This is a genomic window from Thermocrinis albus DSM 14484, assembly GCF_000025605.1.
GTDB lineage: Bacteria > Aquificota > Aquificia > Aquificales > Aquificaceae > Thermocrinis > Thermocrinis albus.
In genome coordinates this window covers 1-56,949 of sequence record NC_013894.1, presented here as the reverse complement: position 1 = coordinate 56,949, position 56,949 = coordinate 1, and the positions used below count along the sequence as shown (strand labels likewise).

General features: G+C 44.2%; 59 protein-coding genes and 1 tRNA gene (1 of these 60 only partly in view). 20 read left to right on the top strand and 40 right to left on the bottom strand.

Annotated elements, in window-relative coordinates; genetic code table 11:
- The 4 genes in view from THAL_RS00290 to dnaJ are tightly spaced (each overlapping or abutting the next) and all read right to left on the bottom strand, a layout consistent with a single transcriptional unit that may run on beyond the window.
- Window positions 1–652, bottom strand: partial view of a cation:proton antiporter gene (locus tag THAL_RS00290; RefSeq protein ID WP_012991104.1) — the 5' portion only. 503 nt of this gene lie to the left of the window's left edge; only the first 652 of its 1,155 coding nucleotides appear in the window; its start codon is at window positions 650–652; the stop codon falls past the left edge of the window.
- Window positions 649–1,137 carry a cation:proton antiporter regulatory subunit gene (locus THAL_RS00285; RefSeq protein WP_012991103.1) on the bottom strand — a complete coding sequence of 163 codons (489 nt, stop codon included), beginning with the start codon at window positions 1,135–1,137 and terminating at the stop codon, window positions 649–651. Before THAL_RS00285 ends, THAL_RS00290 begins: the two co-directional genes overlap by 4 nt.
- Window positions 1,118–1,525 (bottom strand): MerR family transcriptional regulator, encoded by a 408-nt coding sequence (locus THAL_RS00280; protein ID WP_012991102.1) that lies wholly within the window; start codon window positions 1,523–1,525, stop codon window positions 1,118–1,120. Before THAL_RS00280 ends, THAL_RS00285 begins: the two co-directional genes overlap by 20 nt.
- Window positions 1,522–2,667, bottom strand: coding sequence for a molecular chaperone DnaJ (dnaJ, locus tag THAL_RS00275; RefSeq protein ID WP_012991101.1), 1,146 nt, complete (start codon window positions 2,665–2,667; stop codon window positions 1,522–1,524). Before dnaJ ends, THAL_RS00280 begins: the two co-directional genes overlap by 4 nt.
- A gap of 121 nt (window positions 2,668–2,788) precedes the next feature.
- Here dnaJ and THAL_RS00270 point away from each other — a divergent pair, with 121 nt between their 5' ends.
- Entirely contained in the window at window positions 2,789–3,268 is a 480-nt protein-coding gene (locus THAL_RS00270; RefSeq protein ID WP_012991100.1) for a tetratricopeptide repeat protein, read from the top strand.
- 5 nt (window positions 3,269–3,273) lie between these two features.
- On the opposite strand, the gene mgtA is transcribed toward THAL_RS00270, so the two are convergent.
- Genes mgtA through dapA form a run of 3 tightly spaced genes read right to left on the bottom strand, consistent with a single transcriptional unit; the run spans window position 3,274 to window position 7,347 of the window.
- Window positions 3,274–5,691 carry a magnesium-translocating P-type ATPase gene (gene mgtA, locus THAL_RS00265; protein WP_012991099.1) on the bottom strand — a complete coding sequence of 806 codons (2,418 nt, stop codon included), beginning with the start codon at window positions 5,689–5,691 and terminating at the stop codon, window positions 3,274–3,276.
- Window positions 5,663–6,445: a ParB/RepB/Spo0J family partition protein gene (locus THAL_RS00260; protein ID WP_012991098.1), complete on the bottom strand. Its 783-nt coding sequence runs from the start codon at window positions 6,443–6,445 to the stop codon at window positions 5,663–5,665. Before THAL_RS00260 ends, mgtA begins: the two co-directional genes overlap by 29 nt.
- Window positions 6,446–6,450: 5 nt before the next feature.
- Complete coding sequence (gene dapA / locus THAL_RS00255) at window positions 6,451–7,347, bottom strand: 4-hydroxy-tetrahydrodipicolinate synthase (RefSeq protein WP_012991097.1); 897 nt, start codon at window positions 7,345–7,347, stop codon at window positions 6,451–6,453.
- A gap of 30 nt (window positions 7,348–7,377) precedes the next feature.
- Here dapA and THAL_RS00250 point away from each other — a divergent pair, with 30 nt between their 5' ends.
- The 11 genes from THAL_RS00250 to THAL_RS08235 all read left to right on the top strand — a co-directional run bounded on the left by THAL_RS00250 (window position 7,378) and on the right by THAL_RS08235 (window position 18,234).
- A complete protein-coding gene (locus THAL_RS00250) occupies window positions 7,378–7,932 on the top strand; it encodes a tetratricopeptide repeat protein (RefSeq protein ID WP_012991096.1) in 555 nt (184 codons plus the stop codon).
- Window position 7,933: 1 nt separating this feature from the next.
- Complete coding sequence (gene glyS, locus THAL_RS00245) at window positions 7,934–9,898, top strand: glycine--tRNA ligase subunit beta (RefSeq protein WP_012991095.1); 1,965 nt, start codon at window positions 7,934–7,936, stop codon at window positions 9,896–9,898.
- A 12-nt stretch (window positions 9,899–9,910) separates the two neighbouring features.
- The gene (ppsA, locus tag THAL_RS00240) at window positions 9,911–12,469 is read left to right on the top strand and encodes a pyruvate, water dikinase (RefSeq protein WP_012991094.1); all 2,559 of its coding nucleotides are present in this window, start codon (window positions 9,911–9,913) and stop codon (window positions 12,467–12,469) included.
- Entirely contained in the window at window positions 12,466–13,350 is an 885-nt protein-coding gene (pilM, locus tag THAL_RS00235; protein ID WP_012991093.1) for a type IV pilus biogenesis protein PilM, read from the top strand. The genes ppsA and pilM overlap by 4 nt, the downstream gene beginning before the upstream one ends.
- Window positions 13,347–13,979, top strand: coding sequence for a THO complex subunit 5 (locus THAL_RS00230; RefSeq protein ID WP_012991092.1), 633 nt, complete (start codon window positions 13,347–13,349; stop codon window positions 13,977–13,979). The genes pilM and THAL_RS00230 overlap by 4 nt, the downstream gene beginning before the upstream one ends.
- Window positions 13,979–14,683, top strand: coding sequence for a hypothetical protein (locus THAL_RS00225; protein ID WP_012991091.1), 705 nt, complete (start codon window positions 13,979–13,981; stop codon window positions 14,681–14,683). Before THAL_RS00230 ends, THAL_RS00225 begins: the two co-directional genes overlap by 1 nt.
- Window positions 14,680–14,898: a hypothetical protein gene (locus THAL_RS00220; RefSeq protein WP_012991090.1), complete on the top strand. Its 219-nt coding sequence runs from the start codon at window positions 14,680–14,682 to the stop codon at window positions 14,896–14,898. The genes THAL_RS00225 and THAL_RS00220 overlap by 4 nt, the downstream gene beginning before the upstream one ends.
- Window positions 14,895–16,622: a type II and III secretion system protein gene (locus tag THAL_RS00215; RefSeq protein ID WP_012991089.1), complete on the top strand. Its 1,728-nt coding sequence runs from the start codon at window positions 14,895–14,897 to the stop codon at window positions 16,620–16,622. The genes THAL_RS00220 and THAL_RS00215 overlap by 4 nt, the downstream gene beginning before the upstream one ends.
- A complete protein-coding gene (locus THAL_RS00210; RefSeq protein WP_012991088.1) occupies window positions 16,619–17,239 on the top strand; it encodes a hypothetical protein in 621 nt (206 codons plus the stop codon). Before THAL_RS00215 ends, THAL_RS00210 begins: the two co-directional genes overlap by 4 nt.
- Window positions 17,240–17,326: 87 nt before the next feature.
- Complete coding sequence (locus THAL_RS00205; protein ID WP_012991087.1) at window positions 17,327–17,815, top strand: type IV pilin protein; 489 nt, start codon at window positions 17,327–17,329, stop codon at window positions 17,813–17,815.
- Window positions 17,812–18,234: a type IV pilin protein gene (locus THAL_RS08235; RefSeq protein WP_012991086.1), complete on the top strand. Its 423-nt coding sequence runs from the start codon at window positions 17,812–17,814 to the stop codon at window positions 18,232–18,234. Before THAL_RS00205 ends, THAL_RS08235 begins: the two co-directional genes overlap by 4 nt.
- A gap of 9 nt (window positions 18,235–18,243) precedes the next feature.
- Here the strand turns inward: THAL_RS08235 and THAL_RS00195 are convergent, their stop codons facing one another.
- The 7 genes from THAL_RS00195 to THAL_RS00165 are packed head-to-tail and all read right to left on the bottom strand — an operon-like array spanning window position 18,244 to window position 26,268.
- A complete protein-coding gene (locus THAL_RS00195) occupies window positions 18,244–18,681 on the bottom strand; it encodes a hypothetical protein (RefSeq protein WP_041434021.1) in 438 nt (145 codons plus the stop codon).
- Window positions 18,678–19,574, bottom strand: coding sequence for a PilW family protein (locus tag THAL_RS00190; RefSeq protein WP_012991084.1), 897 nt, complete (start codon window positions 19,572–19,574; stop codon window positions 18,678–18,680). Before THAL_RS00190 ends, THAL_RS00195 begins: the two co-directional genes overlap by 4 nt.
- Window positions 19,571–20,404: a type II secretion system protein gene (locus tag THAL_RS00185; protein WP_012991083.1), complete on the bottom strand. Its 834-nt coding sequence runs from the start codon at window positions 20,402–20,404 to the stop codon at window positions 19,571–19,573. Before THAL_RS00185 ends, THAL_RS00190 begins: the two co-directional genes overlap by 4 nt.
- A gap of 2 nt (window positions 20,405–20,406) precedes the next feature.
- Entirely contained in the window at window positions 20,407–20,898 is a 492-nt protein-coding gene (locus THAL_RS00180) for a pilus assembly FimT family protein (protein WP_012991082.1), read from the bottom strand.
- On the bottom strand, window positions 20,883–24,773 hold the full coding sequence (locus THAL_RS00175) for a pilus assembly protein (RefSeq protein ID WP_012991081.1): 3,891 nt from the start codon (window positions 24,771–24,773) through the stop codon (window positions 20,883–20,885). The genes THAL_RS00180 and THAL_RS00175 overlap by 16 nt, the downstream gene beginning before the upstream one ends.
- Window positions 24,770–25,045, bottom strand: coding sequence for a hypothetical protein (locus tag THAL_RS00170; protein ID WP_012991080.1), 276 nt, complete (start codon window positions 25,043–25,045; stop codon window positions 24,770–24,772). The genes THAL_RS00175 and THAL_RS00170 overlap by 4 nt, the downstream gene beginning before the upstream one ends.
- Before the next feature lie 41 nt (window positions 25,046–25,086).
- Entirely contained in the window at window positions 25,087–26,268 is a 1,182-nt protein-coding gene (locus tag THAL_RS00165) for a pyridoxal phosphate-dependent aminotransferase (protein WP_012991079.1), read from the bottom strand.
- A 21-nt stretch (window positions 26,269–26,289) separates the two neighbouring features.
- Here THAL_RS00165 and coaE point away from each other — a divergent pair, with 21 nt between their 5' ends.
- Window positions 26,290–26,901: a dephospho-CoA kinase gene (gene coaE, locus THAL_RS00160; protein WP_012991078.1), complete on the top strand. Its 612-nt coding sequence runs from the start codon at window positions 26,290–26,292 to the stop codon at window positions 26,899–26,901.
- On the opposite strand, the gene THAL_RS00155 is transcribed toward coaE, so the two are convergent.
- Window positions 26,830–27,765, bottom strand: a complete 936-nt coding sequence (locus tag THAL_RS00155; RefSeq protein WP_012991077.1) for a TIGR00269 family protein — start codon at window positions 27,763–27,765, stop codon at window positions 26,830–26,832. The two genes, coaE and THAL_RS00155, sit on opposite strands and share 72 nt — an antisense overlap.
- 20 nt (window positions 27,766–27,785) lie before the next feature.
- Here THAL_RS00155 and argH point away from each other — a divergent pair, with 20 nt between their 5' ends.
- The 3 genes from argH to glgB are packed head-to-tail and all read left to right on the top strand — an operon-like array spanning window position 27,786 to window position 31,645.
- On the top strand, window positions 27,786–29,159 hold the full coding sequence (argH, locus tag THAL_RS00150; protein WP_012991076.1) for an argininosuccinate lyase: 1,374 nt from the start codon (window positions 27,786–27,788) through the stop codon (window positions 29,157–29,159).
- 1 nt (window position 29,160) lies between these two features.
- Entirely contained in the window at window positions 29,161–29,793 is a 633-nt protein-coding gene (locus THAL_RS00145) for a class I SAM-dependent methyltransferase (protein WP_012991075.1), read from the top strand.
- Complete coding sequence (glgB, locus tag THAL_RS00140) at window positions 29,786–31,645, top strand: 1,4-alpha-glucan branching protein GlgB (RefSeq protein ID WP_012991074.1); 1,860 nt, start codon at window positions 29,786–29,788, stop codon at window positions 31,643–31,645. Before THAL_RS00145 ends, glgB begins: the two co-directional genes overlap by 8 nt.
- Here the strand turns inward: glgB and THAL_RS00135 are convergent.
- Both THAL_RS00135 and THAL_RS00130 read right to left on the bottom strand, forming a co-directional pair.
- Window positions 31,620–31,904 carry a cupin domain-containing protein gene (locus THAL_RS00135; protein WP_012991073.1) on the bottom strand — a complete coding sequence of 95 codons (285 nt, stop codon included), beginning with the start codon at window positions 31,902–31,904 and terminating at the stop codon, window positions 31,620–31,622. The two genes, glgB and THAL_RS00135, sit on opposite strands and share 26 nt — an antisense overlap.
- Window positions 31,891–33,801, bottom strand: a complete 1,911-nt coding sequence (locus tag THAL_RS00130) for an NADH-quinone oxidoreductase subunit G (RefSeq protein ID WP_012991072.1) — start codon at window positions 33,799–33,801, stop codon at window positions 31,891–31,893. Before THAL_RS00130 ends, THAL_RS00135 begins: the two co-directional genes overlap by 14 nt.
- A gap of 87 nt (window positions 33,802–33,888) precedes the next feature.
- Here THAL_RS00130 and THAL_RS00125 point away from each other — a divergent pair, with 87 nt between their 5' ends.
- The 4 genes from THAL_RS00125 to THAL_RS08230 are packed head-to-tail and all read left to right on the top strand — an operon-like array spanning window position 33,889 to window position 36,406.
- Window positions 33,889–34,353, top strand: coding sequence for a hypothetical protein (locus tag THAL_RS00125; protein WP_012991071.1), 465 nt, complete (start codon window positions 33,889–33,891; stop codon window positions 34,351–34,353).
- Between the two features lie 4 nt (window positions 34,354–34,357).
- Window positions 34,358–35,101, top strand: coding sequence for a tRNA (adenine-N1)-methyltransferase (locus THAL_RS00120; RefSeq protein ID WP_012991070.1), 744 nt, complete (start codon window positions 34,358–34,360; stop codon window positions 35,099–35,101).
- Entirely contained in the window at window positions 35,094–35,330 is a 237-nt protein-coding gene (locus THAL_RS00115) for a hypothetical protein (RefSeq protein WP_012991069.1), read from the top strand. The genes THAL_RS00120 and THAL_RS00115 overlap by 8 nt, the downstream gene beginning before the upstream one ends.
- A complete protein-coding gene (locus THAL_RS08230) occupies window positions 35,327–36,406 on the top strand; it encodes an SH3 domain-containing protein (RefSeq protein WP_012991068.1) in 1,080 nt (359 codons plus the stop codon). The genes THAL_RS00115 and THAL_RS08230 overlap by 4 nt, the downstream gene beginning before the upstream one ends.
- Here THAL_RS08230 and THAL_RS00110 read toward each other — a convergent pair.
- The 23 genes from THAL_RS00110 to THAL_RS08435 form a co-directional block, all read right to left on the bottom strand.
- Window positions 36,370–36,459, bottom strand: a tRNA-Ser gene (locus tag THAL_RS00110). The genes THAL_RS08230 and THAL_RS00110 overlap by 37 nt on opposite strands.
- Before the next feature lie 14 nt (window positions 36,460–36,473).
- Window positions 36,474–37,142, bottom strand: a complete 669-nt coding sequence (gene phoU, locus THAL_RS00105) for a phosphate signaling complex protein PhoU (RefSeq protein ID WP_012991067.1) — start codon at window positions 37,140–37,142, stop codon at window positions 36,474–36,476.
- A gap of 53 nt (window positions 37,143–37,195) precedes the next feature.
- Window positions 37,196–38,056: an ATP-binding cassette domain-containing protein gene (locus THAL_RS00100; protein WP_012991066.1), complete on the bottom strand. Its 861-nt coding sequence runs from the start codon at window positions 38,054–38,056 to the stop codon at window positions 37,196–37,198.
- Window positions 38,053–38,730, bottom strand: a complete 678-nt coding sequence (gene modB / locus THAL_RS00095; RefSeq protein ID WP_012991065.1) for a molybdate ABC transporter permease subunit — start codon at window positions 38,728–38,730, stop codon at window positions 38,053–38,055. Before modB ends, THAL_RS00100 begins: the two co-directional genes overlap by 4 nt.
- Window positions 38,731–38,760: 30 nt before the next feature.
- On the bottom strand, window positions 38,761–39,504 hold the full coding sequence (gene modA, locus THAL_RS00090; RefSeq protein ID WP_012991064.1) for a molybdate ABC transporter substrate-binding protein: 744 nt from the start codon (window positions 39,502–39,504) through the stop codon (window positions 38,761–38,763).
- Window positions 39,501–40,490, bottom strand: coding sequence for a substrate-binding domain-containing protein (locus tag THAL_RS00085; protein ID WP_012991063.1), 990 nt, complete (start codon window positions 40,488–40,490; stop codon window positions 39,501–39,503). The genes modA and THAL_RS00085 overlap by 4 nt, the downstream gene beginning before the upstream one ends.
- A 61-nt stretch (window positions 40,491–40,551) precedes the next feature.
- Window positions 40,552–40,929, bottom strand: a complete 378-nt coding sequence (locus THAL_RS08150) for a hypothetical protein (protein WP_012991062.1) — start codon at window positions 40,927–40,929, stop codon at window positions 40,552–40,554.
- Window positions 40,930–40,961: 32 nt separating this feature from the next.
- Window positions 40,962–42,668: a CRISPR-associated helicase/endonuclease Cas3 gene (locus THAL_RS00080; protein ID WP_012991061.1), complete on the bottom strand. Its 1,707-nt coding sequence runs from the start codon at window positions 42,666–42,668 to the stop codon at window positions 40,962–40,964.
- Window positions 42,637–44,118: a type I-B CRISPR-associated protein Cas8b1/Cst1 gene (cas8a1, locus tag THAL_RS00075; RefSeq protein WP_012991060.1), complete on the bottom strand. Its 1,482-nt coding sequence runs from the start codon at window positions 44,116–44,118 to the stop codon at window positions 42,637–42,639. Before cas8a1 ends, THAL_RS00080 begins: the two co-directional genes overlap by 32 nt.
- Window positions 44,097–44,753, bottom strand: a complete 657-nt coding sequence (gene cas5b / locus THAL_RS00070) for a type I-B CRISPR-associated protein Cas5b (protein ID WP_012991059.1) — start codon at window positions 44,751–44,753, stop codon at window positions 44,097–44,099. Before cas5b ends, cas8a1 begins: the two co-directional genes overlap by 22 nt.
- Window positions 44,734–45,723 carry a type I-B CRISPR-associated protein Cas7/Cst2/DevR gene (gene cas7i / locus THAL_RS00065; protein WP_012991058.1) on the bottom strand — a complete coding sequence of 330 codons (990 nt, stop codon included), beginning with the start codon at window positions 45,721–45,723 and terminating at the stop codon, window positions 44,734–44,736. The genes cas5b and cas7i overlap by 20 nt, the downstream gene beginning before the upstream one ends.
- A gap of 36 nt (window positions 45,724–45,759) precedes the next feature.
- Window positions 45,760–46,482, bottom strand: coding sequence for a TM1812 family CRISPR-associated protein (locus tag THAL_RS00060; RefSeq protein WP_012991057.1), 723 nt, complete (start codon window positions 46,480–46,482; stop codon window positions 45,760–45,762).
- Complete coding sequence (cmr6, locus tag THAL_RS00055) at window positions 46,454–47,308, bottom strand: type III-B CRISPR module RAMP protein Cmr6 (protein WP_012991056.1); 855 nt, start codon at window positions 47,306–47,308, stop codon at window positions 46,454–46,456. The genes THAL_RS00060 and cmr6 overlap by 29 nt, the downstream gene beginning before the upstream one ends.
- A 1-nt stretch (window position 47,309) precedes the next feature.
- Window positions 47,310–47,693, bottom strand: coding sequence for a type III-B CRISPR module-associated protein Cmr5 (cmr5, locus tag THAL_RS00050; RefSeq protein ID WP_012991055.1), 384 nt, complete (start codon window positions 47,691–47,693; stop codon window positions 47,310–47,312).
- Window positions 47,671–48,591 carry a type III-B CRISPR module RAMP protein Cmr4 gene (gene cmr4, locus THAL_RS00045; RefSeq protein WP_012991054.1) on the bottom strand — a complete coding sequence of 307 codons (921 nt, stop codon included), beginning with the start codon at window positions 48,589–48,591 and terminating at the stop codon, window positions 47,671–47,673. The genes cmr5 and cmr4 overlap by 23 nt, the downstream gene beginning before the upstream one ends.
- Window position 48,592: 1 nt before the next feature.
- The gene (locus THAL_RS00040; RefSeq protein ID WP_012991053.1) at window positions 48,593–49,591 is read right to left on the bottom strand and encodes a type III-B CRISPR module-associated Cmr3 family protein; all 999 of its coding nucleotides are present in this window, start codon (window positions 49,589–49,591) and stop codon (window positions 48,593–48,595) included.
- A 1-nt stretch (window position 49,592) separates the two neighbouring features.
- Window positions 49,593–51,452 carry a type III-B CRISPR-associated protein Cas10/Cmr2 gene (gene cas10, locus THAL_RS00035; RefSeq protein ID WP_012991052.1) on the bottom strand — a complete coding sequence of 620 codons (1,860 nt, stop codon included), beginning with the start codon at window positions 51,450–51,452 and terminating at the stop codon, window positions 49,593–49,595.
- Window positions 51,449–52,552, bottom strand: a complete 1,104-nt coding sequence (cmr1, locus tag THAL_RS00030) for a type III-B CRISPR module RAMP protein Cmr1 (protein WP_012991051.1) — start codon at window positions 52,550–52,552, stop codon at window positions 51,449–51,451. Before cmr1 ends, cas10 begins: the two co-directional genes overlap by 4 nt.
- On the bottom strand, window positions 52,540–53,259 hold the full coding sequence (cas6, locus tag THAL_RS00025) for a CRISPR-associated endoribonuclease Cas6 (protein ID WP_012991050.1): 720 nt from the start codon (window positions 53,257–53,259) through the stop codon (window positions 52,540–52,542). The genes cmr1 and cas6 overlap by 13 nt, the downstream gene beginning before the upstream one ends.
- Window positions 53,228–54,688, bottom strand: coding sequence for an SAVED domain-containing protein (locus tag THAL_RS00020; protein WP_012991049.1), 1,461 nt, complete (start codon window positions 54,686–54,688; stop codon window positions 53,228–53,230). Before THAL_RS00020 ends, cas6 begins: the two co-directional genes overlap by 32 nt.
- Window positions 54,672–55,478, bottom strand: a complete 807-nt coding sequence (locus THAL_RS00015) for a hypothetical protein (protein WP_012991048.1) — start codon at window positions 55,476–55,478, stop codon at window positions 54,672–54,674. The genes THAL_RS00020 and THAL_RS00015 overlap by 17 nt, the downstream gene beginning before the upstream one ends.
- Window positions 55,465–56,118 carry a hypothetical protein gene (locus tag THAL_RS00010; RefSeq protein ID WP_012991047.1) on the bottom strand — a complete coding sequence of 218 codons (654 nt, stop codon included), beginning with the start codon at window positions 56,116–56,118 and terminating at the stop codon, window positions 55,465–55,467. The genes THAL_RS00015 and THAL_RS00010 overlap by 14 nt, the downstream gene beginning before the upstream one ends.
- The gene (locus tag THAL_RS08435) at window positions 56,090–56,557 is read right to left on the bottom strand and encodes a hypothetical protein (RefSeq protein ID WP_174248487.1); all 468 of its coding nucleotides are present in this window, start codon (window positions 56,555–56,557) and stop codon (window positions 56,090–56,092) included. Before THAL_RS08435 ends, THAL_RS00010 begins: the two co-directional genes overlap by 29 nt.
- Window positions 56,558–56,949 lie beyond the last annotated feature (392 nt).

Here is a 56,949-nt window from a genome sequence, read left to right as displayed (position 1 = left end):
GAAGGCCTAAGAGTAGGAGGGGAAAGATGTTCTCCTGACTCTGCCTTTCCAAACGCCCCCAGACAGAAGCTATCTGTCTTCTTAGAACCACAAAGAGAGTGAGAGTTAGTATCACCGTAAGAAAAACCTGATGTACTTGATGGGAGGATGTCTTTGCAGATACCACCGATAGGAGAAGTATGGCCACCAGATCCTCAAATATGAGGATCCCTATCAGAAGGTCCGCCTCTGGAAGAATAAGCCTTCGGTAATCAGTCATAAGTTTAGCCACTATGGCTGTACTGGAAGGATACAGAGCCGCTGCCAGTACAAAGGATAGATGAGGATCTTTTGTGATTAAGTAGGCTAACAGGAAGAGGGGTATCAAGTTCAGCAAGAGATCTACGAGGGAGGGTGTTATCACCCTCCACATACCCGCAAGCCTCTCAAAGGAGTACTCAAGACCTACAAAGAAGAACAAAAGGATAACCGCTGACTGCTCCAGCAAGGACAGAACGTGAAGGGAGCTGAGGGGAAAGAGGAGTTTTCCCACAAAACCTGCCAGCAAGAAGGAGACTATGTAAGGTACTTTCCATCTAGCCAGAAGGTATGCCCACAGATAGAGGGTGGTAAACAGAATACCTGTCTCCCATAGGATGTGGGTTTGGTTCATTTAGTGCTACACCTTCCACACAACTCCATGAAACTGTTAATCTGCTGTCTTGTACCCACCACTATGAGAACGTCTCCCTCCTTTATCACTTCGTTGTAAGGATCAGGGCTTGGTATCATACTCCCTCCCCTGTCTATAGCCACCACCGACACACCTGTACGCTTTCTTATCTGTAACTGAGCTATGCTCTTCCCTACAAGGGATGAGCCCTTTTCTACCTTCACCCACTCCATCACCATCTGTCGGAGGAATATCTCCATCTTTTCAGAACTTACGGGTTGGTAAACAGCACCTGCTATCAAGAACCCCAACTCTTTGGCTTCCTCGTCGGTAAGTTCCACCACGCACACAGCTTCTTCATCTTCCATAAGGTATATCTCCCTTCTTCCCGTGTTGTATATGATGATGACCAGATCCCTACCCTCTTTGAGGGTGACAGCGTACTTCTTCCCTATTCCCGGAAGATCAGTCTCCCTTATCTTCATCTCTGCTCAGTATGTCCTCCAATTTTATAACAGTTCTTCTTTGAGCCAGCACTATGGACTTTATCTCCTCGTTTCTTTCGTACTTCTCAGAAAGCTCGCGCTGTATAAACTCTACCAACTTTTGCAGCTGCTTCTCCAACTCCTCTATCTGATCTTTCATACGGAGGATTATGTCTATACCCGCCAGATTAACACCTAGCTCTCTGGAAAGGAAGAGGATAAACTCCAACCTCTCCAGATCTTCCCGTGTATAGTAACGGGTCCTTCCTTTACTGCGAGAAGGTTTTAAAAGCCCCTCCTTCTCATAGAGTCTCAAGGTTTGGGGATGTATTTTGTACATCTCCGCCACTATACCTATAGTGAACTTCTCCTTCCTCTCCTGCCTCATGTTTCCCTCTCCACCAGTCTCTTAGGTTCAGGAAGAAGTTTATCCAGTTCCTGAAGTAGGTCCTTCAACCTCTTACCATCACCCCACAACCTATCTAAAAGACTGAGCTTGGGAACATCTATGTGCACCCTCACCATAAGATCACCCCTCCCAGATCCCCTTAGACGTGGCATACCGTGACCTTCCACACGGATAACCTCCCCTTCCCTAACACCAGCAGGTACCTTTACCCTTACCCTTTCACCCGATAGAGTGGGTATCTCCAACTCTGTTCCCAGTACGGCCTCACTGAACTTAAGATTCACGTCCACGTAGAGATGGTCCCCCCTCCTTTCAAAAACACGATGAGGTCTCACTTTTATCAGTATGTAAAGATCACCGGGAGGACCCCCATACATACCCGCGTGCCCTTTACCCTCCACCAGTACCTTACTGCCGTTATCTACACCCGGCGGTATTCTCACCTTTATCTCTTCTCTGACGGAGACAGTACCCTTACCACCACACTTAGAACAAGGCTCCCTCAACACTCCCTCACCACCACATGTGGGACACGTCTGGGATATGTTGATGAAGGCCACCCTTTGAGCCACAAAACCTGAACCTCCGCATGTGGGACATATCCTACTACCCTTGCTAGGATCGTAACCCTCACCCCCACACACATCGCAGCTTATCTCCCTCACCAGAGGTATACTGACTGTGGTCCCACTGAAGGCTTCTTCCAGAGATATCTCCACGGTGTAATATATGTCCTCACCCTTAACGGGTCTCCTGGTGGTCCGCCTCCTCTCCCTCGTGGCTCTACCGAAGATATCACTGAAACCGAAGTTGCGTACCATCTCCTCCAGTATCTCTCCCAAGTCCCCAAAAGGTGTGCCAAAGTCCTGATATGAATTTCCCCCCTGTTGCGCCACAAAGGCGTCGTGACCGTACTGATCGTAAAGCCTTCTCTTCTCCGGATCCGACAGCACTTGGTAAGCTTCGTTAATTTCCTTAAACTTCTCCTGAGCCTCTGGGTCTTTGTTAAAGTCGGGATGGTACTTACGCGCAAGCCTACGGTATGCCTTCTTTATTTCCTCCTGGGAAGCGTTTCTCGGCACACCTAGTATCTCGTAGTAATCCTTCTTAGAGGCGGGCATTCCTTCACCTCCAGCATATTCATAATAAGTTTTAGCAAACCTTTGTCAAGTCTCTATATACCATTTAGTCCCATATTGTCAAGTTTGTTAACAAGATTAAATTAACTATAGGAGGAGAGCCATGAAGGACCTGGAGAGAGAGGCGGAAGAACTTTTCCGAAAGGCATACCAACTTCATATGATGGGAGATATAAAGCGAGCCATAGAGTTTTACCAAAGGTCCATAGAGAAGAAACCCACCGCTATAGCTTACACTTTCATGGGATGGGCTTACAGCATGCTGGGAGATTACGAAAAGGCTATAGAACTCTGTCTAAAGGCCATAGAGCTGGACCCAGAGTTGGGAAACCCGTACAACGACATAGGATCTTACCTGATAGCCCTAGGTAGGTACGACGAGGCTATACCCTGGCTTAAGAGAGCGATAGTAGCCAAAAATTATGAACCACGCCACTTTCCCCACATCAACCTGGCAAAGGTGTATCTGGCAAAGGGAATGTACAAAGATGCTCTCGTAGAGTTGGAAAATGCTCTGAAGATAGAACCCAACTTTAAGCCCGCTCATATTCTGAAACACCAGATACTGGCCATGCTCAACTGAACCTGTTAGTATACGAAACGTTTGGTGATGTTAGCGCATATAAGGTAGGTTACATTTATCAAGAGTATCCCTACAAGTATCTTCAAGGGTAGTGGGACCAGATCCAGAAGATACCCCACGGGAGTGTAAAGGAGCGGCAGGTAAAGGAGCGATATTCCCAAAGTGCTGACAAGGAGGGGCTTTGCAGGAACGTCCTTCCACGGATCCAGCCTACTTCTCAGAACCAAGACCACCATCATCTGGGTTATTCCGGACTCTAAAAACCAGCCGGTTCTGAAAACTGTCTCAGTGGTATGTAGGTATCCCAGTAAGAAGAAGAAGGTGATGTAATCAAACACCGACGAGAGGGGACCATAGACCACCATAAATTTCACAATATCATCCACACGTAGTCTCACAGGCCTCCTTACGTTTTCGTCAGGCACCCGGTCAAAGGGTAAGGTGCTCAGAGCGAGGTCCGAAAGTAAGTTGTTGAAAAGTACCTGCTGAGGGAGCATAGGGATAAAGGGTATCAGTAAACTGGCTCCCGTCATGGAGAACATATTCCCAAAGTTGGAACTGCTCTGTATCCGCAGGTACTTGAAAGTGTTCTGGAGCACTTTTCTACCCTCCTCTATGCCATCTGCCATCACCGACAGATCCTCTTCCATCAGGAGTATATCGGCACTATCCTTGGCGATGTCTACCGCATTGTTAACGGATATAGAGACATCGGCTTCTCTCATGGCAGGAATGTCGTTTATACCATCCCCCAAGAAACCCACCACGTAACCTTTTTTTCTCAAGGCTCTCACTATCCTCTCTTTGTGAAAGGGGTTTACCTCCGCAAACACATCGTGCTTTTCCACCACAGCCATAAGAGCATCTTCCGTCAGAAGATCCAGCTCCTTACCTGTCACAGCATCACCCAGACCGAACTTCTTGGCTACGTAAACCGCTACGTCCTTACTATCTCCCGTTATGATCTTAAGACCTACACCCATCTCCCGTAACCTTCTTACCGCATCGTAGGCACTTGCCTTTACCGGATCCTCAAAGATGGCAAAGCCCAAAAAGACCATGTTCTGCTCATCCTCCCTTCCTATCCTGTCACCCTCTATCTTTTTGTAGGCAACCGCTATCAGCCTCAGGCCTTGTTGCGAAAGTTTCAGATAGTAGCTCTCTATATCGGTGAGATAATCCTCTATGTCCTCTTCTCTACCGCCTATGTAGACTTTACTACACCCCCTTAGCACTTGATAAAAGGCTCCCTTACATATCATCACGTTACCCCACTCAGGGAACTCCAGCAGAACCGACAACCTTTTACGAACAAAGTCATAGGGAATCTCATCCAGCTTACGTATATGAACAACATCGTACCTTAGAGCCTTCAAAACAGCATCGTCTATTGGGTTTCTGTACCCCGTCTGGAAGTGAGAGTTGAGGTAAAGAAAGTAAGAGACCAAAGGCTCTTCTTGTCCTATAGAACCTTTGCAATCCGAAAGGTGCAACACATTTTCTGTGAGTGTCCCCGTTTTATCACAACACAGAATGTTCATACTACCCAAGTTATAAAGGGAAGATAGCTTCTTTACCACCACTTTCTTTTTGGCCATACGGCGCGCTCCGCGCGCCAAGCTCACACTCACTATAGCGGGAAGAAGTACAGGAGACATACCTATAGACACAGCAAGAGAGAAAGTCAGAGATTCAAAAAAAGACCTTCTGAAGTACATATGAGTGGCAAATATGACAAAGCTGAGTACAAAGGCCAGCACCATGATGGTTGTACCAAACTGACGAAGAGAGTTTTCAAACTCGGTGGATGTTTTATAAACCTTTATCCTGCTCCATATCTCCCCCATTTTCGTTTGCATCCCTGTCTTCTGTACCGACATGATGGCGAAACCACTAACCACGTGGGTGCCCCTAAAGACCTCATCCCCCTCTATCTTTTCCACAGGATAAACCTCACCCGTCAGTAAGGCTTCACTGATAAAGAGATCCCTGGCTTCTAAGATGACACCGTCTGCGGGCACCACGTCTCCAGCAGCGAGCCGTACCACGTCTCCGGGCACCACCTCCTCTACCCTCACCTCCTTCCACGTTCCATCCCTCAGGACCTCACTCCTAATACTGGTCTGAGCAACGAGATCTTCCACCGACCTTATGGCGGATCTTTCCTGCAGGAAGGTGAGAAGAACAGAGAAGATTACTATGACGCTTATGATAAGGCCGTCGGCGTTATCTCCAAGTCCAAAGGAGAGAAAACCTGCCACCAGAAGTAAAAGGAGAGCAGGGTTGTAGAACTGCTCCAAGAGGAGCTTTATGTCTGACGAAAAACCTTTTGCCTCAAGGAGGTTATAACCGTAGTGTTTTAGTCTTCTGGCCGCTTCTTGAGATGTGAGACCTTCAAAGCTCCTGAAGTTCTCCTTCTTCAAAGGTGATCCTCTGCATAGCCTCTATAAGTTTGTCAAAGACCTCATAAAAGTCATCTCCCACCACCCTCACGTACCTACCGTACACCTCTTGAAAAGCTTTGCTTACTATCGCCTCCTTCTGAAGGGGGTTCTTAAGCTGAAGCTCTTCGTACCTTCTGTTGAGGATCTCCTTAGCTTTCAGAAGAACCTCAGCCCTCTTCTGGCGTTCTTCCTTGGCTGCGGAGAGAGGATCGTTCAAGAAGAAATCCACTTTCTTCAGGATTTTCTCAAAGGCATACCCTGGAAACTTTTTGTCTTTAAAGTGATCCACCACAAAACCTATAGTGAGGAGATAAGCATCCTCCACCATAGGCTCCAGCTCGTACTCCTTGGTATCAGGGTTGGCCTTCAGGTGATCCATGAAGATCTCGTAGGCTTGGTGTGCTCTGTCCTTAAGAGAAGGCACTTTCTCCGTGTTTAGGGCTATGATGTAGTTTTTGGCAGAGGAGGGAAGAATTATGGCGGGGAGCTCCCTTATACCCAGAATTTTGGCGGCTTCCAGACGATGCTGGCCGTTTATCACCTCGTAATAACCTTCCTCTTGGGCGGGTACCAAGGTGATGGGCTCTATGAAACCCACCTTCTCTATAGACTCCACCAATCTTTTTATATGCATATCGGAGAGTTCCCTCTGTATGGAAGGTATGCGTATCTTCTCCACAGGTACCAGCTGGAACTCCAGTTCCCAGCCTTTGTAAGGCTCCTTAAATCTCATACTATTTAATATTGTACATCCCTCACTATGGGAATGTTATAACGACGGAGGACCTCCACCAGCTTTCTCTCGTTTTCAGGTCTCATCTCACAGAGGGGAAGACGGAACTCTTTCTCACACAATCCCATCAACCAACAGGCTGTTTTCACAGGTATGGGGTTTGTCTCCACAAAGAGGATCTTAAAGAGATCCCAAAGATAGTAGTGGAGTTCACGAGCCCTTCTAAAGTCACCTTCAAGGGCATAACGCGTGAGAGCCTTCACCTCTTTGGGCAACACATTGTTGGCAACAGATATGACGCCTTTTGCTCCCAAGGCCATCATAGGTAGTGTGAGAGAGTCATCTCCGGAAAGTATGGTGAAGTTGTCCCCCAACAGTCTTCTCAGTTCCGATATCCTGTCCATACTGGGTGTAGATTCCTTGGAACCTACCACGTTAGGGCATTCTTTCACCAGCCTGTAGATGGTTTCGGGAGCGATCTCTACCCCTGTGCGAGAGGGAATGTTGTAAAGGATTATGGGAATATCCACCTCGTCAGCCACTGTTTTAAAGTGGCGATATATGCCTTCCTGCGTTGGTTTGTTGTAGTAAGGAACCACCAAAAGGCAGGCATCGGCCCCCACCTTCTTGGCATGACTGGTAAGCTCTATAGCTTCGTGGGTGGCGTTGGCACCTGTCCCCGCTATGACCTTTATCCTGCCTGCCGCATACTTTACCGTCTCCTCTATTACCTTCTCGTGCTCCTCAAAGGTAAGGGTGGGTGCCTCTCCCGTAGTCCCGCAAACCAGAATGGCGTCGGTACCACCCCTTATGTGAAACTCCACCAAGTTCCTGAGGGCTTCATAATCCACCTCTCCGTTTTTGAAAGGCGTTATGAGGGCCACTATAGAACCGCTGAACATGTCTCTAATTATAGTTTAAAATTTTTCCCAATGCGTAGGATTATCTGGGCTGGTCTCGCAGCGGCGGGAGTACTGACCCTATCGGCAGGGATTTTCTTCCTTTATCAGCAAAACCGCCAGAAGAACCTTCAGAGGGTTTCTTACACCGAGTGGGAGATAAGAAGGCTCTTACAGGCAGGAGACTACCAAAAGGCTAGAGATCTTATACAGAAAACCAAGGACAATGCCGGTCCACTGAGACCTCTCCTTCTTTCCTACCTACTGAAGATGCAGGATACCAACGAGGAGGGAATCCTCAAGGACATACTGGAATCTACCAAGGATAGGGACCTGTCTGCCCTCTACAGGGAGAGGTTGGCTTTTTACTACTACACTAAGGGCCAGTACAACAAAGCTCTTCAAGAACTGACCTCCATAACGGAGGAGAACTTCAACTATCCCTCTGCCCAGATTCTGAAAGCACAGGTACAGATGGCCTTAGGTAACAAATCAGAAGCCACTAAGATATTAAACACGATAGCTGAGAAATACAGGGGAACCTATTGGGAAAATCTCTCCCGACTTATCCTGTCTGAGGTGATATAACATGGACCTTCTGATAGAGATAGGTACGGAAGAGCTGCCAGCCCGTGTTATACCACTGGCGGTAGAGTATCTTAGAGAGAGATTTTCAGTCCTCCTGAAGAGGGACGATTTAATCACCTACGCCACACCCCGCAGACTGGCCTTTTACCTGAAGGACTTTAAGAACGAAGGAGAGGAAAGAGAGGAGCTGATTGTGGGTCCACCCCTTTCGGTGGCTTACCAGGATGGTAAACCTACAAAAGCACTCCTTGCCTTTCTGGATAGGGTGAAGGCACGTGAGGAGGATCTTATCCACCTTCAGAAGGACAGAGGTACGTACGTAGCTGTACGCAGAATAGTCAAAGAGGAGAGCCCTTTGGAGCTTCTCTCCAAGAGTTTTGAAGAGATCCTTCTTTCGGTACCTTTTCCCAAAAGCATGAGGTGGGACTCCTCCGGTGTGCGTTTCTCAAGACCCGTAAGGTGGATATGTGCCCTTTGGGGTGATCAAATAGTTCCCCTCACCTTCGGAAACATAAAGGCTGACAGAAAGACAAAGGGTCACCGATTTCTCTCCTCCGGTTGGATAGAGCTAGGTTCCGCAGAGGAGTATCTTCAGAAACTGACAGACGCTTACGTAATACCCCAGTTTAACGAGAGGCTGGGACTAATCCTCAGCATGCTAAAGGAAGAGGCCTACAGGTTAGGGGGTGTACCCGAGTATCCTGAAGGCCTCCAAGAAGAGGTGGCCAACCTGGTGGAGTTTCCCTTTGTGGTGGTGGGAAGCTTTGAAGATAAGTACCTGGAACTTCCTGAGAAGGTGATAATTACGGTTTTGGCCCATCACCAAAGGTTCTTCTGTGTAAGGTCTCAAGAGGAAGATAGACTACTACCTTTCTTCTTAGCTGTCAGTAACAACGCCCCGAAGAACGGTGAAATAGTGGAAGGATACAGGAAAGTGGTAAAGGCTAGGCTGGAGGATGCCCTCTTCTTCTATAAGGAGGATCTTAAGCGTCCGTTGGACCAGCTGGTGGAACAGCTCTCGGGTGTGGTGTTTCATCCACGAGCCGGCAGTATGTGGGACAAAACCATAAGGGTGATGGAGCTATCTCAGAAAATAGCCGGTACCCTTAATTTAGAAGAAGGGATCAAAGAGAAGATAAAAAGAGCCGCTTACCTTTCCAAGGCAGACCTACTTACCCATATGGTGAGGGAGATGGACGAACTTCAAGGTTATATGGGTTACGTGTATGCCAAGGCACAAGGTGAGGATGAAGAGGTGGCACGTGCTCTTTACGAGCAGTACCTTCCTGCCAGAGCCCATGATCCAGTCCCTCTGAGTCCCGTCTCTTACGTTCTCTCTCTTGCCGACAAGCTGGATACCATAAAGACCCTCTTAGAAGCAGGGGAAGTTCCCACAGGTAGTTCGGATCCTTATGGCCTCAAGCGTGCCGCCTTTGGAGTACTGGCCATCATAGATGCCCATCAACTGGATCTTCACATAGATGATCTTGTGGAGGTGAGTCCAAAACTGGAGGAGTTTCTGAGAAACCGGCTGGAGGCTTATCTGGAACCCTACGGACAGGATGTAGTTAGAGCCGTTCTGTCTGTGCACTCTCCCCTAAGACCTCTGGAAGTGATAAAATTGGTAAGGAGCATTGCCAACATAAGGGAGGAGGAAAGATTTAAAGATGTGGTGGAGGTGTACAGGAGGGTGGTCAGGATTCTGCCCAAGGGATGGCTGGAGGACAAGGTGAAAGAGACGCTCCTGAGGGAAGAGGCGGAAAAGAGACTTTACGAAAAGCTCCTCCAGCTAGAGGAAAGCCCAAGCCTTTCCGATCTGTGGAAGATAAAACCTGTGGTAGATGAGTTTTTCGACAGTGTTCTGGTGATGGACAAAGATGAAGCTATAAGAACCAACAGATTGGCTCTTCTGATGAGAGTAAGAAAACTTATGGAGAGATTTGCCAACTTTGATCTCATCACATAGAGGAGGATTGGAATGAAGAGATACGTGGTGTGGCTGGACGAGGTAGGTATAGAGGACATCCCCCTAGTGGGGGGTAAAAATGCCTCCCTGGGTGAGATGATCCGTAACCTCTCCCAGCTGGGCATAAACATACCCTACGGTTTTGTGGTTACCTCAGAAACTTACTACGAGTTTATAAGGTACAACAAGTTGGAGACGGAGATAAAGAAAATCCTGTCTGGCCTTGATCCTAAGAACACGGAGGATCTGGCCAAAAGGGGTTACCAGATAAGAGAACTTATAAAGGGTGGAGAGTTTCCTCCGGGTCTTGAAGATCTCATAAAAGAGTACTACAGAAAGCTTTCCGAGCGCTATGGATCCTTTGCAGTAGACGTGGCAGTAAGATCCTCTGCCACCGCGGAGGATTTACCTCATGCCTCCTTTGCAGGTCAGCAAGAAACCTATCTGAACGTAGTGGGGGCGGAGAACGTACTGACGGCGGTCAAGAACGGTTTTGCCTCTCTCTTTACAGACAGAGCCATATCCTACAGAGAATCCTTCGGTTTTGACCACTTTAAGGTAGGCATAGCTATGGGTGTACAGAAGATGGTGAGATCCGATCTTGGTGCTTCAGGTGTTATGTTCACGTTAGATACAGAATCAGGCTTCAAAGACGTGGTGGTTATAAACGCCACCTACGGTCTAGGAGAGCTATTAGTACAGGGTATGGTCACACCCGACGAGTATATGGTTTTCAAACCTACACTGCAGGCAGGTTACTCAGCCATCATAGAAAAAAAACTGGGAAGAAAAGACAGAAAGATGGTTTACGGTACTGGGCCTGAGAGAACCAAGATCGTTAACGTACCTCTGTCGGAGCAAAAGAAGTTTGCTTTGGAGGATGATGAGATACTGAAGTTGGCAAGGTGGGCCATACTGATAGAGGAGCACTACAGCAAGAAGAACGGGCGCTGGACACCTATGGACATAGAGTGGGCGAAGGACGGACTATCTAACCAGCTCTTTGTAGTACAAGCACGCCCAGAAACTGTCCACTCTCGCAGAGAGGAGAACATTCTCAAAGTCTACAAACTGTTAGAACCTATAGAAGAACGCGCCAAAAAGCGCATCCTATATGGAATAGCGGTGGGTGACAAGATAGCCCACGGGAAAGTGAGGGTCATACACGATCTTAAGGATGCCGGTCAGTTCCAGGAGGGTGAAATACTGGTTACCGACATAACGGACCCAGACTGGGAACCTGTTATGAAGAAAGCAGCCGGTATAATAACCAACAGGGGAGGAAGAACCGCTCACGCCGCCATAGTGGCCAGGGAGCTGGGTATACCGGCCATAGTAGGTACCCACAAGGCTACAGAGGTCCTCAGCACTGGTATGGAGATCACCATGTCCTGTGCGGAAGGTGAGATAGGATACGTTTACGAAGGGTACGTCCCCTACGAAGTGGAGGAGATAAACCTTAAGGATTTACCCAGACCCAACACTAGGATAATGATGAACGTGGGTAATCCTGAAGCTGCCTTCAGGTACTCTTTCATACCCAACGATGGTGTGGGTCTGGCGCGGGAGGAGTTTATCATAGCCAACTACATAAAGGTACATCCTCTGGCCCTTCTCCATTACCAGGATCTTAAGGCTCTGTACGAAGAACTACATATACAGGGATTAGTGGACGAGAAGGGTAACTGCAGTATGTCCCACATTTACCGCTTTGCCAAAGAGCCCCTTAAGAGTAAGCTGGCAAAGGGTAAAGACAGGAGACAGGTTAACCTTAAGAGAATTCTGGAGGATATAGAGAATCTCACCTTTGGCTACGAAGATAAAGCCCAGTACTTTGTAAAGAAGCTTTCTTATGGGATAGCCAAGATATCCGCTGCCTTTTACCCAAATCCTGTGATAGTAAGGTTCTCCGACTTTAAGTCCAATGAGTACAGGGGTCTCATAGGAGGTGATCTCTTTGAACCCGAAGAGGAAAACCCCATGCTGGGATGGCGCGGTGCATCCCGCTACTATTCAGAAGCCTATAAAGAAGCCTTCGGGTTAGAGTGTATGGCCATACTGAGAGTCAGAAACAAGATGGGTCTTACCAACACTAAGGTGATGATACCTTTCTGCAGGACACCCGAGGAAGGACAGAAGGTCCTTGAGGTGATGGAAGAGTACGGACTTAAGAAAGGCGACAACGGTCTTGAGGTGTACGTGATGGCGGAACTGCCGTCCAACGTTATACTGGCCGATAAGTTTGCGGAGATATTTGATGGTTTCTCCATAGGCTCCAACGATCTTACTCAGCTAACCTTAGGTCTAGATAGAGACTCAGGTCTGGTGGCTCACCTTTATGACGAACGTAACGAAGCTGTCAAAAGGCTTATATCCCAGCTCATAAAGGTGGCAAAGGAGAAAGGTAAGAAAGTGGGTATATGCGGACAGGGTCCCTCTGATTTCCCCGACTTTGCCCAGTTCCTGGTGGAGGAAGGTATAGACAGCATATCCCTTAATCCCGACTCCGTCCTCAAAACCCTCCTGGTGGTGGTGGAAGCAGAGAAGAACAAAGGAGGCGCCAGAGTGTGAAGCTTGCTCTTTCTCTTCCCAAAATTAAGCTACCTTCCCTGAAAAAAGGTAAGGTGGGTCTTTCTCTCCAGATAGGTTCCCATTACCTAAGGCTTCTGGAGCTTTCTCCTGAAACACAGAAACCCCTATGGGAACCTGTAGAGGTTCTTTTTGACGTGGACGATCCTGAAGAAAAGATAAAGGTGCTGAGGGATTTGGTTAACAAACACTCTCTGAGCGGTAAGGAGGTTATAGCGGCTCTCTCAGTGGACGAGGCTCTCCTGAAGTTTTACAGGTATCCGTCCACTATGAGCGAGAAAGACCTTAAAAACGCCATAAGCTGGGCTGTAAGCAGGGAACTTTCCACTATAAAAGAACCGTCCCTTTACGACTACTACGTTCTTAAACCCTCCAAAGACAGACACTACATGGTGCTTCTCTGTATAGCCAGAGAAGAGTCGGTAAAAAGACTTCAAGGAATTACCAGCAAGGCGGGTTTAAAGCTAAAGATTTTAGATTACGAAGTGCTGGCTCTCATTAACTACGGCCTTTACTTTCGCTTACCTGAATCTTTCTCCATACTTTACACCGACTGGGACTACAGTATACTCACCATCTTCTCTCCCCTAGCTCTATCTTACTCAGTGATTCATTGGAGCTTAAGAGACTACCTGAAGAATCGGGATGAGGAGTATCTGGAAAGTTTCTTTACCGAGGTGAGGAACTACATAGTCATCAACGATCTTTCCAACGTGTACTTGGCAGGGGTGGCCCTTTCCGATGAGGATCTGTTGGAGAGCATTTTGGGGAACCTGCCCGTCCTAGGCATACTGGATATAAGTGATGTTAAACCCAGTATGCTGGTTCCTTATATGCTAAGTTTGAGGGGGGTAACGGAGTGATAAGAATAAACCTGGTGAAGGAAAGAAGGGACAAACCTTCCTTTAGGATGCCCTTTCCAGTGGGCAAGCCAACGGCAGTCAAGGGACTACCCAAAGGAGTGTTACCTTACGCAGCCTTACTTCTCTGGACGGTACCCGTTTTACTGTTTCTCTACCATTTACACATAAGCAGAAGGCTGGAAGAAGAGGAGAGGGAACTCCAGGATCTGAGAGTACAGAAACAGTTCCTTCAGGCAAAGGCTAAAAAACTGAGCGAAGAGAAGAAGATGTTGGAAGAACGTATAAAAACCCTTGAAAAGAGCCTAAAGGATGTGGAGGACAGTAAGGATATCCTTATGGGTTTGAAAGGGTACTATCTGTCTTTCAACAACACCATGAGACATCTGCTGGACTACATGCCACCTACCCTTTACGTAAACAGTTATCAGCAAAATCTCGATATGGCTACAGGTCTCATAAAGGCTGAGGTAAGTGTAGAGTCTCTAGATTACTCCTCCATCGGCAGTTACACTCGCCGTGTCAGTCAGAGCAACAGGTCTCTTCTTGTGAACCAAATGGAAAGGAAGGTAAACCCCTACGGTTTTGAGTACTATACCGCCAAGATAGCTGTAGAGACGGAGGGGAGGTAATGGAGAGCCTCAGGAGGCAGTGGGAACAGTTACCTCAGTGGCAGAAGTACATCCTCCTGTTTCTTCTGCCCATACTGGCAGGTGCTTACGTATGGATGATGCTGGTATCTCCCAACGTGGAGAAGTTGGAGAGCCTGAGAAGAGAAAAAGCGCAGCTGGAACAGGAGATAAAAAATCTGAAGGTGGCATCCGACCCACGTACTTTGGAGAATCTTAAAAAAAGAGAGGAAGAGATGGAAACACAGCTAAGACAAAAACAGGCTGAGCTGGAGGCCGTAGTGGGTCAAATACCTACCGTAAAGGATGGCGGATCTGTGATAAGAGCAATAGGTCAGATGGCCAGATCTACAGGTGTGGTCATTCTCTCCGTAAATCTCTCTACCCCTCAGAAAACGCGTTACGTGCTTGAAGATAAGGAAAGGAAAAAAGTAACCGTAGTACAACAACAGCAACCACAACAGCAACAGCAGCAGAAACAGCAGAAGGAAGTTAAACCAGCAAAACCTTCTGTAGAGTATCCTACAGGAGAGTTGAAGCTAGTCTTTGAGGGAACACCTCAGAGGGTGAGGACATTTTTAACAGCCTTAGAAAGGGGTGGTGTAGTTTCGTATCCCCAGTCCCTGAGCCTTTCCAGAGGAGAGAAAGGCAAGGTGAAGGGCGAACTGACCATAAAGGTTATCTTTAGGGAGGAGGAAAAGCTATGAGGAGACTTATACTTCTAATGTTTGTAAACGTAGCTTTTGCTCAAAACTTTGCGGACCCAGATGCAGTGGTGGGGTACATCGTCCTTGAGAAGAACGGAAAAGTGGAGAACTATGTCGTGTTTGAGAACAAAGATGGTAGTGTGAAGACCCAGAAGGTGGACAAGAATCCAAGAAATTATCTTAAAAAAGTAGAGGAAGGGGGGCAGAAAAAATGAGGAAGGTCTTCTTTATCGTCCTTCTACTTATAGCCTTTGCTTACTCCTCCGTCGTCAGGGAAATGAAGTTTGAGAACGTAAAGCTGGAGACCGTTTTGAAAGCACTCTCTCAGGTATCTGGACTGAACATTATCTTTGACCCACAGATCTCTTCGGAGCTTCAGAAAACGGTAAGTGTAGCTATATACAGACCCATACCCGTGGGTGAGGCTTTCAACATAATTCTCAAAGAGTACAACCTCATAGCCGTGCCTGTGGACGCTAAAGTTTACAGGATAACGAAAGCGGGAGAGCTCACCATAGATATCTCCTCTATGAGCGACGAACAGATAAACAGACTGATTCAGATTCTCAAGAGTAGGGTAAGTCCCTCAGCGGAAGTAGTATTAGACAGAACTCTGAAGAAAATATTTGTGAGAGATGAAGAATCACGGATAAAGAGGCTGGAAGCTTCCTTTAAAGATCTTAGGGCTTTACCTTCTGCACAAGAAGAGGAAAGGATAACAAAGGTGTTTTACATAAAATACGCTCCATTGGACGAAGCTAAGAGGAGAATCTTACCGTATACTAATCCCAAAACCTTCATCACAGAAGTCCCTTCCTTTAACGCCCTCGTTATTACAGACACACCCCAAAACATTCAGAAATACGAAGATATACTTAAGGGACTTTTATCAGGACAACCTACAGAGCGCAGACCCGTTACCGCCATATTTTACCTGAAGTACATATCACCAGAAGAATTCATAAAGATGATAGAACCTTTAAGGTCGGAAAGTGGTCTTATCCTCAGTGGCGGTGCCTACACACAACCACAGCAACAGACACAGCAGCAGCAACAACAATCTCCGTCTACCCCAACACCTATCCTGAAGGAGTTCAACGCGGTTATGGTGACCGATTATCCCGAGGTTATAGAGAGGATAAGGGAGCGATTTAAAGAGTACATAAGTGACCAACCTGTTAGAGTTAGCATAGAAGCGCGAATAGTGGAGATAAGAGAGGAGGCCTTGCGAGAACTAGGTATAAACTGGAATATGCTTCTCAGCAGTGCACGGCTTCCAGAAGCATGGTCCGGTGGTGTAGGAAGCAACATAGGGATAGGTTCGCCCCCTACTCCAGGCAACTTATTTTTAACTCCCCCTTATCTGCAACCAGGTTTGTCACCCAATCCTGGAGGCATACTCACTCTCACCTATCAAAAAGGTATCATCAATGCCCTTAACCTGAGGATATCAGCACTTGAGAGGGTCAATTTGGCGAAAAGCTTAGCAAAGCCCACTATAGTAGCCATAAATGGTCAAAAGGCTACCATTAAGCAAGGTGTTCAGGTTCCATACCTTACCGCTGCTGTAGGAGCTGGTGGAACAGCAGTACCCAACATACAGTTCAAGGACGTTGTACTTCAGCTTGACGTGACTCCTATAGTGTCACCCGACGGTAGAATTCTCTTGGACCTTTCCCTTACGAGGGATACTTTAGGTGTTCAAACACCACAGGGGCCGGCTATAAACAAAAAGGAAGTCAGGACAAAGGTAATTGTGGAGAATGGACAAACACTTGTGATAGGTGGTGTAATAGACAACCAGAGTTACACCACCAACGAAGGTATACCAGGTTTTGTTCGTGTACCGCTTCTTAAGTACCTCTTCGGTCAAGAGAGGTTGAACAAGAGTGACACAGAGCTTCTCATCTTCATAACACCCACTGTGCTGACACAATGAAACTCTTCAAGGTTGTTATATACAACATACAGAATGAAGAAGAGCTCATCACTAAGCTCATAGAATTAGGGGTGAAACCTCACGAAGTGTACCAACAACTCCTTCAGGAAACATCAGAGGTGGTAGTCCAAATTAAGGCTCAGAGCAGGGATATCATAGAGGAGAATCTCTCTGGAATCTGTCAGTTCAGAATAGAAGAACTACCGGAACACATAGGGCGTATGCCGATGGCGCGTCTTGTAGTTCTTTGGCTGGATACCACCCTTCTGTATCTTCTGTTAAGGTACTCCATTATGTCAGAAGATTTCCGCCAACTCCTCTACAACATATTACAGGTGTCATCTATAGCATCTTTTGTTAACCTCATACTTTCTTTAGCAACCATTGTGGCGTATTACTACTCCTTCGTCTTTTATACAGAAAAGACTCCGGCAAGCTATCTTCTGAAGCTATCTCTTCCACGAAACTTCTACACGGTACTGGGTATGTCTTTACCTCTCCCGTCCCTTTACGTTATGTCTCTTAGCGTAGGTCTTCTAAAGTTCTTGGGTCTTGTAGGCATACTCCTAGCCTTTCTGCTTGTTCTTCAGGGAGAGGATAACGTGAAAAGAACGTGAAGGTATTGCTTTTTATGTGGAGAGGACCTAAAATAATAGTGGTAGAAGGGGGGCCCCCCGAAAAAACCAAAAGGAGGAGGTAACGCCATGAGACACGAGAGAGGTTTCACCCTCATTGAACTGCTAGTGGTTATAGCCATCATAGCCATACTGGCATCATTGGCTATACCTCAGTATCTTTCCTATCAAAGGAAAGCTAAGGTAAGCTCCTACGCAGAACCGATAGCTAGAGGATGTATAATGGACCTTGCAGCTTTCTGTATGGAGAATCCGGGAGCAAACATACAGACTGTAGTAGGTCAGGGTTCACCGGCAGCTAACTGCAGAGGTACCACTGGCAATAATCAAAATCAAAATCAAAATCAAAATCAAGTAACATTTTCCACTGCCGGTGGTACAGTAACACTATCTGCTAACGGTACTCCTAAATGCAACGCAGATGGTACTCTCACCTTTGGTGCTGCTAATGATAATAACGGTATAGTTGCCACCTTAGCAGGTGTTAATGATTACAGGGCAAGGTGCTTTGCTGAACAAGGTACAAGCTCTATAAGATGTACCATTGAAGCGCAATGAAGTGTGTTCATACATCCCCCCGCTCGCGGGGGGTATCTTTAGTAGAACTTATCATAGTCGTCTCTATCCTTGCGGTCCTTTCTTCTATAGCTGTAGTTCAGTATGTTAACCAAAAGCGTAGAGCGGAGGTTATCTCTTACGTTCTACCACGAGTTCGGGCTTGTATGGCAGATATCTCTTCTTACTGCGCTGTTAACGGTGAGGAGGTATACAGTAACCCCGTAGGTGATAAAAGATTTCCTAACTGTACCCACTACAACACACCGGCAGGTAACGTGGTTATGGAAGCCACACAGGTAGAGTGTTCCTCTTCTGGTATATTGACGTCAGGTTTGGTTAAAGGTTACTTCAGTTCATCCCCTCAACTCAAAGTGGTGTGCAGCGTTGATGTGCGCCCCTTCAGGTGTTACTTAGAATAGTGTTACCTTCTATCGTCTCACTAGAGCTTCCACACGGGCAGACTGACCATCGGCTGTAGCCGTTGATATTATCCTTATAAGAAGTCCCTTGGCAGCAGTTCCACCTAAAGGTTCATACATTGCTCCGCTTACCTCAGTGCCACCTACGTAAGAGTACCCTTCGTAGCACACCTGCACAGTATTGCTGCAACTACTTCTACCCTCTACCCTGCACGGAAGGTTTAAGGTAGTGCATCTGTTTGGTATAAATTCTTCTACTAACTGAGGCATGACAGAGAGGGCAAACTGGACACCCCCTTCGGCAGCAGCTTGGATGGTGGTGTAAGTTCTTACACTCTCCCCTGCTCTGAAGAACCTAGTGAGTATATTAAACAAAAGCACTAAACCCAAAGCTACCACAAGGGCTATCAGAAGGGCACCAGCAAGGGCCACACCTCTCTGTCTCATCTTAAGTTGGGCAGCTCTACGTTCATCTCTACAGTTGCCCATTTTACGGCCTCCCAATTTTGTACACTTATAGGTGTGCCACCACATTCATTTGAAAAGGTAGGTTGTATATATGATTTTATTATGTATGATGTTACTACTTCCTTTGTAGGCTCTTTTCTCTTCTCTTCTATAAGCTGAACAAAGAAACAGTATCTTACACCTTTAAGAAGTCTTACATCGTTTGGAGGTGAATCCTGAATCTTTACTATACCATTATTGGGATCCTGCACCAGAAATCTTACTTTGAAATCGCTTACACAAGATACTATTGGTTGAGGTACATCGTTTCCTACCTGAATCATGAGATTCTTGAGTTTTGGTCTTCCGGATGTTTCGTCTCTTTCGTCTAAACACTCTCTTGGAAGGTTGTCATCACTTGTGAATATCCTTACAAGAAAATCACCTAAATCATCTAAAGTTCTGCTACCTGTAAAGAAACATGCTACACTTCTGTCGGGAGGGGCTATACGTTTCTGAGAATCCAAACATATGTTATATCCGTCGTTGGGACACGTCCTTCCGTTTATGTCAGAGGGAGCGGTGAAAGTAGAAGTCCTCCAACATCCTATGCCGTTCTCCTGACGTACTGCAAGACTGTTGAAGGAAAAGACTCCGTTGTCGTAGCTAAACACTTGCTGATTTGCAGGTATACCAAAGCCAGCGTTTTTGGTTATTCTCTCTAAAAGTTGTTGAAAGTAAATGAGATCTCCCTCGGTCTTTACGAGAGTGGACGAGGCTATACGCTGTGCTACAAAGGTCCTGTATAGAGTTATGATACCTGCGCCCAGTATAACAAACAATACAATACCCACCAGAAGCTCCACCAACGTCATACCCCTTTTGTCCCTCATGGCTTCTCCCTAAAGATGATCTTATAAACATAACGGTAGTTATGGTCTACAGGGTCAAACCACCACACTATTACGCCTATGGCTTTACCTACTATTGTTACTGGTGCTTTAGGTGTTGTGTAGTTTACCACCACCATACCAGCGTACATAGAAAGTGTTTTACCGGTCCAAACACTACCACCTACTGGTTGCCCTGTGTTAAACTCATAATAACATCTTATTGGTAAAAAGTCTAAGTTGTTGTAATATGTGCCTGATCCTATCTGTGCTACCAAAGGCGCATCAGTGCCATCACTCTTCTTACAGTTACCAAGAGCACACCTACAGAAGGAAGTTCCGCTTAAGAAGTCCGGCACAAGGCGTAACCATCCCGCCATGTTTTCCGTAGGTCCCCTATACTTGTAAGAGGCACCAAAACTCTCACAGTTTATGTTCCCCTGCTGGTTTAAAACTACCTGTTTACAGTTGTTGTTGCCGTAGTAAGGGTCCATTATGGAGGGGAGGCCATCTCCGTCAGGATCAAACCCGCCAGAAGGTTGCATAAAGCTACAGGACCCTTGTTGTGCATCACAAAATGCTCTGTTGTATATACAGTCATTACAGTAATGGAGTTGATCATTGGGATTTAAAAGCCATGAATCGTAAGGGAGACTTCTAATGTAATCTGCCATACTTTGTAATATCTTCTCCGCTTCTCTTTTAGCCTGAACTTTCATACTATAACGGTTATACTGTAGTATGCCTGTAAGAAGAGCTATACCTACCAGCATAATTATTAACGTAGCTACCAATATCTCCAGTATTGTAAAACCATGTCTCTTGTTTAGCATACTTATCCTCCAGGACACTGATCCGTGTCATGTAATACCGTTATACGTCCGTATCTGTTTATACATATCACAGAATTCCTGTTTAAATCATCGGTAAGTACTATCCTGTCTGCACCAAACCCACACACGTTGTTTACAGGGTATCCCATTCTACTAAAGCAAAGGAATACGTCTCTGCCAAACCTCACGCCAGGTGGTAAATTTATAGTATTCACGAGATTACCTTGACTGCCACAATCTGTAAAATCTCTATTTCTTATTTCATAAGAGTTAGCATTGTTATTTATCCTAACGCACCAGCTTACGTTACCTGTGTAGGATCTCATTCTGAGGTCATCCAGCTGGCTTTTTATATCATAAGCTGCCTCTCTCAGTCGCTCCCTTAGAATAAAGCTTCTTATCCAAGAGTAAGCGAAAGACATGAGTATAGAGATTATCGCTATAACTATCACCAGTTCTACAATCGTCATGCCCTTTTTCATTTGTTTATCCATAGTATGAACCTCGTAGCCTGTTCTTCTGCTGTTTGGATCTGTTTTGTACCCAATGATCCTGTGGATGTTTGGAACACAAGAACAGCACCCTTAGAACTTGTCTGAGATACCTGAAAGACTTGCCCATAAGGAGATGCGCCTAAACCGAGGAGTATGGAAGGATTGACTTTGTTACCACTAACATTACCCACTGCTACAAAAGGTATGTCAAAGTAAGGCGTTCCAGAAAGATAGTATAGGCCGTAGGCATACGTGTTTCCTCCTGCACTACACACATCTTCGTTGGGTTGGTAGGCACTTACGTAAACTATACCACCGTATATGGATACAGAAGAGTAAGACATCATACCGTTAAGGGTTATGTACCATCCATTTTTACCCTGTAGATTCATAGCATCGTTCCAGTTATCAGGAACAACTCTTACAGGAACTGTCTGGCTGCCGCAACCGTTACTATCACAATAACAAACATTTTCCTGTTCCAACACCTGCGAAAAAGTGAGCTGGAAGTTAGTTCTATCCAAAAGATCACTCTGTTTCACGGAGGTTCCACAGTTCTGTAGGAAGGTTCTGTTGTTGGAATCCCAACATGGATCTTTGAAACCTATGATATAGTTAGAGTATGTGAGGATCCTGTGTTGGGAACTTGTGTAAAGACCTGTTGCCAGATATACCCAGAGATTACCATTATCATCTAATGTAGCCGCTGGTCTTCCAAATACAGGTGGTGTGTTGTTGTTGGTTTTAAAAGTGCTGAGACTAACGGCTTCCTTGATGTCGCTGCTTGATATGCTGGTTATAGATCTATATCCCTGTCCTTGTTTAAGAGCTACTCTGTAGAAACCTCCCCACACTTTGTTGTTCTTATCGTAGCCGTACATACCGAAGTATATCACATCGTCCGCACCATCAAAATCTAGATCGGCAGTGTATATGTCCCCTACCGCAGCGTAGGTGTTGGGAGGTATAGGTATGTTAACCTCCCTTACCTGACCTGTTCTCGCGTTTATGAAGTAAAGCTTAGGATTCTGTACAAACTTATCATAGCTGTCAGCGTAAGGATCTTTAGGACCATCACCGAGAACAACCCAAAACTCACCGTTTTTGTCTCTTTCTCCTAACCTCAAGACTGCAGGGAAAGAAGTGGTTAAAGTACCGTTGGAAAGCTTTACCTCCCACATGAGCTTAGGCATATTTTGAGAAGGATTCTTCATAAAATCTGTAACATCCAGCAAAAATACGGAAGAGCTAAAATTACCCAGCCGTTTACCACCAAGACCCATAACACCCAGCAGTAAGGTTCTCCAAGAGTCTTTGGTTTTTTGAGCATTAGGATCACCGTTTATGGAAGCATCAAAGGCATAACTTCTGTAATCAACAATTGGTACAGGACAGTTATTATAGTCGTTTGTCCCATACCACAGCATATAAGGTAGAGCGTTGTAAGGTATAAAGGCAAACTCTTCCCTTTCTAAAAGATCCTGTGCGTCGTTGTTAGGTGCGTTTACCGCCTTGGTGGGGGCCTGTGTGTCGTTGGTGAGTTTCATATAACCTACTCTAAAGAAATGAAGCATACCGTCATATGATCCAATTACCGCTATACCAGTCCTGTTTTTATAATCATCAGAAGTTACAAATTGCCTGTAAGTATCGTCGTTGTAAACAAAAATCCACTTGAGGTTAAGGGGAAGGTTACTGATAACAGAGGGTGTGGAAGCATTCACCATACCCAACTTCCATGTGGTGTTAGATCCAGGTTGATAAGAAGGGCAGAAGTTTGATACGTCGAAATATCTGTTTCTCTTCACGAAATTGTTAGGAGGTGGGTTAAAGTATGCCCCACGGTGGTAGTCTACTATTGAGCTTATGTCCTGAGGTGTTTGATTGTCCACCAAAGACCATATGCTGCGCACATCACTGAGGTTACCTTTGTATTCTTTTAGGTTACCTGTACCATCGTGGTAATAGATCCTTCTACTGTTCTTGTCAGTTATGGCTAGTTTACAGTCAAACATGAGGGTTGGATGAAGTCCCTGGTTGGTGGGTCCAAGAGGCGTCTTTTCTGCTTCTTTACTACACTGGTCTGTTACTATAGCTGCCTTTGTCTCTCCTGAAGATGTAAAGAAGTACTGAAAAATCTTGTCTCTATAAGTACCCAGTAAAACAAGTATCTTGTCCATGACAGTATCTTCTCTAAACTGTTGCGAAGGGTCAACCCAGTAACCTCTAAAGAAACCCAGCCACTTGATGGTATCACCTGTAGGTGTGGTATAGCTGGGAAGCATAAGAGGTTGAAGAACTGTAGCTGTCGTTTGATATCTGGAGGTGAGAACCGCAACCGTAGCTCCTGAGGAAGACCTACGTAGAATGTCCAAGAAAGCATTGTAAATAGCCTGTTTTATTTCAATGGCATTGGATGCTGAGTAAAAAGTATCGGGTACATTATCGCCGTTTTTATCCCAGTCTGGAGAAGAGGGTGGAAGAGGAGTACATCCACTACCTTTTCCATATCCACAGTCATCCATAACACATGTATTCTGTGGATAACCACTCAGATTGTCTGGCCAGCTCTTGCTCCTATCAAAGGAACCATACATAGCTACATTCTTAAGAGCTCTCTCTCCAGTACCTCCCAGGAAGAGTCCTATACCGTAAACAGCCTCCACGTAGGAGTATATACCCGTCTTTTGATTGGTAAATCCCTTCTTGTGAAGCCAATAAGCGGGAACCACTGGATCTGCAGAATACTGCTCAAAACCGTAATCTATACTGCATGCCACGTCAACATTATCAGGTGGTCCTCCTACATTCCACTGGCCGTCCGTCATAAGTATCACGAAGTTTTTGGCACACGGAACTAGTTTAAGCTCACTACCTTGACACTGACCATCGTTGTTGGAATCAAAACACTGGTACATGGGGTTTTTCCATTGATCACCTTGTCCACTCTGAGGTTTGAGACCTCCGTACTGAGGATTTTGCTGTGCAAAGTAGTTGTAAGTATCCCACAGAGCAGGTGCCGTGGGAGTAGCACCATATGGATCTTCAGTGTTTACGGCGGTTATAGTGTTTTTATAAGGATTAAGAGAATCAAAGTTGTTGCTCCCTGTAAAATCTCCTATGTAAACGCTTGCCTTATCTCTAATGCCAGCATCGCTGAAGAACATAGCACCTATGCGAGGCTTGAGGGAAAGGTTTTTAAACTGGAAAAGTAGTGCGGAGTTTATCCTGCTCCAAGGAACTTTCACCCTAGCACCAAGATACGATTTGAGAACACACCCATAACTGTCACAACTCACTTGACTACCTGGCTGACCGTAAGTTTCTGGATCGCACCTTCTTATATTGTTTTGGGGACTTTCATTTACATCCGTTGGACAGCTATCTGGCGTTCCTCCCGTTAGAGCCCATCTTACTAAGTCTATCCTCGTCATGTACAGAAAGTTAAGACAGCTACCTGAGTAGATCTTAGTTTTGTCAATAGTCTCAACACACCCCAACACAGAGCATGTATACGCACTTTTTGGACAAGGTGCTGGAGTTCCCGTAGTTTCTTCCCAGTATCCTTGTGATGAATTATATCTGTATACTTTGTTGGGGTCAAAGTAGCCTTCCTCATTGCCTTTATAAGTCCATCCACAGCCTGAAGAGTTGGTACAACAGAAACTTTTATTACTTTGCGGATTGTAAGCACACCAAGACATGGAACCACTTACGTCTATAAGAAGCATTACGTTGGGCGCTGCTGCAGTTCCCACGAAGGGGGGGACGTAACAGTAATTGTTGATACTGGCCGCCTTTATGCGCTGAGAGGAAGGGAAGAAGAGAAAAAGCATAAGGGTTACAAAGAGGAGCAAAGAGCTCCGGCTATTCATCTTTCACCCTCCACTATTATTTGAACCACCTTAGAACCTTCTTCACAGTGAGAAGAATCTAGGAGGATCATCGCCCTTTTATTGACAAGGATTGATGGGTTCATGCCTTTTGTATAGGTAAACTCTTGCACGCCTCTGCACGCACCACTTTCTACATCCACCCTCAGGATACCCTTCCTAGGATCATATCCCAAAACCCTGCCTACCACCATAAGATTGTCTTGAGCAGCACTTATGGATAAAACTGTCAGCAAAGAGAGTAAAGCTCTCATTTCCTTCCTCCTGTTTTTTAATCTAGGTGACCTACGGTGGGTTATGCGTGAAGCAGCTGTGAAAGGGCCTCTTTTATCCTGCCTATGCCTTCTTCTATCTCCTGAGAAGAAAGGCAGTAGGAGAGTCGGAGGTAGCCTTCAGCTCCAAAAGCCGAACCGGGAACGCAGGCCACCCTTCCCTTTTCCACCAGATAATCGGCTAAAGCCAGGTCGGAACCAAGGAGGGAGGAGTAGTAACGGAAGTTGGGGAAGATATAGAAGGCTCCGCTAGGTTTTACCACCTTCACGTGGGGAATTTGGGAGAGGAGTCTGAGGGCTGTGTTTCTTCTCTCACGGAAGGTTTCTTTCATCTTCTCCACAAAGCTACGCGCCTGTGGATTGGTGAGGGCCTCTAAGGCACCGTACTGGGCAAAACTGGTGGCGTTGGAAAGGGTCTGGCTGTTGAGGTCAGCGATAACGCGGGCAAAGGGCTCGGGGGATGCTACGTACCCAACGCGCCATCCTGTCATGGAAAAAGTTTTAGAAAAGGCATTAACAGTAAAGGTTATATCTCTCACCTCGGGAGACAGAGAAGCTACACTCACAAACTCACCTTCGTAGACGAAAGCTTCGTAACATTCGTCAGATACTATGAATATCCTTCTCTCTACACACAGCTGGGCTATACGTTCCAGCTCCTTAGGTGGCACAACGGCACCTGTGGGATTGGAAGGTGAGTTAAGCACCAGCATACGGGTGCGCTCCGTTATGTAGGGCAGGAGGTCTTCCGCCGTCAATACAAAACCCTTGTCCTCCGAAAGGGGTACCACTACAGGTTTACCGCCACACAGCTGGATCTGTTCTGGATAAGAAACCCAGTAGGGGGAAGGTAAAAGAACCTCATCACCTTCGTTGAGGACAGCCAAGAAGACCAGATACAGAGCCATCTTGGCTCCTGCCGTCACCACTATCTGGGAGGGGCTGTATTCTACTCTGTTTTCTTTCTTTAGTTTCTCGGAAAGAGCTTCTCTCAAAGGCAGTATACCTGCGGAGGGTGTGTATTTGGTTTTTCCTTCCCTGAGGGCTTTTATACAGGCTTCCTTGATAAAGTCGGGGGTGTCAAAGTCCGGCTCTCCTGCACCGAATCCTATTATGTCCACACCCTGAGCCTTCAGCTGATTGACACGGGCTGTGAGTGCTAAGGTAGGTGCTGGTTTTATATGTTTTACTCTCTCCGAAAGCATAACAGTTATTATAATGATGTAATGCTCACGGTGGGACTTACGGGAAACATAGGGAGCGGAAAGTCCACTGTAGCCACCCTTTTTAGGGAGTGTGGGTTTAAGGTCTACGATGCTGACACCATCATAAAGAGCTTTTACCAAGAGAGAGGGGAAGTTTACAGAAAGGTGGTATCTGCCTTCGGCGAAAGTATACTGAAAGAGGACGGAAGTGTAGACACCAAAAAACTGGCAGACGAGGTTTTTGCCCATAAGGAGAAACTGAGGATCCTGGAGGAGATAACCCACACAGCTCTTTACAGTTACCTACAGCAGGAGGAGAGGAAGCTTTCACCAGGTGACGTTATGGTGGTAGAGGCATCCCTACTGGTAGAGAAAGGCAGTTACAGAAGGTACCACTTTCTGGTGGTGGTGTATGCAGACTACGCTACGTGCAAAGAGAGGGCCATCAGAAAAGGTTTCACGGAAGAGGATTTTGAAAGGCGCTGGCGGATGCAGATGCCTCCCGAAGAGAAACTTAAGAAGGCCCACTACATAATAGACAACAGGGGAGATCTGGACTCTTTAAGGAGAAGGGTCCGGGAGCTCTGTGATGTTTTGAGTTTTTACGCTAAGTTTTCTCCTGATCCTACATAGGGAGCATATCTCTCCCACGGTGGGTTCTCCACAGACACTACAGGGTTTTAAGGTTACTGGTTGGGTGCCAGAACTTAAAGCTGGCCTTACCTTGCGCAAAAATTCTAGATAAAACCTCAGCTTGGTGCCGGGACTCTTCTCCTCTATCTGGGCCATTATCTTTTTGTAGTCAATGGATGTGGCGTTTTCCGCAAAGGGGCATTCCTCTTCTATGTAATCTATGTTGGTCACCACTGCGTAAAGGGCCGTTTCCCTCTCTGTGAGGAGGCAAAGGGGCTTTACCTTGCGCACAAAACCATCCTTTTCCTCCAAAAGAGGTGTCTGTCTCTCCAGATACTGGAGGTTCCAACTCAGCACATTGGAGAGAAGAACCGCCGTCTCATCATCCAGATTGTGGCCCGTAGCCACCACCGTGTACCCCAGCTTCTTAGCATAAAGATTCATATAATAGCGTTTGATACTGCCACAGAAAGAACAGGCAGGCCTTGAGTCCAGCTGTTTTATCTGGGGAATGGTACTCAGTTCCTGTGAGAGGTCCACTATGTGTAACTTTCTGCCTATCCTCTCGGAAAATTTCTTACACAGCTCCTTAGATTTAGCCGAATAATCTCCTATACCCAGATCTATGTAAAGGCCATCCGCCTCGTATCCTAACCTGTGGAGAACCTGCCAGAGGGACAGGCTGTCTTTACCCCCCGATACGGCTACCAGTACCCTGTCTCTCTTTTCCATCATACCAAACTGCTTTATGGTCCTTTGGACCCTCTCTTCAAACCATTCCACGTAGTGTTGGCTACAGAGAGATAGGCGGTGATGAGGCAGATATATGGATGCCTTCTCTTTACACTTGACGCATCTTCTCATAACTAAATAAGATATTCTTCATGGAGAAGGCTTGGGAAGGACGTTTCAGAGAACCTACCGAAGAGTTTGTGGAAGAGTTTACTCAGTCGGTGAGCTTTGACAAAAGACTGGCGCTGTACGATATCCAGCAAAGTCTGGCTCACGTAGAGACCCTTCAGAAAGCCGGCATTCTGTCCCAGCAGGAAGCCGAAAGTATAAAAGGAGCTCTTTTGAAGGTTAAAGAAAAGATCACAAAAGGTGAGTTTAGTTTCAGAAGGGAGTTAGAAGATGTTCACATGAACATAGAGAAAGCCCTTATTGAGGAGCTGGGTCCTATGGGAGGAAAGGTTCACACGGGGAGGTCCCGTAACGATCAGGTGGTGACTGATCTAAGACTTTACCTGAAGGAGGAGATAAATCATATTTTGGATCTCCTATCTGGCCTTAGAAGACGGTTGGTGAGGTTGGCAGAAGAAACACTGGAAGTGGTGGCTCCTTCTTACACTCATCTGCAGAGGGCACAGCCTATACGTTTGGCTCATTATTTTCTGGCTTACCGGGAGGCCTTTTTGGAAGATACAGATAGATTTGTAAACGCTTTTAGAAGGGTGGATGCTTTAGCTCTCGGTAGCGGTGCTGTGGCGGGAGTAGACTTTCCCTTAGACAGATTTTTCACAGCTCAAAAACTGGGCTTTAGATCTGTTCTGCGCAACTCTATGCACGCCACCGGAGACAGGGGTTTCCTTTTGGATGTTCTGTACAGTTGTGCGGTGTGTGGTATGCATCTCTCTCGCCTTTCGGAGGATCTCATCCTGTGGTCCAGTGAAGAGTTTGGTTTTGTGGAACTTCCTGACAGGCTGTGTACCGGCAGTTCCATCATGCCCCAAAAGAAAAATCCTGATGTCCTTGAACTCATAAGAGGTAAAGCAGGGAGATTATATGGAAACCTTCTGAGCCTCCTGACGGTCCTAAAGGGACTGCCTATGGCTTACAACAGGGACCTTCAGGAGGACAAGGAACCCCTTTTTGACAGTCTGGATACCCTGAAGGGGTGTTTGAAAGGTGCCTCTCTGGTGTTGGAGGGCCTGAAGGTGAGAGAAGACAAACTGAGGGCAGCAGCCGGAGGCTTTACGTTAGCCACCGATCTGGCCAACTATCTGGTAGGTAAAGGTGTGCCTTTTAGAGAGGCGCACCGTATCGTGGGCTCTCTGGTGGCCAAGCTGGTGGAAGAAGGTAGGAGTCTTCAGGATGTTACCTTAGAGGATCTTAGGACCTTCTCTCCTCTCTTTCAAGAAGACGTGTTAAAACTTTTGGATCCTCTCGTGGTGGCAGACAGGCGCCAAACTTACGGTGGTACATCAAAAGAGCGAGTTAAAGAGCAGATAGAACTGGCCAAGAGGGAAGAGGGTCTGTGAGATGTACAGGATCTTTGAGGATCTTGTAAAGCTATACGATGATTGGTACGAAAGACACAGGGCGGTCTATGTCTCGGAACTGGAGGCTATAAGGGAACATCTACCTAAGGAGGGGACAGGAGCAGAGATAGGTACGGGTACCGGACGTTTTGGTCCACCTTTAGGTATCTTTCTTGGTGTGGAACCATCAAGGAGTATGGCTCTTGTGGCAAAGGAGAGGGGTATGACAGTGATAAGGGGTGTTGCTGAGTACCTACCTCTAAAGGGAGAAGTCATGGATTACCTTCTCATCACCACCACCCTGTGCTTTGTGGACGATGTGAGATCCACCTTGAAAGAGGCGTACCGTGTTTTAAAGAGAGGGGGTAAGTTGGTGTTAGGTTTTGTAGACAAAGACAGTTTCTTAGGAAAATACTACCTAAGTATGAAGGACAAAAACCCTTTCTACCGTCACGCTACCTTTTACTCTACCCGGGACGTTGCACAACTTCTCCAAGAGGAAAACTTTTGGGTGGAGAAGATATCCCAAACAGTCTTCCATCTTCCACACCAGGTAAAAGAACCGGAACCTTCCCTCTCTGGTTACGGTAAAGGGGGTTTTGTGGTGGTATCTGCGGTGAAAAAACATGACTAAAGTCTCTCTCATTACCGACTACGATGTTTATCTCTTTAAGGAAGGGAGTCACACAAAACTCTACAGAAAACTGGGCGCTCACCTTGTGGAGGGAGGTGTTTACTTTGCCGTTTGGGCTCCCAACGCGAGAGAGGTCTCTGTAATAGGGGATTTTAACGGATGGGATCCTCATAAACACCCCATGAGGAGGAGGGAAGATCCGTCAGGTATATGGGAGACCTTTGTACCCAATCTCCCAAAAGGGACACGTTACAAGTACTTTCTCGTAGACGCCTGGGGGAACCCTAAGGAGAAGTCTGACCCCTTTGCCTTCTTCTGGGAGCCTCCACCCTCCACCGCTTGCTTAGTATGGGATCTTGATTACCACTGGAACGATCAGGTATGGATGGCCACAAGGAGATCAAAGAACAGCAGGGAGGCTCCTATAAGCATATACGAACTGCATGTAGGTTCTTGGAAGAAGGGTCTCTCTTACAGAGATCTGGCTCACGAACTTTCCCAGTACGTGACAGAGATAGGGTTTACCCATGTGGAGCTGATGCCTGTTATGGAGCACCCTTTTTACGGATCGTGGGGTTATCAGATAACAGGCTACTTTGCGCCTACCTCACGCTACGGCACCCCTCAGGACTTTATGTACCTCATAGACCTTCTTCATCAGAAGGGTATAGGTGTGATACTGGACTGGGTACCATCCCACTTTCCCACAGATCCTCACGGTCTTGCCTTCTTTGACGGTACGTGTCTTTACGAGTACGAAGACTGGCGCCTCAGGTGGCATCCTGACTGGAACAGTCACGTTTTTGATTACTCTAAGGGAGAGGTAAGATCTTTCCTTCTCAGCAGCGCCCATTTTTGGCTGGACCTGTATCACGTGGACGGTCTCAGAGTGGATGCGGTGGCCTCCATGTTGTACTTGGACTACTCACGCTCCGAGTGGAAGCCTAACGTGTACGGAGGGAGGGAGAATCTTGAAGCTATAGAGTTCCTGAAAAAGCTCAACACTACCGTGTATGCTCAGTTTCCCGATGTACAGACCTATGCCGAGGAATCCACCGCCTGGCCTATGGTGTCCCGTCCCGTTTACCTGGGTGGGTTAGGATTCGGCTTTAAGTGGAACATGGGATGGATGAACGACACCCTCTTTTACTTCTCCCTTGATCCCATCTACAGAAAGTACCATCACGGTATTCTCACCTTCAACACATGGTACGCCTTTTCGGAGAACTTTGTGTTACCCCTTTCTCACGACGAAGTGGTTCACGGTAAAGGTTCTCTGCTTCAAAAGATGTGGGGTGACGTGTGGCAAAAGTTTGCCCATCTAAGGTTATTGCTGGCTTACATGTACGCTTTTCCCGGCAAAAAGCTTCTCTTTATGGGTAACGAGATAGCCCAGTGGGAGGAGTGGAACCACGAAAGCAGCCTTCGCTGGGATCTGTTAGAGTATCCAAGTCACCGAGGTATAAAAAAGTTGGTAGAAGATCTTAACAGACTTTACAGAGAGGAGAAAGCTCTCCACCAACTGGACTGTGAGGCCGAAGGTTTTGAGTGGGTAGACTTCCATGACTGGGAACAAAGTGTCATAAGCTTTCTCAGGAAATCCAAGGAGGGGGAAGTGATTCTGTGTGTTTTTAACTTCACACCTGTGGTCCGATACCGTTACCGAGTAGGTGCTCCAGCAGGAGGTACGTGGAGAGAGATCCTCAACACCGACTCAGAGATATACTGGGGTAGTAACGTGGGGAATATGGGCAAAGTGGAGGCACAACCTGTAGTTTTCCACTCAAGACCCTACTCTTTGGAGCTCACTCTCCCACCCTTAGGAGCTATCTTCCTGAAGAAGGCCTTTTAGTGCCACATACGTAACACACACCTTCCTCCGTCTTGGCCCAGTGGCGTGTCCCTGCCTTCACTTCCAACCTGTCGCCTTCCTTCAGTAAGAACTCTCCTTCCTCTGTGCCTATCACCATAGAACCTCTGTAGACTACCCTCACCTCGTCATCAGGGTGAGTGTGCCAAGAGTAAAAGGTTCCCGGTGGATCACACCATGTGTAAAGATTCTCGTAACCCTCCTCTCTAAGCTGTTTTATGATCTTCTCAGGATCCAGCACCTTTCAGGTCCCTCTCCACCATCTGAAGAGCTACATTTTTTTCGTAGAGTCTTCCCAGGTTCTCGCTCCTTCTGGTTATCCAGTTACTCCTGTAAAGGTGTATTTCGGATGGGGTGGAGGAAGTCACCCCTTCCGCAAGGGGAGGCTGTAAGACCTTTTGGGATGGGAGTTCCTCAAGAAGTCCTGTGAGAAACTCTGTCACGTCAAAAACATCTGGTAGGAAGGATCTTCCGCTACGTTCTCCCATAAGGGTGGTAAAGGTTCCCTCCAGTTCTCCGTAAAGTCCTATAGGTACCCTTATGTGGGCGTACTGGGAAAGACCATCTTCAAAGGGTGAGAAAACTACCAAGTGCTCCAGTTTAGCTTTCAGAGCTTCAAACCTACTGGCAGGATAAAGATCCAACAGATCTTCTCCCACCACCCACAGATTCTTTATCTTACCCTCCTCGCATCCTTTCAAAACAGCTTCCACGGGAGATAAGATGTTATCCCCGAAGACTCTGTAAAAACCTAGGAAGTTGGATTCTCTGGAGATTACCAGCACCTTCCAACCTGTGGCCTGGGCTATTTCCCTCACCCTTCGTCCTAGCTGGACAGCCTCTTGGTCCAGTATGCGGGAGATGTTTACCACTATGATACCCTCTTTGTCCAAGGTTTTTGCCTCTTCCCAAGTTATCTCCTTAGGTCTCAGCTTGGCATCCCTACTGTAAGGTCCTATCCTGTAGACCTCACCCTTTATGTAGTAAGAGAGGACAGGTACGGTGGATGTTATATCGTCACCTATCAGCAAGAAGCGTTGGCATCTTTTTACCTCCTCCCACTGGGGAGGTTGGTACTCACCGTATCCCCTAAGGAAGGGGTAGAAGTTGGCGGTTAGGGTGGAGGTTACAAAGGCACCACTTCTCTCTACCAGCTGTTTAAACATAACTAAGAGCTCGTTACTGAGATAGGCGGACAGCACTATAGCTGTCTCCCTTCCCGCCGTCTTCAGCATACTACCTAAAAGGTGCACCACGCTACCAGGTGTTTCCTTTTTCCCGTATATCTCCGGCTGCCTTAGTCTGTTGTTGTTGAGAACATCGTACCCGAAAAAGCTTTTGGCGCATATGTCAAGGTCATCGGTTGGCTTTGTCCTGTAAACTTTCCTGTGGGATCTCCAGTCTCCCACACCGTACTCCACCTGTATCTCACAACCCACTGGACACACGTTACACAACGTTCTGTCTTTCTTAAGGAGCCAGCTTCTTGTCCAATACTTGAAGGGTTTAGAAATTATGGCTCCCACTGGACAAACGTACACACACAATCCGCACATCTCACAGCTGGAAGTGTCCATAGGTCGTACTGCGGGTACTATGTTGGTATGAAAGCCTCTTTCCTCCACGTAAAGGGCTCGCGCACCCACCACCTCATCACACACTCGGGTACATCTATAACACACCACACATCTGTTGGAGTAGTACTCAAGAAAATCGCTCTCCCAATCTATCTGGTGTCTTTCCTTTTCCAATGCGGATATTGGGATTATCTGTCTCTGAGGTCCAAAGAGGGCACCCAAGTTTTGAAGATCGCACTCTCCCGCTTTATCGCATATGGGACAGTCCAGAGGGTGTCTGCTCATAAAAGCCTGTAGCAGATATCTCTGATTTTCCACCACAGAGGGATGCTGGGTGGATATCTCCATACCCTCCTCCACAGGTACGTTGCAAGAAGTCATGAGCCTTCCGGTCTTTTCGTTGTAAACTACACACATCCTGCAAGCACCTATTATCCTCAACTTGGGATGGTAGCAGAAGTAAGGTACAGATATACCAAGGTCCAAAAGGGTCTGCAGTAAAGGCCTTCCCTTCTCTACCTCGTACTCCTGACCGTTTACCTTTATCTTCACAGTAGACATAGCCTTACCTCACCAGAAGATTACCTAACTAATTATATGCACAAAATACAAAGCCACCGCTTTAGATAATTGTAAAATAGAAAGTCCATGCTGGTACTTTTACTACTGGTCATCCTCTCGTGGGGTATGTCACAGGACTGTGAGAGTTTAACTGCAAGACTCAACAGTATAAGAACTCAGAACATATACGAGGATCTCACCCTTCAGGCTCAGAAACTCATAGAGGAGGGCTGCGCGGGGAAAAAACACAGCCTGAAAGCTGCAGATGACGTACTCTCTGCCCTCGAAACTCTCACCATGCCTGAGTTAGACGCCAAAGGACAGATCCTTTCTAGCATAACCAACAAACGTATGAGAAAGGCACTACTACTCTTAAATGAAACAAGGAAGTATAAGAAATCTTATCCAGACCTTTACTTTTACCAACTTCTCTTCTACCGGGTGGCCATAGAAAACAGGCGTGTAAAGGATTACAACTACGCCCTCAAGTACTCCCATGCCTCCTACCTTCTTGGAACCGCTATACTGACCTTAGCACGGCATATAAAATAGAAGTATGTTTAGGGAAGGGGACCTCGTCCTTATACAGATAGAGGACAAAAAGTACCTTAAAAAACTTACAAAGAACTTTCATCTGAATGTGAAGGATCGGACGCTACGGTACGAGGATGTAATAGGAAGAGAGAGCGGTGATAAGGTGGGAGATTTCTACCTCTTTGAGCCTACCTTAGAGGACATAATACTGTTAGGTTTTGAGAGAAAGACCCAGATAATCTACCCAAAGGACGCCTTCTACATAGCCTTCAAGCTAGGTATAGACAGATCAAGCAGAGTGTTAGAGTTTGGTACGGGAAGTGGTGCTCTCACCGCGGTCTTATCCCATATAGCTATGGAAGTTTACAGTTACGAACAGTCTGAAAAGTTCTACCAGTTAGCCCTCAGAAACTGGGAGAGATTCCAGCTGTGTAAGAACGTGAGAGCCTTCCTGATGGATTTCAGCGAAGCCACGCTGGAAGAAGAGAGTTTTGACGCTGCCTTTGTGGATGTACGGGAGCCGTGGCATTACGTAGATAAGGTCCACAGAGTCCTCAAAAGAGGAGCGGTGTGTGGTTTTCTTCTACCTACCACCAATCAGGTATGTACCCTTCTCTCTCACCTGAATGGGAAGTTCGCCAGTATAGAAGTTCTGGAGATCTTTCACAGATATTACAAAACAAATCCCGAAAGGTTTAGGCCTGAGGACAGAATGGTGGCCCACACCGCGTACCTTGTTTTCGGGAGAAAGATAAAGGATGGATGAACTCTTCAAAAAGTTGGAGATGGACCTTCAGGATCCCTTCAAACCTGACGCAGTCCTACAAGATCTTGAGGAACTTATGAGAAGTATCCCTCACATGAAGGAAGAGGATAGGAAGAAACTTTTAGAAATGATGCCCACCATCCGTGCCTGGGTGGAGAGAAACTACAGAATAGCCCTAGGCTGGTTAGAAAGTCTTCAGAAAACTCTCAGAATAGACATGAAGGTATGATACCGATACTGGTGCTGATAACAGTCCTTACAGCCTTTGCAGAAGAACTTTTGGACAGACTACAGGTCTTAAACTGGATAACAGAAGATCACTACCCTCCGGGTGTCACCCTTTCACAGGAAACTTTGGAGCATATAAAAAAACAACTCAACCTGGATAAGATACCCCCTCAGGTGAAGCCCCTTTACGGTTTTATTCTCCACAGGACAGATATGAAACTTTACCCCACTGAACTGAAGGTATACAGGAAAGATCCCCATATGGACTACAACCAGTACACCACGTTGGAGGCCTTCACACCTGTCAAGATCCTACACACCTCCTACGACGGTAGATGGTACTACGTACAAACTCCATGGATAAGGGGATGGGTAAAGAGGGATGCGGTGGCAGTGGTACCTTATGAGGATTGGGAACGTGTTCAAACACTACCCTTCTTGGTGGTTTTAAAGGATGATGTTTTGATAGGTGGGACTGCCTTCGGCATAGGATCTCGCGTACCTTATGAAGAAAAAACAGAAGACTCTTACCTTGTTTTACTTCCTGATGGCAGGAAGCTATGGATTAGAAAAAACGAATTCTTACACGAAGGCTTCTTAAAGTTTTCACAAGATGATATAAGAGCCAGACTAGAGGCCCTTTTGGGAAGACCATACGTATGGGGAGGAAGGTACGACTGCTCAGCTTTGGTACAGAACTTGTACGCCATATACGGCATAGAACTTCCCCGTAATTCGGCACAACAGTCAAAAACCGAAGGTAGCGTAGAGATCCGTTTTGAAACTTACCAGGCTTTTAAAAACTTTCTCCAAAGGCTGCCACCCTTCCAAACTCTCCTGTTTATGAAAGGTCATGTGATGATATACGGAGGCATTGAGGATGGCGACGTGGTGGTTTACCATGCCCTTTACGGTACTAAGAGGGATGACGGCACCGAGTACTATCCGCGTTCGGTGGTAAAAAACCTCCTTCAGAGAGATAGACTCACCAATCTTTACAGGAGGGTTACGGCGGTCCTAGTTCTTCCATCTTCACAGAACGGAGGGGGAGGGATTCGAACCCCCGGTGGGCCCTAAAGACCCACAGGTGATTTCAAATCACCCGCCTTCGGCCACTCGGCCACCCCTCCTCACTATATTTATTTTAACCCTCCTTCCTTTCCTTTATGTGCTGGTGTTTCACCACCTCTCCCTCCGTCCAGTAGATGGCCATCTCCGCTATGTTCTCCGCATGGTCCGCCATCCTCTCCAGATGTCTTGCCACAAAAGATAGACTTATGACCTTCTTTATGTTTCTGGGATCCTCCATAACGTAGGTTATAAGCTCCCTCTCCAGCTGGTGGTAAAGTTCGTCCACCATATCGTCCCTCTCTATCACCTTTTTGGCCAGGTCCGTGTCTCGGTGAAAGAAAGAGAGAACAGCATCCTCCACCATAGCTTTAACAGTGTTGGCCATCATTTTGAGGTTTACATAAGGCTTCAGAGGTGGTTCTTGTGCCAAAAGTAGCGAACGCTCCGCTATGTTCTCTGCCTCGTCTCCTATCCTCTCAAGGTCCGACACCATCTTGTATATACCCATTATGAGTCTGAGATCCCCCGCTTCCGGTTGGTAAAGGGCTATCATCCTCACACATCTTTTCTCTATCTCCACCTCAAGTTTGTCTATCTCATCATCACCCTTTATCACTTCCTGGGCTAACAAAGTGTCCTGTTTGTTGAGGGACTCTATAGCTTTCTCTATAGCGGTGTTTACCAGAGTGGCCATTCTTAAAACCAGTTGTTTGGTCTCTTCCAGTTCCGAAACTAGTCTCATCTTACACCTCCTCCTTAGCTTTATTAATATAAGGTAAGTGTGTTAATCTTACGTTAAGAGTTCTTTTCCACAGAGGGCGAAAATGCTTTCACATAAACCATTATCTTGTCTCCTACCTTAAGGGACAGATCACGGCACAGGATCTGAGATATTCCCATATCGGATTTTATGGTTACGAGCTGCAGATTACCCTGTTCTTTTACATCCAGAACTGTAGCTACAAAACTCATACGGGCAGACACCTGAGTAGGTAAGAACACTTCGTGAGGTGTTCCCTCCTTTATTATCCGGCCGTTCTCAATTATGTAAACTCTGTCTGCCATCTTAAAAACTTCTTCCACCGAATGAGTCACCATAAGCATGGGGATAGAGATCTGCCTTTGAAGAGCCTTCACTTCCTCTTGGAGGAAAGATCTCATATTTTCATCAAGAGCAGAGAAAGGCTCATCCAGTAACATTATGCGCGGATCTCTGGCTATGGCTCTAAGAAGAGCCACTCTCTGTCTCTGGCCACCCGAAAGTTGGTAAGGGTAGCTGTCCTTCAGCGGTTCCATATTTACTTTCCTGAGTAACTGCAAAGCCCTCCCTTTATCCTTTTTATCCATACCAAACAGGATGTTCTCCATAACGGTAAGGTGTGGAAAGAGAGTATCTTCCTGAAAGACAAAACCCACCCTTCTTCTGTAGGGCGGGAGATATATACCCCTCTTGGTGTCCATCCATATCTCTCCGTCAACCTCCAGAAAACCTTCGTCGGGTTTTTCTAATCCTGCCAGTATTCTCAGGATGGTGGTTTTACCCGAACCGGATGGCCCAAATATGACAGTAATCCCGTCCTCTATCTTCAGTTCCACGTCTAACCAGAACTCACCCTTAGATCCCAGTAACTTCTTCTTGGCACGCAGGTATATCATGACAGGACCTTAGGCTTATGGCGTAGCACATAGTACAGCATAAATAAACTAAAAAAGGAAAAGCTAAGCATGATAAGAGAAAGAATATGGGCGGTTTTGTAGTCTAGAGCTTCCACACTGTCATAAATGAGAACCGACATCACCCTTGTCTCACCTTCTATGTTGCCACCCACCATGAGAACCACACCGAACTCTCCCAACGTGTGAGTAAAAGAAAGTATTATGCCCGATAGAATTGAACCTTTGCTGTTGGGAAGTATTACCAAAAAAAGCGTCTGGAGGGGGTTTTTCCCTAAACTATAACTGGCTTCTATAAGTCTTTTAGGTACAGAAGCAAACCCGGAAGCTATAGGATGAACCATCATGGGCAAACTGTATATTACCGATGCCAGCACAAGACCTTCAAAGTGAAAAACTAACTGATGTCCAGTAAGCTGGTAAAAAACAGCACCTATTGGACCCTTTTTGCTCATAAGTAAAAGAAGATAAAAGCCCAGCACTGTGGGAGGAAGAACTAAGGGTAAGCTCACAACAGCCTCCAGAAAAGAGACCCACCGTCCTTTTGAAAAAGCTATTATGTAAGCCAGAGGTATGGATATGAAAAGAAGAAGGAAGGATGTTATAAAAGCCAGTTTGAGGGTGAGATACATGGCGGTGAGTACTTCATCAGGCATGGAGTACCTCCAGTATGTAGTCTTCTACCTTCAGTATGGTTCATCAAAGCCGTACTTTTTGAAAACTTCTCTGGCTTCCTTGGACAGAATAAACTCATAGAAACGCCTTACTTCCGGCTTCTCGGATCCCCGTTTAGTTATTCCATAACCTTGTACTATGGGTGTGTACTTGTCTTTTGGTACCACCCAATAGATACCCTTGGCAGACAGCTCTTTGGATAAGGCCTGTGACAAGGATATCAGCCCTACATCTGCAGCACCCGAGAAAACAAAAGAGGCTGTTTGAGATATATTCTCACCTATAACCAATTTTTCCTTCACTCTGTCCCACAAACCAGTTCTTTCAAGAAGTTCTTTGGCCGCTGCACCGTAAGGTGCCACTTTCCAGTCTGCTATAGCTATCTTCTTGACACGATCATCTAAAAGAACCTGAGGGAACTTAGAGGGATCAAGACCGCTGTCTTTTCTTACCCATATCACCAGCTTACCTACCGCATAAGGCTTAGGAGGTGTCACCACGTATCCCTCCTTATACAGATCTTCCACAAACTTCATGTTGGCGGCCATATAGATATCAAAGGGTGCCCCCTGTCTTATCTGAGTAGCACCTTTTCCTGACGAACCAAAGGTAAGAACTACCTTATCTTGAGGATGCCTCCTCTCATAAAGCCTGACAATCTCAGAAAGAGGATGCTGCAAATCTGCAGCAGCAAACACCCTTATCTCCCCAGAAAAGGCCAAAAAGGTCCACAGCAAAAACAGCAATACCCTCATAGCACTACCTCCTCTACTTTTCTCTTAGGTGTGTATCCTAAAGGTAAAAGAGCCATACCTGTAAGCTTTTTTAACTCTTCTCTTAGGGATTTTACGAAAAGTGGATCGGTATCTTCTCTTATAACCAATACATAATCGGACTCTCTTAGGCTATAAAAACTAAGCCCACGCTCCAGTGCAACAGACAGAGGTACCACCGTGTAATCACCCAGACCATTGAAGATAAGGTTCGCCATATCCCAATGAGTACCCCTCACCTCTCTGTATACCTTGGCTTCTATATACCTGTCAAAAACATCCCTCACACCGCTACCCTTTTCTCTAACTAACCAAACACCTCTCTTGACTTCTTGCAAAGACTCTACAGGATCCCTGCTGATGATTCCTTCCTTCCAAGCGTAAGCAGACAGCACCAAGAACCCCCTACCTACTTTCTCTTTAAGCATCTCTAAGGTCTCTTGATAGGTTCCCAAATGGACACCTGCTACGTGAAGGAAGCCCTCTTTGAGAAGATAAAGAGCTTCTGTGTTGTTAGCATGATAAGGTACTACACGGTAACCTTTTTCCTTAAAGGAGTGGTGAAGGCTACTGAATAACGGATCACACCCTGCAAAGAAAATGGTTTTATGGAGGTAACCTCTGTTAAAGAACCGAGGTTCTCCCTCTTTCAACACACCGTCCGGTATGAGATGACCCACAAAAGATGAAAAGGAAGGGTGTAAAACTATACTCTCTCCTACGTATCCTGCCACGAAGGTGGTACCTTCCCTCAAGGTGGGAGATACACGTAGGACTTCCTCTTGGGGAAAGAGTTCCTCTACACTACAACCCAAAGCTCTGGCTATACGGATAGCATGGCTTACAGAAGGAACCACCATTTCCCTCTCTATGGCGCTTAAGGTAGTTCTCGGAATCTTACAGAGCTTCGCCAGCTCCTCCTGAGAAAGCCCCGCCCTTTCTCTCAGCTCCTTCACCCTGTTGCGCATGACGATATATTATACTTTAACGACGATATATTGTCAAAAATAGAAAACTCAGTTGGATATACTACTCCTCTACTCCTGTCTCAGGAGAATAATCCGCCTTAAGCCAGTACACATTTTTCAGTTTCTTAACAGGTTCCAGTTGTTTCCCCTTCACTTTATATTCAGGAACTGTCACAGTGTACTCAAGAATTTTTGCCAAAAGTTTTACCCTCTCATTAATATCCTTGTTGTTTATGTACTCTCTTAAAAGTCCATTCTCCAGATCATCTCTGAACTTTTCAGGAATAATTGTCTTTGTGTATATATCTCTAAAAAGCTGCTGAGCTTTTTCTTTTTCCAACTTAAACTCGTCAGTTTCCCATAAGTTTTCTATAAATCTCTTTGCCTTTTCGTAATCCTCTTTGTAGCCCTGATCTACCTGCTCTATTTTTTTATACACCTCCTCTAAGAGTCCCAGTTTTTCCTCCTCAGTTATTGGTCCATCTCTAAAAATTTTTTCGTTTCCTCGTGTATAGCCTCCCTGTAAACGCTACCTATTCCCGAACACTCTTCGGTAAGGATAAAAACATTAGGATTGTCCACAGGTTTTTCGCCCCTTCGGTTCACTCTCCCCATCCTCTGAAGGAGAGAATCCACAGTAGAAAGCTCCGTTACCAAAAAGTCAGCATCAAGGTCCAAGGAGACTTCTGCCAACTGAGTAGTTATCCACACACCTCTGTCTGCATTATCGAAGAAGTCTTTTATCTGTTTTTCTTTCTCTTTTCTGTCCTTAAGTATAAACTGGGAGTGAAGAAGTTGAGCCTCAGGGAGAATTTCCTTAAGTTCTATAGCTCTCTTAACAGTGTTCACTACTACGAGAACCTTTCCTTCCTCCGCTAATCTTCTTATATCCTCGGTAAAGTCCTTTATTGATCGACGGACAACTTTTAGGTTATGCCTGACTTTCTCTGTGAGAAACTTTCCCCTTTTAAAATCTAGAAAGCTTAGATCCTCTTCCACAAAGGGAGGAAGAGTAGCTGACATAACCATAACCTTACCACCCAGATGAGTTATCTTTTCGATACCTTTTACCAGAAAACCCATGGTGTGTGGTTCAAACAGTTGAGGTTCATCAAAAACTACACGAGAATAAGCTAAAAGAGACGCTATTTTTTCGTAACCGGGATATTTAAAAACAAAGGGAACTATTTGATCCGGAGTGGATACTATTATAGGCTTGGCAAAGTTGCTAGTAAGATGGTGATCAAGTACGATGTTTTCCCAGTATATGTTAGCTTCATCCTCACTTAGTGCCATCTCCAATAGAGAACTGCTGTGAAGAAGCCCCACCAGTTCTTCCCCGAAAACTCCCTTTGCCCTTTCGTAAATGGCGTTGGCAGAAACTCTGACGGGTAACGTAAAGAAACCTTTATCCTTCAGAAAAATAAAACCGGCTTCTGTCTTTCCATACCCGGTAGAAGCACACACAAGCAGATTGTCCTCTCTGTTTTCTAGGACAAACCTCTGAAGATCGTTAAAATCTGAACCTTTACCTTGCAAAAACTCTCTAACTTTTCCTTCAGGCTCCTTCTTCCTGTAAGTTTCAACATAAGGAGAATACCTATTACTGCTGGCATGATCTATTCTAAGAAGGCAACCCTTTAACATTATGTAAAACTTTCTAACACTTTCCTCCTCCAAATTTTTGTCTTTAGCTAACTTTTTAAGAATTTCATCTTCCCTATACTTTATCAGGTTTTTATAGTTCAGCTCTTTTCCAAACTCTTTTTCAAGAACCTCACGAACTTTTTCTACTTCTTCTTTTCCTGCGTCATGCTTATGATGATGAATTATAGCAAGAGCGGCCAGTTTTCTCACAACAGGATTTTTGTCTTCTGGCAAAAAGGCCGGGGAAAGAAGGTTATGTCTCACCTCAGGTAGGTTACCTTTAGGAGGTTTTACATTTTTGTTTCCCAACTTCCTCTGAAAGTGATAGTGCACCTTTCCATAGTCATGATACTCACAAGCTAGTTCAAGAGTTTGCCAAAAAATACCTCTCATACTATCGGGTATTCTCTCCTCTATGATGTCTCCATATTCTTCTTTGAGTTTTTTAAGATTTTCAAGAAGTTTGTCGGTGTGTTCCCTTATCGTTGTGCCGTCTGACTTAGCCCATAGTTTCCTCAGCTTCTCCTCCATCTTCTTCTCTCCTCTCTGTGCCGTTTAATCCTATAAGAAAGGCGTAAGCTATCCGGCTAAAGCTTTCATCCTTAAGAGCATCAACGAAAACTCTCGGTATTTCCCTCTCCACACTAAGGTAGGCTCTTATTAGATTCTGTTGAAAAGCATCTATATCCCTCCTTCTTATAGCCTCAAGAATACTGTAAGATATGGATCTTATTCTGTCCAGTGCCTTATCACCTAACTCTTTAAGGAGGGCATTTTTCAACTGGAGACCTTCCCTATACGCCCATCCTACTTGCTTTTCTACAAAGCTCTTGTCTTTCATCTCTACCACCTCCTGAAATTTTGATAGGAAAAGAAGAGAAGGATACAAACCTTTATTTCCTTTTGCTAGCCTCATACCTAATCTTAAAGCATCTGTTATTTTTTTAGAATCTTTAGAATCTGGCAGTTCTTCTTCGTGAAAATATCCATAGAGAATCTCAAAAAGAAGCTGGTAAAGACTTCTTCCAAAATAAATATATTTCAGAAATTCATTGAAAACAGGTTCGAGAGTTTTAGGATATTTAGGGAGGTATTCCTTCATAGCCTTTGCTACCCTCGGTGGTATAGAAAAGGAGTAGATATTTGATTGTACTTTAGATACTTTTTCGACTTCAACAATATATATATTTTCAAGGATCCATCTTGATTTATGATGCTCCAAATCTTTCAAAAAGGACGTTACAAACTCCTTATTGAAGCCTTTATAGTATTCTAAAGTATTGTTAAGTCTTAAAGTTTCTTTAATATCGGAGACATAAGCGAAAATATACCTATTATCCATTTTATCCACTTTAGTAAAACCGAAGCCTGCGAAATAAAAGACTATCTCGCATACAGAACAAAGATAAAGGTTGTTTTTACCGTTATAAAATAAGTTTTCCACCGTATTGGGACTTGCAGAAAGAGGCGTAAAGTTAGTTGCTTCAAAGGTTTTGGGCTCACCGTTATGAATGCTGGCTTTTCTTTCTCCGCAGAAGAAGCAAGTGTGGTCCGACGTCTCTCTCTCCAGAATCTTTTTAAACGTATCACCAACAAAGCGCTTGACGAGCTCAAAAACCGCCTTATCTGGGTCTGACCTGTACAGATCTTCCAACTCCTTACTCTTCTCCTCAAGTCTCTTTGGAACAGAAGATGGATTGCTCAATGGACTGTTAGAGTAAAAATTTTTTTGAAGAAAAGAAAGTACAGAATAGGCACGATCTACAAAGGAGTCTTTTTTAGGGTTCTTCTGACTTGAAACATCTATAAGTTTTTTTGTAAAAGCAGAAGGGAAAATCTCTATAATGTCTTTCTCTTCAAAGATAAGGGAGTTACCATCTATAAACTCCTTCGGCTCTTGACCTAACTTTTCTAAAGCTTTTAAAAGACCAACTGCGGCAGAAGCGCTAACCCAGTCTCTTACATAGAACCTAACAACCATACTATATCCCCCTCTTCATCTACGAGAATATTTCCTTCAACACTTTCACCTTTCTGGACGTAGTATACGCTTAACCAGTCACATACTCTTTCTCCTTTCTCCTTTCTGCAGAAGGTGGACACCCTAAACTGTATGAAGTTAGACCTGTAGAATAAGTCCTTTGCTGCTTCTGACACAAAAGCGTTCATCTTAAGTTCCCTTTCACCAGAATACTCCCAAGCATTGACTATCTTCACATCTCTCACGAGAACAGGATACTCTCCACCTCCCAAGTAAAGATATATTGAAGGCGATTTTAACGCCTTTAAAAACTCCTCAATGAGTTGCCTTTCCGCACCTATATGAACAACACACTTAAAGTTGTAAAGTTTTGGAATCTCAGTAGGTAAAACTTCAAGCTTTTTTTCATCTTTATTGTATTTTCTCAGTCTTATGTAATCCCTGAAGATGGCTTCGTAGTCTCCCTGTATAGACAAAGAAAACCTCTCTCCGTTCCACTTTCTACCTGAAGCCGTGTAAAGAAGTCCTATCACCGTGGATGGAGGCGGTAAAGGGTATGTTTCTATGCCTTTCAGAGAGAGGGGAGTTTTGAAAGTAACACAGGGGCTTAAGAGCTCAACCTTCAGAAACTCCATAGTAGTTGTCCACCTCCTGCTTAAGTTCCCTAAAAAGTTCACCGATAGACTTGGCTTGTAACTTACTCTTTATATCCTCTTCGTTGATAAAAATCCCGGAGAGCATTCCTATCTTAACCTTACTTCTTTCGTTTTCGGGGACCATGTCAATGGCATCTCTCAGTCTATCTATTTGGAGAAAGAGCCTTCCGTTCATTTCGGAAGCATCAACAGCGTTCATAAAGAAGGGATGCTTAGTACCGAAGAGGCCTCCCACTACAAACACGGGTGAAAGATTCTCCCATCTTCCCTTTATCTGTCTGTTTAAGGTCATCACTATGTCCAGGAGATCCTTCACTCTCTTTGCTCTTTTTTGTGGATCCAGGATAGGCTCACGAGTTCCATCTTCCTTTTCCCAAACGCCTACCCTGTCAAGGTCTATAGTTATGGTATATACGTAGTGGGATGTATGTTCTTCCGTTTGGGCTATAGCTTGTGCTTTTTTTCCCTCAATGTGCTTTATATACCTGTTATAAGCGTCTATGTTATTGAGAAAATTCATGTCCCCTTTAAAATCTGAGACAGAAAAGGCGTAAGTAACTTTTACAGCACATACTCTCTTTACACTATCTCCGTAGCTTAGTGATACTTCCTTGTTTTTCTTGTCTTTTAGATTTGTGAAAAGTCCCCCAAAAAGATCAAACTCCTCGTAATTCTCTACAAGATTTCTTCCAAACTCGTCTACGTCCAGTTTTCCATCTTTTTGACTTTTTTCTATATACTCCTTTAACAGTTCATCAAGCAGTTTCCAACCCTTCTCTTCCTTTCCCTTCCTTCTCATATCATACTTAAGAGCCTTATCGGAAACAAAGGTCTTCTGTGTACCATCTCCTAGGGTTACTTTCTTTAAAATGGAGACGTTCCCCACTGTCTCTCCGTAGTTTAGGCTGCTTGCCTTGTGGGTGATGATAGTTAGCGTTATTCCGCCCATCTTTTCACCTCCTTGTTTACTATAAACTTACCAAAATCAAATATCCTGACAGGGTAGCTGTTTTTTGATCTCATCCTTCAGCCCTTCCCTTAGTCTCGCATAAAGCTCGTCACCATCACGTTTTATCTCAGTAGTATGGTAGAGAAGTCCAGAATGAGCTACTAGGTTTCTGGGGTCAACTTGAGGTTCTTTTTCATTTTCATCCTTCCCAATAACTTCTGCGTATAGTTTCCATTCTTTATCTGCTTCTAATTTTTTGAGACTTTCTTCTAATTCTCCCAGATCCCTATTAATTCTAGCAGCGGTCCATCTATCTTTGTATATACGCTCAGTAAATTTCTTCAACTCACTAAGGTTTATTCCTTCTTCCATATCTATATTTGGTTGATATAGATCCAACAGCTCGGAAACAAACCAACCTTTCAATAGTATCTCCATGGTATCTGTAAAGTGCAATCTTCTTTCAACCTTCTTTTCGGTAACAACATATACCTTCTCCCTGACCCTGTTAATAAGATCCTCGTACCTGCCTACTTTATCTTTAGCACTACCATTACCAAAAAGCTTGTTACTGCCAAAAAGTGTGTCAGGGACAAGTACCAACACACCATCGGGTTTAAGGTCATGACAAAGAACCTTAAGAGTTGTATTTGCCTTTATTTCGTCACTCTTGTATTTATATTCGACGGATTTCCAACTTTTACAATCTCCCCAAGGTGCTATAATAACCTTATGCTTCTTGGACTCTGAACCACCCATAGCCTTTCCTCCTTTTTGCTCCTAGTCCAAATAGTTCAAGACCTTCTTTAAGAAGCTCCAAAGTCTGATCAAGTAATTTTTCGGCTTCTTCAACATCTTTCTCAATACCTATTCTGAAAATGAAGGTAACTTTCTCCAATGTCAGGAAGAATACAGGGTTAGGATTATACCAATCGCCAGGCTCTTTTTCCCCTTTTGTCTCATAATACTCACCGTAGTGATTATTCATAACATCTATAGATAGGTTTCTTTCTGTGAGGGATTCAGGGTAAGCATCAAAGAAAACAATCTTACCTTCTTCTTTTTGTGTACCAAAAAGCTTGACAAAGATTTTCTCTTTTTCATTAAGTTCGCTTTCTTGATACTTTCCTTCTTCCAGACCTTTTAGGCGTTCTTTAGAGAAATTTTCTTCAGTAAAGTTTTTGTAAATATACATGTATCTTACTAGTCCTTTCACGGATTCTCCTGAAATATAAGGAATACCATAGGTGTGATGTAGCAGAAAACCGTTCTCTATGGGAGAGGGGTATCCCATACCTGACACAAAACGGTAGCCTACATAGGCTTTTATATACTTTACATAGTGTGTTTTTTCGATGCTCTTATATAAGTCTGTTATCTTTTCTTGTATGAAAGTTATTTCATCCCAATTGAGGCTGTCTTTAAATAGTTTTAAATATTCCTTCTTTCGTATCTCACTTATATCCTTTTCAAGATATTTGAAGATATCCAATTTGAAGATATTCAATTTGTAAAAAGCAAGGGCGATGTTGGAGAACTTAGTCTTATCATCCGCTATTAACTTTACTGTGTCCTCAACCTTCACGTTATCCCTCCCTTTCGCTTTTCAGCTCACCTTCGGCTATTCTTTTTAGCCATACCGCAAAGGAAAGAACTTCACGGGTGTAAAAGAGGTACATTGTTGTATCAGCCTGAAACAGCATACTGATTAATTCTTTGTAGGATCTTATTTCATTACCAAACCTGTGGCTCAAGTATTTACAGATGTCTTCTATTAGCCGTTTGTGTTCATCTTTTCCTTTAGACTTTAAAAAGGCAAGGGTCGTTAAAAGGCCGTTGTGGCTTATCATCGCCGGGAGCCTTTTGGCAAGGATGCTGTATTTGGACTCAAAGTTCTCACCTTTTACACGCATAACACTTTCGTAAGCTATCCTCATCCTCTCCTGTTCAAGATTTTTGACTGCCATCATTCCACACCTCCACAAAACCTTTTCCTGTGCTGGTGTTTCCTCCAAGCTGCAAGACTTTTTTGTTCTCGCCGTTTTCTATTGAAAACTCTTCATCTCTATAGTTTATAATCCAGAAGTAAAAGATGGCTTCTGATGGAACATACTCTTCTGTCCAAAGAGCCCCCTCTTCTACCGTTCCCTTTTCTATGTCTACCTTTATGTGGGTTTGAACCTCTGTGAAAGATTTTACCATGTGGGTGAAAACGTCGTCACTTACTATAACCACTCTTTTTTTGTCTATATTGGGATCCTGCAACAGATGCGCAATGGTGTTTTTGGAATCATCTTCAACTTCACGTTTAACTTCAAAGGCAAACTCTTCAAGGACAACAGCCTTCTTGTCCTTTATATTGATCGTGTTACGTGAGTCTTTAAAAACAATACAAGAGCTTTCAGATAAATCATCAATATGAGGTTTTTCTTTACCTGATTCTTCTGCAAACCTTTCCAGAACGTAGGGGCATGTTATCAGAGCATAGATGCCTTTCAGGGACTTAACGGGGAAGAGAAGTATTCTTGCATCGGTGAAAACAACCTCCCCTTCCACTTTCTTACTACCAAAGATTTTCGCAAGCCGTTTAATATCATCATCTTCTTCTGTTTTTGTGTCTTCAGGATCAAACCCATCAAGCTGTTCCTCTATTTCAGAAAGCTTAAGTTCTTTGTTGGTCTGCTTCTTTTTCATGTAGAGTTTTTTTATCTCCTCTGTTCTGAGAGTTCCCTTAATGGCGGAAGAGGGTATGGCTGGAAATCCTGTATGGGCTTCTCTGTAAATGGGTAGATCAATGTGATCCATTCCCTGTCCGGTGCCTACATGGAGGGGTGTCAGAACCTTCAGGTAGTAAAGTTCTTTTCTCATCTTAGTTACCTCCTTTTATATCTTCAACTAATATTCCTGTATTCCATCCTCTCTCAAGGAATGTATTAAAACCTTCCGGATGGCTTTTAATCTGACACAAAGAACCAAAACTTTCGGCATCTTCCATAGCCTTTAGAATCATTACAGCTCCGGGCTTTAACATCTCAAGGGCAGGTTTCCCTCTACCAGAGATAAGTTCCGATCCTCTGGAGAAAAGCCATAATAGCTGGAATTTTACCTCTCTCCCTTCCTCGTCCCTAAAAACCAAGAGTATTTTTTCATCCTCTTCCTTCATCAGTCCTCCTTCCACAAACGTATGGGTCAATGTGTAAAACTTGTATTGTTTATCTCGCTTTACGCTCCTTTCCTTTAAAAGTTCTTTAAAATGTTGAGGTAGATCTGTGCTTTCTTCTATCTCCACAGGGTTTCTCTCTCCTCCAAAGAATCTCTTTGCCGAGTCGTCAAGTTCTTTTGCAAGAAAACACAAACTTACGCCTTTCTTAAGCCTCATTCTCTTATGGAAGTAAAGCATTTTTTCTTCTCCACTCATCCTATCTTTGTTAAGTTTTAAACCTACTTTATCTTCTGCCACAAAAAATTCTTCTGCTCCAAACACCTCTAAACTATCTTGCTTTCCTTTTGCCCAACCGATGCTCAGTTTTTCGGAGCTTATAAAATACTGCTCCAAGGTTTCGTAAGCTTTCTCTTTGTCATCTATCTCCGGTATTCTCCCGTTGTAGTAAGCGATCCTTAGATCTCCACTTTCAAAACGTTTTTTCTTTCTTACTCCTACCACATCTGCAGGGACAGGAAAGAATATGTCCTTTTCTTCTTCTTTCCAGAAGAAGACACCATAACAAGGTGTTCCTTTTTTGAGAAGTCTAAAAGTCCTCATTATGTTGGGAAGTTGGATTCTCGGTAGGTAATGCTCTTCCTCTGTAAAGTGTTTAAGTCCACCAAACCAAAAAGCGTTATACCCCCTTATCTTAACAAGCCTCACCTCAAACCTCCTCTATCCTAACTCCAACAGTTCTTACTACATAAAGAAGGTTGAGATAATTATTCACACTTCTTCTCATTTTTTCTTCTTCATCACTAGTATCCCAATAATCTAACGTTTCTTTGATAAATTTTAAGGATATATCACTAAGTTTTTGTACCAGTTCATTATTTTTATCATTCACATGTCTCTTAAAAGACCTCTTTATGAGGGGGGTTATTATATCTATTTCCTTCTCTCCATTAAAGACTTCGGAAAGTATTCTAAGATCATACACAATTCTTGAGCTCAGCGCCTTTTCTCTGAAGGCTTTGAAAAGTTCGTCATAAAGCTCTAAGTGATCCCACTTTGCCACAAAATAGGTGATATCTCCTGTCCTGGTCATAAAACCCATACAAACCGCTCCTTTACCTTTTACAGATTTGGCTTTACTCTCAAGAAACCTTACTTTTTCCAGTAACATCTGGAAATTGGTTTTTGCATGGGCTACAAGAATCCCTGCACTTACCGAAGGTTTTCCTCCTTCTTTGGCAAGACTCTTTAGCTGCTCTTCGAAAATTTGCGCACACTTCCTCGCATAAAAGATGGCATCGTGAGGATGGAGAAGGGCCAGAAGGTCATCGCCTCCTGCATAAATCACCTGTCTGAAAGGATATGGTTCTTCAACAACCCTTTTTGCATAATTTGAAAGCCTTTTGGAAAACTCAGTGTGGAACTCTTCATTTAATTCCTCTTTCCTAATACTACTGTTTTTCCCTAACCATGCTCCTATACTGTCTCCATCTGATAGCATAATTGCAAAGTAGGGGTTTTTATGTTCGAGACCCAAGTTCTTTAGTTGCTCATAAAGATCCTCTAAATCTTTCTTCAGCTCCTTTAGACCTTCTTCCTGAAAAAGCGCGTCCCAAGCCTCTTCCCTTAAGAGTTCGGAGTCAAAGGACAGGTATTCTTTTTGCTCATCTGTTACCTTCAAAGGTAATGTTCTAACATAATAAGGTGTCTCTTTTAATTTCTCGCTTAGCTTTTTTAATTTCTCCTTGATATCCGGATGTTCTTCCACCTTTTTTATTAGGTACTCTTTGAATTTTATACCCGCTATCTCTTCTGTTGAAGGGTAGTTCCATTTATCTTCTCCCAAACCAAGATCTTCTGCGCAGAACTTTACTGCAAACCTTTTTACAAGACAAACACCACATAGTTTTTCGGAATCCCTTATATGACTGGCTATACTTTTACCGAATATTTCATCTTTTTTCTTCCAATTTATGGCAAGATGAGGTCTCTCACCACACATAGTGCATCCATCCGGATAGATTCTTTTACCATCTTCCTCAAGAGTGCTATAGTCTTTTAATCCTCTATAAGGCCTCCAAGATTTAACAGCTCCCAGTTTCCTTTCAGCAGAGTCATAAACTTCGGCATAACTCTTACCTTCCATGGACTCTTTTATGCAGAAACAGAAGAAGTAATTTTTCACATGGAGTTTAAACTGCTCTTCTGCTCCATCTAGAGCTTTCCTATCTTTTGCTTCCTTCTTGATACCTTCCCAAGTTTTGCTCCACAGTTTTTTCCATTCTTGATAAAACTTTTTCTTTAATTCCTTACATAACTTTTCATCCTCAACTTTAGCAACTAATCTGTTGGGAAAGTTGGCGAGAGTTTCTTGAGAATCCTCTTTTTCACTTCTGAAAGGATATATAACCTTTACGTTTCCTTTACTGCTAAGACTGCTAAGGTAGTCTAAAAGTTTCTCCGTAAGATGCGAGAGGATAAGGCTGCCTGTAAACAGATCCCTTGTTCTTCTGGAGGTACTTATGAACCCTTGAACAGGAGAGAAGGTGAAGATGAGAAGGTAGCTCATTTTAAGCTCCCTCCGTCAAAGACTTCTTCAAAGCCGATTTTTTTGAAGAATCTCTCCAAGTAGTCATAATCTTCTGGAAACGTTTCCTCAAATTGCTTTTTGTTTCCATGTCGGCCTTTTGGCTGCAGTACTATTTTCGAGCCTTCGGGCAGAAATGAACTTCTAAATAGTGTTATGTATATCTTTTCCCTTTTGAAGGAAATCCAGAACGGGGCGGCTCTCCTCCTATCCCCCACTTTTCTACCATTTTGACCTTCACTTGTCCAACTTAGCATGACTTTAGCATTACGTTTTCTGCTAAAAAACATTATAGGTAGTCCGAACATGTGATTTTTGAAAACACTAACTACATCACGATCACTTATAGGCTTCCTATCCATGAAGAGAGATATAACTTTCTTGTATTCCTCAGTTAATCCCGACGGCGCTCTGAAGTTTCTATACTGTTCGGATAGGTAACTAAGTTCTGAATCTAAGTTTCTATATGACTTTTTAAAAACTTTCATGTTTGATATGTTGGGATATTTAGAGTTTTTGTGGAAAGTTAGATCTTCCTCTTTCATTAACGGCCTTAGTATCTCTTTCAATTTTTCTATAGACAGATCTTTAGTGGGGTCTATTAGTAGATCTCCTTGGGAAAAATCTAGACTACCAAAGCCCTTCCTTGCCCTATTTCCTAAATTCCCAAAGGTGAAAGCAAACCTTACTAAAAATTCTGTAAGTTCCTTAAGATTATCAGGGGTTAATATACGAAGCTTTACCTTTTCTCCTTTATCAAAGCCTTTTCCTCTCTTTGATAAACCAAGCAGGTAATTATAATCTTTATCTTTAGTTTTAGTTTCTATAGATTTTGGAGCGGGGTATTCTAACACTCTCACCCAGATTTTCCCTGCTTTGTCCTGATTCCCGAAAAGTTCACTTTCTAACTGGAAAAGTTCCTCTATACTTTCCACAAAGGCTCCTACAAGAACCCTGAACCACCACCTGAGCATTCCCACTATGCTAGCCGGTCTAAGTTCTGCCTTTTCAGGGTCAGCTCCACCTATAAAGGCAGGTGTTACAAACTCAAGTGTGTACTCAAGAGAGGTCAGCTTTTCCATTCTTCTACCTCCAGATAGCCAAAACCTTGACCTGTTCTTAACCCAGCTCCGTATTTATATATAAACTCCTGAATTTCTTTGTTATCTGACATTACTATGAACTTTCCTATAAAACACTTCACAACCCCTCCGTAGTGTTTAACATACTCTTTTTTGTATTCCAGAACTCTTAAGGAGAAGTTTCCGAAGTTTCCTGGAAAGCCTTTCACATCGTAGTAGCGCCTTAGGGTGTTTTCTATAAAAGATTCTTGAAAGCCTTCCTCATCGGGTGTTATGTACCTTTCTTCTGGATCTCTTGAGTTGGTAAAGCCCATCCTTTCTACCACCACAGGGGAAAGGGTTTTAAAAACTCCAGTTATGGGTTTTTCCTTTTCTTCCCTTATCAGATCTATCACAAAAAGAGTGTCACCTATCAAATGCTTCTGATTATCCCTCTTAAATCGTAACACACCGTTGTAGAACCTTATAGCCAGCATGGTATCACCTGTGGAGAAACGTAAATTGATGGTTTTGACTCCTTCTATTTTGTCTTGCGTAAATTTGGCTTCCTTTCCCATATACACTGCAAAGGTGTAAGGTTTTGTTTTGATAGACTCAAAATAATCAGTTCCTAGTATCTTTTTGAGAAGGGAGATAAATCTTCTCCTGTAGTCAACATTTATAACAGCCTGTTCTTTAAGGGGTTTTAGTCTCACCAGAAAGCGCAAGGTTCTTACCCTCCCTTATAGCCTTCAGATGAGATATATCCAAAACTTTTACATAGGTACCGTCAAAGTATTGGTATATGTACCCGGGTGAGTAATGTCCGAAGGCTACACCCAACATAAAGGCAAATACTACAGGAGATGAGAAGAAGAAGTGAAATTCTTTATAGTCTCTTTCGGTTCTTATTTCTTGTAAAAGACTGGCGCACTGACGTGCTATTTGGGAGATTTCCTCTACCTTCAGGTTACCTTTGTGGGGGTGTTCTACATGTAGCAGAGACATACCATCATCTATATAAGCTTTCACGGTTCCTATAGATGTGTGATGGGCAAGGTCTATTACCACAGCAAGGCGATCGTCTCGTGATTCTAAGCTCCACTTTAAAGTGATCTCTGATAACTCCATTCTTTGTTTAAGTTCTCGCACATTTTCTACTTCTATCGGGTAATATTTGCCATTCTGGTAATGATATACGGTAAAAGGCTTTTGACTACCAAACAGAATACCCAAACCAAAGGCAAAACTGGCAGGCCCATCTATGGCCAAATGAAATATCACTTTCCCCTTCAATCTTTTTTCCACATCTGTTAGCTTTCTATAAAAATCCATCATATACTTTGTCCAGTCACCTTTAGGTAGTTGTTCTGTATACAAAACTAAATCTTCTGCTGTGATGCCATTTATAATTTCCAGCTTACGAACTATGTTTTCTGAATCTTTCATATAAGAGAGAAAATCACGCCATTTGCTTAGCCAATCTTCTGATCCTTTGGTGGTAACCATGAAAGGAACGTGGTGCTCTTTGGCATCACACCATTCTTTTAACTCCTGTAGAGATTTTATGCCGGATGAATCTATTAACCTTTTTCCTTCTTTTTGCGCCGCTTTTCTTTTTTTAGAAATGTTATCAACGGTGTAAATCTTACCTTCTCTGTCTACTCTCCCTGTAAAGACCGCGTCTTCAGGAGGGTTTTCTATGTAGAGACTTACAGCAGCAGGTAATAGGAAACTCTCTCCCTTTATATCTTCTTCAAAAAACAAGCCAAAACCTTCTTTTAAAAATTCCTTAAGCTCCTTCATGTATTTAAGAAGGTGTTTTTGATTAGTTATAATGCTTTGTCCAGCGCCCTTTACCGAAAGGCCTTTTACAAGGTGTGCCTCACCTTTCTCGTCCACTACCGGTACCAGAAAGAGCCTATAAGGTCCATTTAACCAAGCTTCTACATCTTCTTCTGGCACTTCCCAAACTTCTGCCATAAGGTTGACAGAAGGATGAACCCGTTTTTCCTTTATATACCATACCAAATTAAACTGAGATTTAGCAGGTAGAGAATAAAACTCTCTCATAACTTCGTCTAAGAGATCATCCATCTTACCGGACCACAATAAAACTTCGAAGTGCCTCTCCTCTATTTCAGAAAAACTCCACATGTAAGCCCTCCTCTATATCCTTTGGAACATCCTTTATCCCTTCTACAACAATCTTACTGATAAAAGGACCTTCGTATATGATGGTGTCTTTGTAAACCACCTTTATTTTTGCGCTTTTTCGTGCCGGATAAATAACCAGCTTGTTCTCTTCCTTAACACCTAACCAATTATCTCCCCGTAAAGCAGATATATCAGCTGCCAAAGCATAGGAACCTTCCTTAAAAACTTCGGGAGCTTGCACTACAATTTCGGAAATTTCTTCTTCTTCCTCTCCCTTTATGACGTTGTAAAGTATACTGCTCCAGTTTATGTCTTGCCATCTTTCTAAATTTTTCTCCACAAACTTCCGCACATATTTGTCTTTGATACTCTTTATGTCAAGCTTTATGTATTCCTTTATCTCCCCCACCACCTCTTCGTTTACAATATGCATGTTTATAAGTGTTGAGTATCTTGTTAGTATCTTTTCATGCACATGGACCCAAAAGGGAAGCGGTTTGAGGACCAGGCGAGCCTTATCTCCCCTAAAGAATGGATGATCAGGTGCCGGTCCCTCCAGAACCAGTATGGGCGCTTCTTCCGGAAGGAGCTCAAAGTACGGCGTGAGAGGTACGATGATGTTTAGATCCAGATCCCTCTTCAATACTAAAACATACTCCGGAGGATCTATGAGGAAGAGTCTTATCTGACCTTCCTTGCCTGAGATCCTGCTCTCTTCAGGTACCTCTAAAACCTCATCACCAATGCTTCTTAGAAAGCGGTTGAGAAGTTTTTTCTTAATCTCTACCATATCCACCTTTTATAAACCTCCCTTTGCTACAGAAATCTGACAGTATTTTTTCTAAGGCATACCTTAGGGTAGTTTCATCTGGCACATATACATTTTTTCTTATCTTGGTTTTAAGTCTTTCCCATCTTTTATAGAGAGCATCTTTAGTCATAGATGGTTCAATGTTGCTTTTCCCGTAAAGTTCCTTCTCAAGGTAGTAGCACAAAACCTCCATATCTTTTTCGGAGAGGATGGAAAGGATAGCGTTTACTAACTCATTCACTTCTATATTTATGTCTAATCTTTCATCTTTACCTAATAACTCTTCGTATCTTATTTCTTTACCATCACTTGTTTCTTTTGTGAGCTTTTCAAGGCTCACAAACCTGTGAGAGTACAGCTTAAGAGTTTCTTCTATGGCGCTTCTTATCAGTTTCTTTACATAGTGAAAGTTTATTTCTTCTTTCTTAGAGAGGGCATCCTTTATGCTAAGAAGCTTAAGAATAAGTTGAGAAAATACCTCCTCTTCGTAGTTTTCTCCTAAATACTTCTTTAAAAATATGTCTCTTTGCGTCAATCTTGCCTCCTTCATTATAAGGTTCAAGAAAAAGGACTTAGTCTTTAGATCTCCATTAATGAGAGCAAGAATCTTCTCCTTCATAATAACTCCTCAATACATCTATAGCACTTGTAGCTTCCGGATGACAAAAACCACAAAACACAATTTGTTCTTTCCACTTCAACTGGTCTTCCTTAACTTTGTACACAAAGTAGCCTCTATGTCGATAATCATAAAAAACATAGCTTTCCTCGTCAATCCATTGGCAGAGCTCTTGTTTATTGCATCCGTTGACAAATACTTTATAAGCCCGGCGCTTAGTGGTAAGAAACACCAAAAACATACATCCGTTTTTGTACCATCCTATAAAAGGTCGGCCCTTCCTCTTTTCTGATCCTAAATCTACATTAAGGAGCCCTTCCAAGTACCTCAGACCTTCCAACTTAACAAAACCAAGAAACCTCTCCTCTACCTTAGATATGAGTTTTTCCACTCCCTTTATAGGTTGCCCTCCCATATAAGTATTATACACAAAAGCCAAAACGGTGCTATAATATAATATCAAGTGGTAAAGAGGGTCCACATAGGACCCTTGTTATCTTGGCAACTGAATAGAGGGTTGGTATTTCTTTGCAAGAGTGACTTTTAGGCATCTGGACATTTTTTAGTATTGATGTCTTGATGCAGAAATTTCTAATGCTTGAGAGAGTAAGCTCAGAGAGGGGTACTTTTGAATGCTCTCCGAGACACCTGGAGTTTCCGAAAATAAACTTCATTTTGCGAAGGGTACCCCCTCTCTAAAGTTGTTGATTCTGTAAGATAAGATTAATATGAAGAGTTGAGGTTTCTAATGTACCGTGTGGAGTTGAAAGGCAAGAACAAGGGACTGAGGAAACGCCCGAGCTGGAGTTTCTAATGTACCGTGTGGAGTTG

Bases quoted from the DNA above. Each gene is read 5' to 3' on its own strand.
- THAL_RS00285 (WP_012991103.1), bottom strand. From the start codon at position 1,137: ATGAAGATAAGGGAGACTGATCTTCCGGGAATAGGGAAGAAGTACGCT.
- THAL_RS00280 (WP_012991102.1), bottom strand. From the start codon at position 1,525: ATGAGGCAGGAGAGGAAGGAGAAGTTCACTATAGGTATAGTGGCGGAG.
- dnaJ (WP_012991101.1), bottom strand. From the start codon at position 2,667: ATGCCCGCCTCTAAGAAGGATTACTACGAGATACTAGGTGTGCCGAGA.
- THAL_RS00270 (WP_012991100.1), top strand. From the start codon at position 2,789: ATGAAGGACCTGGAGAGAGAGGCGGAAGAACTTTTCCGAAAGGCATAC.
- THAL_RS00260 (WP_012991098.1), bottom strand. From the start codon at position 6,445: ATGAGATTTAAGGAGCCTTACAAAGGCTGGGAACTGGAGTTCCAGCTG.
- dapA (WP_012991097.1), bottom strand. From the start codon at position 7,347: ATGTTCAGCGGTTCTATAGTGGCCCTCATAACGCCTTTCAAAAACGGA.
- THAL_RS00250 (WP_012991096.1), top strand. From the start codon at position 7,378: ATGCGTAGGATTATCTGGGCTGGTCTCGCAGCGGCGGGAGTACTGACC.
- glyS (WP_012991095.1), top strand. From the start codon at position 7,934: ATGGACCTTCTGATAGAGATAGGTACGGAAGAGCTGCCAGCCCGTGTT.
- ppsA (WP_012991094.1), top strand. From the start codon at position 9,911: ATGAAGAGATACGTGGTGTGGCTGGACGAGGTAGGTATAGAGGACATC.
- THAL_RS00225 (WP_012991091.1), top strand. From the start codon at position 13,979: ATGGAGAGCCTCAGGAGGCAGTGGGAACAGTTACCTCAGTGGCAGAAG.
- THAL_RS00220 (WP_012991090.1), top strand. From the start codon at position 14,680: ATGAGGAGACTTATACTTCTAATGTTTGTAAACGTAGCTTTTGCTCAA.
- THAL_RS00215 (WP_012991089.1), top strand. From the start codon at position 14,895: ATGAGGAAGGTCTTCTTTATCGTCCTTCTACTTATAGCCTTTGCTTAC.
- THAL_RS00210 (WP_012991088.1), top strand. From the start codon at position 16,619: ATGAAACTCTTCAAGGTTGTTATATACAACATACAGAATGAAGAAGAG.
- THAL_RS00205 (WP_012991087.1), top strand. From the start codon at position 17,327: ATGAGACACGAGAGAGGTTTCACCCTCATTGAACTGCTAGTGGTTATA.
- THAL_RS08235 (WP_012991086.1), top strand. From the start codon at position 17,812: ATGAAGTGTGTTCATACATCCCCCCGCTCGCGGGGGGTATCTTTAGTA.
- THAL_RS00195 (WP_041434021.1), bottom strand. From the start codon at position 18,681: ATGAGACAGAGAGGTGTGGCCCTTGCTGGTGCCCTTCTGATAGCCCTT.
- THAL_RS00190 (WP_012991084.1), bottom strand. From the start codon at position 19,574: ATGAGGGACAAAAGGGGTATGACGTTGGTGGAGCTTCTGGTGGGTATT.
- THAL_RS00185 (WP_012991083.1), bottom strand. From the start codon at position 20,404: ATGCTAAACAAGAGACATGGTTTTACAATACTGGAGATATTGGTAGCT.
- THAL_RS00180 (WP_012991082.1), bottom strand. From the start codon at position 20,898: ATGGATAAACAAATGAAAAAGGGCATGACGATTGTAGAACTGGTGATA.
- THAL_RS00175 (WP_012991081.1), bottom strand. From the start codon at position 24,773: ATGAATAGCCGGAGCTCTTTGCTCCTCTTTGTAACCCTTATGCTTTTT.
- THAL_RS00170 (WP_012991080.1), bottom strand. From the start codon at position 25,045: ATGAGAGCTTTACTCTCTTTGCTGACAGTTTTATCCATAAGTGCTGCT.
- THAL_RS00165 (WP_012991079.1), bottom strand. From the start codon at position 26,268: ATGCTTTCGGAGAGAGTAAAACATATAAAACCAGCACCTACCTTAGCA.
- coaE (WP_012991078.1), top strand. From the start codon at position 26,290: ATGCTCACGGTGGGACTTACGGGAAACATAGGGAGCGGAAAGTCCACT.
- THAL_RS00155 (WP_012991077.1), bottom strand. From the start codon at position 27,765: ATGAGAAGATGCGTCAAGTGTAAAGAGAAGGCATCCATATATCTGCCT.
- argH (WP_012991076.1), top strand. From the start codon at position 27,786: ATGGAGAAGGCTTGGGAAGGACGTTTCAGAGAACCTACCGAAGAGTTT.
- THAL_RS00145 (WP_012991075.1), top strand. From the start codon at position 29,161: ATGTACAGGATCTTTGAGGATCTTGTAAAGCTATACGATGATTGGTAC.
- glgB (WP_012991074.1), top strand. From the start codon at position 29,786: ATGACTAAAGTCTCTCTCATTACCGACTACGATGTTTATCTCTTTAAG.
- THAL_RS00130 (WP_012991072.1), bottom strand. From the start codon at position 33,801: ATGTCTACTGTGAAGATAAAGGTAAACGGTCAGGAGTACGAGGTAGAG.
- THAL_RS00125 (WP_012991071.1), top strand. From the start codon at position 33,889: ATGCTGGTACTTTTACTACTGGTCATCCTCTCGTGGGGTATGTCACAG.
- THAL_RS00120 (WP_012991070.1), top strand. From the start codon at position 34,358: ATGTTTAGGGAAGGGGACCTCGTCCTTATACAGATAGAGGACAAAAAG.
- THAL_RS00115 (WP_012991069.1), top strand. From the start codon at position 35,094: ATGGATGAACTCTTCAAAAAGTTGGAGATGGACCTTCAGGATCCCTTC.
- THAL_RS08230 (WP_012991068.1), top strand. From the start codon at position 35,327: ATGATACCGATACTGGTGCTGATAACAGTCCTTACAGCCTTTGCAGAA.
- phoU (WP_012991067.1), bottom strand. From the start codon at position 37,142: ATGAGACTAGTTTCGGAACTGGAAGAGACCAAACAACTGGTTTTAAGA.
- THAL_RS00100 (WP_012991066.1), bottom strand. From the start codon at position 38,056: ATGATATACCTGCGTGCCAAGAAGAAGTTACTGGGATCTAAGGGTGAG.
- modB (WP_012991065.1), bottom strand. From the start codon at position 38,730: ATGCCTGATGAAGTACTCACCGCCATGTATCTCACCCTCAAACTGGCT.
- modA (WP_012991064.1), bottom strand. From the start codon at position 39,504: ATGAGGGTATTGCTGTTTTTGCTGTGGACCTTTTTGGCCTTTTCTGGG.
- THAL_RS00085 (WP_012991063.1), bottom strand. From the start codon at position 40,490: ATGCGCAACAGGGTGAAGGAGCTGAGAGAAAGGGCGGGGCTTTCTCAG.
- THAL_RS00080 (WP_012991061.1), bottom strand. From the start codon at position 42,668: ATGGAGGAGAAGCTGAGGAAACTATGGGCTAAGTCAGACGGCACAACG.
- cas8a1 (WP_012991060.1), bottom strand. From the start codon at position 44,118: ATGGTTGTTAGGTTCTATGTAAGAGACTGGGTTAGCGCTTCTGCCGCA.
- cas5b (WP_012991059.1), bottom strand. From the start codon at position 44,753: ATGGAGTTTCTGAAGGTTGAGCTCTTAAGCCCCTGTGTTACTTTCAAA.
- cas7i (WP_012991058.1), bottom strand. From the start codon at position 45,723: ATGGGCGGAATAACGCTAACTATCATCACCCACAAGGCAAGCAGCCTA.
- THAL_RS00060 (WP_012991057.1), bottom strand. From the start codon at position 46,482: ATGGGTGGTTCAGAGTCCAAGAAGCATAAGGTTATTATAGCACCTTGG.
- cmr5 (WP_012991055.1), bottom strand. From the start codon at position 47,693: ATGATGGCAGTCAAAAATCTTGAACAGGAGAGGATGAGGATAGCTTAC.
- cmr4 (WP_012991054.1), bottom strand. From the start codon at position 48,591: ATGAGAAAAGAACTTTACTACCTGAAGGTTCTGACACCCCTCCATGTA.
- cas10 (WP_012991052.1), bottom strand. From the start codon at position 51,452: ATGAGCTACCTTCTCATCTTCACCTTCTCTCCTGTTCAAGGGTTCATA.
- cmr1 (WP_012991051.1), bottom strand. From the start codon at position 52,552: ATGGAAAAGCTGACCTCTCTTGAGTACACACTTGAGTTTGTAACACCT.
- THAL_RS00020 (WP_012991049.1), bottom strand. From the start codon at position 54,688: ATGTGGAGTTTTTCTGAAATAGAGGAGAGGCACTTCGAAGTTTTATTG.
- THAL_RS00015 (WP_012991048.1), bottom strand. From the start codon at position 55,478: ATGGTAGAGATTAAGAAAAAACTTCTCAACCGCTTTCTAAGAAGCATT.
- THAL_RS00010 (WP_012991047.1), bottom strand. From the start codon at position 56,118: ATGAAGGAGAAGATTCTTGCTCTCATTAATGGAGATCTAAAGACTAAG.